The sequence below is a fragment of the Janthinobacterium sp. GW822-FHT07H10 genome (assembly GCF_058798675.1).
The window spans coordinates 153941-209563 of sequence record NZ_JBXAKS010000007.1 but is presented as its reverse complement, the minus strand read 5'-3'; the positions used below and the strand labels follow the sequence as shown (position 1 = coordinate 209563).

Annotated in this window: 54 protein-coding genes, 1 tRNA gene and 1 riboswitch (1 of these 56 running past the window's edge); of the genes, 39 read left to right on the top strand and 16 right to left on the bottom strand. The window is 63.3% G+C overall.

Annotation, left to right across the window (positions count from 1 at the left end):
- From AC1RDJ_RS17585 to AC1RDJ_RS17565, 5 genes are all read right to left on the bottom strand, one after another.
- Positions 1 to 465, bottom strand: partial view of an ATP-binding protein gene (locus AC1RDJ_RS17585; protein WP_071322878.1) — the 5' portion only. It extends 834 nt beyond the left edge of the window; 465 of the gene's 1299 nt are visible here — the first part of the coding sequence; the start codon lies at positions 463 to 465; its stop codon lies off the left edge, out of view.
- A gap of 76 nt (positions 466 to 541) precedes the next feature.
- Positions 542 to 1213, bottom strand: coding sequence for a hypothetical protein (locus tag AC1RDJ_RS17580; RefSeq protein WP_071322879.1), 672 nt, complete (start codon positions 1211 to 1213; stop codon positions 542 to 544).
- Entirely contained in the window at positions 1210 to 2220 is a 1011-nt protein-coding gene (locus AC1RDJ_RS17575; RefSeq protein WP_071322880.1) for an MlaD family protein, read from the bottom strand. Before AC1RDJ_RS17575 ends, AC1RDJ_RS17580 begins: the two co-directional genes overlap by 4 nt.
- Positions 2221 to 2272: 52 nt before the next feature.
- The gene (locus tag AC1RDJ_RS17570; RefSeq protein WP_071326329.1) at positions 2273 to 3088 is read right to left on the bottom strand and encodes an MlaE family ABC transporter permease; all 816 of its coding nucleotides are present in this window, start codon (positions 3086 to 3088) and stop codon (positions 2273 to 2275) included.
- Between the two features lie 56 nt (positions 3089 to 3144).
- Positions 3145 to 4011 carry a LysR family transcriptional regulator gene (locus AC1RDJ_RS17565; protein ID WP_071322881.1) on the bottom strand — a complete coding sequence of 289 codons (867 nt, stop codon included), beginning with the start codon at positions 4009 to 4011 and terminating at the stop codon, positions 3145 to 3147.
- Between the two features lie 128 nt (positions 4012 to 4139).
- On the opposite strand from AC1RDJ_RS17565, the gene AC1RDJ_RS17560 reads away from it, so the two are divergent.
- Positions 4140 to 5510, top strand: a complete 1371-nt coding sequence (locus AC1RDJ_RS17560) for an MFS transporter (protein ID WP_493028260.1) — start codon at positions 4140 to 4142, stop codon at positions 5508 to 5510.
- A gap of 7 nt (positions 5511 to 5517) precedes the next feature.
- Here the strand turns inward: AC1RDJ_RS17560 and ribB are convergent, their stop codons facing one another.
- Positions 5518 to 6165 carry a 3,4-dihydroxy-2-butanone-4-phosphate synthase gene (gene ribB / locus AC1RDJ_RS17555; protein WP_071322882.1) on the bottom strand — a complete coding sequence of 216 codons (648 nt, stop codon included), beginning with the start codon at positions 6163 to 6165 and terminating at the stop codon, positions 5518 to 5520.
- A 94-nt stretch (positions 6166 to 6259) separates the two neighbouring features.
- Positions 6260 to 6410: riboswitch (FMN riboswitch) on the bottom strand.
- Positions 6411 to 6595: 185 nt separating this feature from the next.
- Here ribB and AC1RDJ_RS17550 point away from each other — a divergent pair.
- The 5 genes from AC1RDJ_RS17550 (at position 6596) to AC1RDJ_RS17530 (ending at position 13497) form a co-directional block, all read left to right on the top strand.
- Entirely contained in the window at positions 6596 to 9439 is a 2844-nt protein-coding gene (locus tag AC1RDJ_RS17550) for a M16 family metallopeptidase (protein ID WP_493028259.1), read from the top strand.
- A 96-nt stretch (positions 9440 to 9535) separates the two neighbouring features.
- Positions 9536 to 9733: a hypothetical protein gene (locus AC1RDJ_RS17545; RefSeq protein ID WP_010399555.1), complete on the top strand. Its 198-nt coding sequence runs from the start codon at positions 9536 to 9538 to the stop codon at positions 9731 to 9733.
- 150 nt (positions 9734 to 9883) lie between these two features.
- Positions 9884 to 11434 (top strand): methyl-accepting chemotaxis protein, encoded by a 1551-nt coding sequence (locus tag AC1RDJ_RS17540; RefSeq protein WP_493028258.1) that lies wholly within the window; start codon positions 9884 to 9886, stop codon positions 11432 to 11434.
- 92 nt (positions 11435 to 11526) lie between these two features.
- Positions 11527 to 12396 carry a ThiF family adenylyltransferase gene (locus AC1RDJ_RS17535; RefSeq protein WP_493028257.1) on the top strand — a complete coding sequence of 290 codons (870 nt, stop codon included), beginning with the start codon at positions 11527 to 11529 and terminating at the stop codon, positions 12394 to 12396.
- Positions 12397 to 13497 carry a nitroreductase family protein gene (locus AC1RDJ_RS17530; RefSeq protein WP_493028256.1) on the top strand — a complete coding sequence of 367 codons (1101 nt, stop codon included), beginning with the start codon at positions 12397 to 12399 and terminating at the stop codon, positions 13495 to 13497.
- 29 nt (positions 13498 to 13526) lie between these two features.
- Here the strand turns inward: AC1RDJ_RS17530 and AC1RDJ_RS17525 are convergent, their stop codons facing one another.
- The 3 genes from AC1RDJ_RS17525 to AC1RDJ_RS17515 all read right to left on the bottom strand — a co-directional run bounded on the left by AC1RDJ_RS17525 (position 13527) and on the right by AC1RDJ_RS17515 (position 17088).
- Positions 13527 to 14543 (bottom strand): EDSAP-1 family PEP-CTERM protein, encoded by a 1017-nt coding sequence (locus tag AC1RDJ_RS17525; protein ID WP_493028255.1) that lies wholly within the window; start codon positions 14541 to 14543, stop codon positions 13527 to 13529.
- A 141-nt stretch (positions 14544 to 14684) separates the two neighbouring features.
- On the bottom strand, positions 14685 to 15668 hold the full coding sequence (locus tag AC1RDJ_RS17520; RefSeq protein WP_493028254.1) for an EDSAP-1 family PEP-CTERM protein: 984 nt from the start codon (positions 15666 to 15668) through the stop codon (positions 14685 to 14687).
- A gap of 187 nt (positions 15669 to 15855) precedes the next feature.
- Entirely contained in the window at positions 15856 to 17088 is a 1233-nt protein-coding gene (locus tag AC1RDJ_RS17515) for a nucleotide disphospho-sugar-binding domain-containing protein (protein WP_493028253.1), read from the bottom strand.
- A 166-nt stretch (positions 17089 to 17254) separates the two neighbouring features.
- Between AC1RDJ_RS17515 and AC1RDJ_RS17510 the strand changes: the two genes are divergently transcribed.
- The 4 genes from AC1RDJ_RS17510 to AC1RDJ_RS17495 all read left to right on the top strand — a co-directional run bounded on the left by AC1RDJ_RS17510 (position 17255) and on the right by AC1RDJ_RS17495 (position 18830).
- Complete coding sequence (locus AC1RDJ_RS17510; protein ID WP_493028252.1) at positions 17255 to 17428, top strand: hypothetical protein; 174 nt, start codon at positions 17255 to 17257, stop codon at positions 17426 to 17428.
- Between the two features lie 221 nt (positions 17429 to 17649).
- Entirely contained in the window at positions 17650 to 17787 is a 138-nt protein-coding gene (locus AC1RDJ_RS17505) for a hypothetical protein (RefSeq protein ID WP_156894731.1), read from the top strand.
- 129 nt (positions 17788 to 17916) lie between these two features.
- Positions 17917 to 18285, top strand: a complete 369-nt coding sequence (locus AC1RDJ_RS17500) for a hypothetical protein (RefSeq protein WP_071322890.1) — start codon at positions 17917 to 17919, stop codon at positions 18283 to 18285.
- An 86-nt stretch (positions 18286 to 18371) separates the two neighbouring features.
- Complete coding sequence (locus tag AC1RDJ_RS17495; RefSeq protein WP_071326331.1) at positions 18372 to 18830, top strand: acyl-CoA thioesterase; 459 nt, start codon at positions 18372 to 18374, stop codon at positions 18828 to 18830.
- 101 nt (positions 18831 to 18931) lie between these two features.
- On the opposite strand, the gene AC1RDJ_RS17490 is transcribed toward AC1RDJ_RS17495, so the two are convergent.
- The 3 genes from AC1RDJ_RS17490 to AC1RDJ_RS17480 all read right to left on the bottom strand — a co-directional run bounded on the left by AC1RDJ_RS17490 (position 18932) and on the right by AC1RDJ_RS17480 (position 23151).
- Complete coding sequence (locus AC1RDJ_RS17490; protein WP_071322891.1) at positions 18932 to 20338, bottom strand: DEAD/DEAH box helicase; 1407 nt, start codon at positions 20336 to 20338, stop codon at positions 18932 to 18934.
- 499 nt (positions 20339 to 20837) lie between these two features.
- Positions 20838 to 21626, bottom strand: a complete 789-nt coding sequence (fabI, locus tag AC1RDJ_RS17485) for an enoyl-ACP reductase FabI (protein ID WP_071322892.1) — start codon at positions 21624 to 21626, stop codon at positions 20838 to 20840.
- A 112-nt stretch (positions 21627 to 21738) separates the two neighbouring features.
- The gene (locus AC1RDJ_RS17480) at positions 21739 to 23151 is read right to left on the bottom strand and encodes a transglycosylase SLT domain-containing protein (protein ID WP_493028251.1); all 1413 of its coding nucleotides are present in this window, start codon (positions 23149 to 23151) and stop codon (positions 21739 to 21741) included.
- Between the two features lie 321 nt (positions 23152 to 23472).
- Between AC1RDJ_RS17480 and AC1RDJ_RS17475 the strand changes: the two genes are divergently transcribed.
- Positions 23473 to 24051, top strand: coding sequence for a DUF1415 domain-containing protein (locus AC1RDJ_RS17475; protein WP_442905898.1), 579 nt, complete (start codon positions 23473 to 23475; stop codon positions 24049 to 24051).
- A complete protein-coding gene (locus AC1RDJ_RS17470) occupies positions 24051 to 24245 on the top strand; it encodes a DUF1289 domain-containing protein (protein ID WP_071322894.1) in 195 nt (64 codons plus the stop codon). Before AC1RDJ_RS17475 ends, AC1RDJ_RS17470 begins: the two co-directional genes overlap by 1 nt.
- Positions 24246 to 24327: 82 nt before the next feature.
- Here AC1RDJ_RS17470 and AC1RDJ_RS17465 read toward each other — a convergent pair whose 3' ends face one another.
- Positions 24328 to 24834, bottom strand: coding sequence for a DUF1993 domain-containing protein (locus tag AC1RDJ_RS17465; protein ID WP_071322895.1), 507 nt, complete (start codon positions 24832 to 24834; stop codon positions 24328 to 24330).
- A gap of 261 nt (positions 24835 to 25095) precedes the next feature.
- Between AC1RDJ_RS17465 and AC1RDJ_RS17460 the strand changes: the two genes are divergently transcribed.
- Entirely contained in the window at positions 25096 to 28212 is a 3117-nt protein-coding gene (locus tag AC1RDJ_RS17460) for an EAL domain-containing protein (RefSeq protein ID WP_071322896.1), read from the top strand.
- Positions 28213 to 28235: 23 nt separating this feature from the next.
- Entirely contained in the window at positions 28236 to 30509 is a 2274-nt protein-coding gene (locus AC1RDJ_RS17455) for a xanthine dehydrogenase family protein molybdopterin-binding subunit (RefSeq protein ID WP_493028250.1), read from the top strand.
- Between the two features lie 6 nt (positions 30510 to 30515).
- On the opposite strand, the gene AC1RDJ_RS17450 is transcribed toward AC1RDJ_RS17455, so the two are convergent.
- On the bottom strand, positions 30516 to 30944 hold the full coding sequence (locus AC1RDJ_RS17450) for a thioredoxin family protein (protein ID WP_071322898.1): 429 nt from the start codon (positions 30942 to 30944) through the stop codon (positions 30516 to 30518).
- A gap of 272 nt (positions 30945 to 31216) precedes the next feature.
- Here AC1RDJ_RS17450 and AC1RDJ_RS17445 point away from each other — a divergent pair, with 272 nt between their 5' ends.
- Together AC1RDJ_RS17445 and AC1RDJ_RS17440 are read left to right on the top strand one after the other, a co-directional pair.
- Complete coding sequence (locus AC1RDJ_RS17445) at positions 31217 to 32134, top strand: 23S rRNA (adenine(2030)-N(6))-methyltransferase RlmJ (RefSeq protein WP_071322899.1); 918 nt, start codon at positions 31217 to 31219, stop codon at positions 32132 to 32134.
- 242 nt (positions 32135 to 32376) lie between these two features.
- Positions 32377 to 33657, top strand: a complete 1281-nt coding sequence (locus AC1RDJ_RS17440; RefSeq protein WP_493028249.1) for an EAL and HDOD domain-containing protein — start codon at positions 32377 to 32379, stop codon at positions 33655 to 33657.
- 9 nt (positions 33658 to 33666) lie between these two features.
- On the opposite strand, the gene AC1RDJ_RS17435 is transcribed toward AC1RDJ_RS17440, so the two are convergent.
- Together AC1RDJ_RS17435 and AC1RDJ_RS17430 are read right to left on the bottom strand one after the other, a co-directional pair.
- On the bottom strand, positions 33667 to 34419 hold the full coding sequence (locus AC1RDJ_RS17435) for an SAM-dependent methyltransferase (RefSeq protein WP_493028248.1): 753 nt from the start codon (positions 34417 to 34419) through the stop codon (positions 33667 to 33669).
- A gap of 18 nt (positions 34420 to 34437) precedes the next feature.
- Positions 34438 to 35046, bottom strand: a complete 609-nt coding sequence (locus AC1RDJ_RS17430; protein ID WP_493028318.1) for a Maf-like protein — start codon at positions 35044 to 35046, stop codon at positions 34438 to 34440.
- A 211-nt stretch (positions 35047 to 35257) separates the two neighbouring features.
- Here AC1RDJ_RS17430 and AC1RDJ_RS17425 point away from each other — a divergent pair, with 211 nt between their 5' ends.
- The 23 genes from AC1RDJ_RS17425 to AC1RDJ_RS17315 all read left to right on the top strand — a co-directional run bounded on the left by AC1RDJ_RS17425 (position 35258) and on the right by AC1RDJ_RS17315 (position 55620).
- Positions 35258 to 35755, top strand: a complete 498-nt coding sequence (locus AC1RDJ_RS17425; RefSeq protein ID WP_071322902.1) for a YceD family protein — start codon at positions 35258 to 35260, stop codon at positions 35753 to 35755.
- 312 nt (positions 35756 to 36067) lie between these two features.
- A complete protein-coding gene (gene rpmF / locus AC1RDJ_RS17420; RefSeq protein WP_034749653.1) occupies positions 36068 to 36250 on the top strand; it encodes a 50S ribosomal protein L32 in 183 nt (60 codons plus the stop codon).
- Between the two features lie 209 nt (positions 36251 to 36459).
- Complete coding sequence (gene plsX, locus AC1RDJ_RS17415) at positions 36460 to 37527, top strand: phosphate acyltransferase PlsX (RefSeq protein WP_071322903.1); 1068 nt, start codon at positions 36460 to 36462, stop codon at positions 37525 to 37527.
- Between the two features lie 15 nt (positions 37528 to 37542).
- On the top strand, positions 37543 to 38541 hold the full coding sequence (locus tag AC1RDJ_RS17410) for a beta-ketoacyl-ACP synthase III (RefSeq protein ID WP_289885871.1): 999 nt from the start codon (positions 37543 to 37545) through the stop codon (positions 38539 to 38541).
- A gap of 32 nt (positions 38542 to 38573) precedes the next feature.
- Positions 38574 to 39515, top strand: coding sequence for an ACP S-malonyltransferase (gene fabD, locus AC1RDJ_RS17405; protein WP_071322905.1), 942 nt, complete (start codon positions 38574 to 38576; stop codon positions 39513 to 39515).
- Between the two features lie 49 nt (positions 39516 to 39564).
- Positions 39565 to 40308, top strand: a complete 744-nt coding sequence (gene fabG, locus AC1RDJ_RS17400; protein WP_166448064.1) for a 3-oxoacyl-ACP reductase FabG — start codon at positions 39565 to 39567, stop codon at positions 40306 to 40308.
- 178 nt (positions 40309 to 40486) lie between these two features.
- Positions 40487 to 40726 carry an acyl carrier protein gene (gene acpP / locus AC1RDJ_RS17395; protein ID WP_008449912.1) on the top strand — a complete coding sequence of 80 codons (240 nt, stop codon included), beginning with the start codon at positions 40487 to 40489 and terminating at the stop codon, positions 40724 to 40726.
- Between the two features lie 29 nt (positions 40727 to 40755).
- Positions 40756 to 42006, top strand: coding sequence for a beta-ketoacyl-ACP synthase II (fabF, locus tag AC1RDJ_RS17390; protein ID WP_071322906.1), 1251 nt, complete (start codon positions 40756 to 40758; stop codon positions 42004 to 42006).
- A 122-nt stretch (positions 42007 to 42128) separates the two neighbouring features.
- Positions 42129 to 42656, top strand: coding sequence for a hypothetical protein (locus tag AC1RDJ_RS17385; protein WP_493028247.1), 528 nt, complete (start codon positions 42129 to 42131; stop codon positions 42654 to 42656).
- Positions 42657 to 42722: 66 nt separating this feature from the next.
- Positions 42723 to 43346: an RNA polymerase sigma factor RpoE gene (gene rpoE / locus AC1RDJ_RS17380; RefSeq protein WP_071322908.1), complete on the top strand. Its 624-nt coding sequence runs from the start codon at positions 42723 to 42725 to the stop codon at positions 43344 to 43346.
- A gap of 66 nt (positions 43347 to 43412) precedes the next feature.
- On the top strand, positions 43413 to 43733 hold the full coding sequence (locus tag AC1RDJ_RS17375; RefSeq protein WP_493028244.1) for an RseA family anti-sigma factor: 321 nt from the start codon (positions 43413 to 43415) through the stop codon (positions 43731 to 43733).
- Between the two features lie 229 nt (positions 43734 to 43962).
- Positions 43963 to 45459 (top strand): DegQ family serine endoprotease, encoded by a 1497-nt coding sequence (locus AC1RDJ_RS17370; protein WP_493028243.1) that lies wholly within the window; start codon positions 43963 to 43965, stop codon positions 45457 to 45459.
- A 55-nt stretch (positions 45460 to 45514) separates the two neighbouring features.
- Positions 45515 to 45769: a glutaredoxin family protein gene (locus tag AC1RDJ_RS17365; RefSeq protein WP_289885886.1), complete on the top strand. Its 255-nt coding sequence runs from the start codon at positions 45515 to 45517 to the stop codon at positions 45767 to 45769.
- Positions 45770 to 46074: 305 nt separating this feature from the next.
- The gene (gene lepA / locus AC1RDJ_RS17360) at positions 46075 to 47868 is read left to right on the top strand and encodes a translation elongation factor 4 (RefSeq protein WP_071322912.1); all 1794 of its coding nucleotides are present in this window, start codon (positions 46075 to 46077) and stop codon (positions 47866 to 47868) included.
- Positions 47865 to 48782, top strand: coding sequence for a signal peptidase I (gene lepB / locus AC1RDJ_RS17355; protein ID WP_071322913.1), 918 nt, complete (start codon positions 47865 to 47867; stop codon positions 48780 to 48782). Before lepA ends, lepB begins: the two co-directional genes overlap by 4 nt.
- A gap of 100 nt (positions 48783 to 48882) precedes the next feature.
- Positions 48883 to 49698 carry a ribonuclease III gene (gene rnc, locus AC1RDJ_RS17350; RefSeq protein WP_071322914.1) on the top strand — a complete coding sequence of 272 codons (816 nt, stop codon included), beginning with the start codon at positions 48883 to 48885 and terminating at the stop codon, positions 49696 to 49698.
- Position 49699: 1 nt separating this feature from the next.
- Positions 49700 to 50602, top strand: coding sequence for a GTPase Era (gene era, locus AC1RDJ_RS17345; protein WP_034749612.1), 903 nt, complete (start codon positions 49700 to 49702; stop codon positions 50600 to 50602).
- A gap of 28 nt (positions 50603 to 50630) precedes the next feature.
- Positions 50631 to 51470: a DNA repair protein RecO gene (recO, locus tag AC1RDJ_RS17340; RefSeq protein WP_071322915.1), complete on the top strand. Its 840-nt coding sequence runs from the start codon at positions 50631 to 50633 to the stop codon at positions 51468 to 51470.
- Between the two features lie 39 nt (positions 51471 to 51509).
- Complete coding sequence (pdxJ, locus tag AC1RDJ_RS17335; protein ID WP_071322916.1) at positions 51510 to 52271, top strand: pyridoxine 5'-phosphate synthase; 762 nt, start codon at positions 51510 to 51512, stop codon at positions 52269 to 52271.
- Between the two features lie 22 nt (positions 52272 to 52293).
- Positions 52294 to 52689 carry a holo-ACP synthase gene (acpS, locus tag AC1RDJ_RS17330; protein WP_071322917.1) on the top strand — a complete coding sequence of 132 codons (396 nt, stop codon included), beginning with the start codon at positions 52294 to 52296 and terminating at the stop codon, positions 52687 to 52689.
- A 13-nt stretch (positions 52690 to 52702) separates the two neighbouring features.
- The gene (uvrC, locus tag AC1RDJ_RS17325) at positions 52703 to 54607 is read left to right on the top strand and encodes an excinuclease ABC subunit UvrC (protein ID WP_493028240.1); all 1905 of its coding nucleotides are present in this window, start codon (positions 52703 to 52705) and stop codon (positions 54605 to 54607) included.
- A gap of 127 nt (positions 54608 to 54734) precedes the next feature.
- The gene (gene pgsA / locus AC1RDJ_RS17320; RefSeq protein WP_071322919.1) at positions 54735 to 55319 is read left to right on the top strand and encodes a CDP-diacylglycerol--glycerol-3-phosphate 3-phosphatidyltransferase; all 585 of its coding nucleotides are present in this window, start codon (positions 54735 to 54737) and stop codon (positions 55317 to 55319) included.
- Positions 55320 to 55544: 225 nt separating this feature from the next.
- A tRNA-Gly gene (locus AC1RDJ_RS17315) sits at positions 55545 to 55620 on the top strand.
- Positions 55621 to 55623 lie beyond the last annotated feature (3 nt).

Genomic DNA, 55623 nt, shown 5'->3' with positions numbered 1-55623 from the left:
TTCGCCGCGCGCCTGCAGCATCGCTTCCATGCGCTTGCGCTCGGTGATATCCGTCAGCGAGCCGATCACCTCGAACGGCACGCCGTGCTCGTCGCGCACGAGGCGCAGGCTGTCGTGCATCCACAGATAACTGCCGTCGCGCACGCGAAAGCGGTATTCATAGGCGCGCGCACCCTCGACGAAGATTTGCGCCAGGCTGGAAAAAATGCCGGGCGCATCGTCGGGGTGGATATGGTCGAACCAGAAATTCGGGTCGGCCACCATCTCGTCCGGATGGTAGCCCAGCACGTTCAAGGCGTTATTGCTGACAAAGGTCATCTTGAAGTCGCCGCTGGGCACGGTGCAATAGATGATGGAGGGGGTATTGTCGAGCAGGTATTGCAGGCGGTCGGCCGTGGCGGCCGGCGCCGCGTCGCCCGCCGGCCTGGCGTCGGAAGAAAAGAATTCGAAGTCCTCGAACTGCATCGTCACACCTCGCTGCCTGGCTGTCGGCCTGCTGCGATTATGCCTGAAGCCGGCGCGGCCGGCACGCCGCGCGCGTTCAGGGGGCGGGCGGCTGGCCGACGATGGCCATGCGGCGGGCGATGCGCCCGGCTTCCTGCGCATCGCCCGCCTGTTCGGCGCGCAGGCGCTGCACGCCCAGCCACGCCAGCAGCGGACGGCGCCAGCCCTGGTCCGAGGCCGTGGCGACGGCCGTGTCCAGCAGGGCGGGGGTGGCGCGGCTGGCGCGCAGCAGCACGCCGGCCGCCACCAGCTGCGACAGCGGGTCCTTGATGGCGGCCACGGCGTCGGCCGCCGCCGTGTCCGAGCCGGCGCCCGCCACGCCGCGCTGCGCCTCGGGCAGCAGGGCGATGTCGGCCGCCTGCGGCGTGCCGGCCAGGTAGGCCGCATACGCGCGGTCGGCGGCGCTGGCGTCGGCGCGCAGCGCGTCGAAGCCCGTGCAGTCTTCGAAGACGAGGCTGGCGACGCGCGTGGCGCAGCGCAGCAGTTCGACCCTGGCCACCAGGTCGATCTTGCCCGTGCCGCCCACCTGGCTGCGGGCGCGCTGGAATTCCGTCTGTTCGACCAGGGTCTGGCCATTCAGGTAGGCCGCCTCGTAACGCTCGATCGAGCTTTGCGCGTTCATCTTCCAGTCCGGCACGGGCGGGCCGCTGGAACAGGCGGCGAGTGCCGCCATGGCCAGCGCGGACAACGCTACATTGATATTTCTCATGGCAGTTTGATCTCCGGATTGCGCTTGAACGGCCATTTGCGGTTGATTTCATTGACCAGCTGCTCGACCTTGCGCAGATTGCTTTCCACGTCGGCGCGCAGCGGGCCCAGGTCGGCCGTGGCCGCCCTGGCGTTGGCGCCCACGGCTTGCGCCTCGACCAGCACGGCGTCGACCTTTTTCAGGCTGGCGCGCGTGTCGGCCAGCAGCGCGTTCAGCTGCACGATGGTTGCCTGCGCATCCGTCATCACGCCCTTGTCGCCAAACACGCGCGTGTCGGCATTGGCCACCAGGCCGTCCGTGCGGCGCGCCAGCTGGTCCGCCGTGACGAGCAGGGCGTTGGCGCGCTCGACCAGCAGGCGCGACTGCTTGTCGTCGCCCGTCAGCAAGCCCATGGCGCCGCCCGGACCGCTGAGCTTGCCCGTGACGGCCTGCACATTGCGCAGGGTGCCGTCGAGCGCGGAATCGGTGCCCGTCAGGCTGGCCACGTTGTTCAGCAAGTCCTTCGCGGCCGACAGCAGGCGCGGGATTTCCGCCGCCATGTCGCCCACCAGCAAGTCGCGCGTGGCATCGTCCGGCAGCGGCGGATCCGTCAGGATGCCGCTGTAGGCGCGCAGCTTGGCGCCGCCGACGATGCCTCGTTCCAGCGTGAAGATGGAGCTGGTGCGCAGCCAGTGCGCGTCTTTGCGCGGCACGTCGATGATGACGCGGGCCTTGCCGTCCGGCGCCAGCTCGATGCGCTGCACGCGGCCGATGGGGAAACCGGAAAAGGTCAGGTCGGCGCCCACGCCCACGCCGTCGGAATCGTCGGTCGTCAGCACCAGCGTCTGCGTGGCTTCGAAGGCGCCGCGCGCATACATCAGGTAGACGACGGAGCCGACCACCAGCACGAACATGAAGACGAGCAGGATGGCCGCCTTCAGTTCGGCGTGGCGCACGGGCGGCGGCGCGGGCAGCACGGCGTCGGGCGCCGTGACGTCGGTCTGGTCGGGAGTGGGTGTCTGGCTCATGGCGTCGGGCTCTCGTATGGATGGTGTGGGGATCGCTGGCGGCTGGCGGGCATCAATAGTAATTGCCCATCAGCGAGGCCACTTCGATCAGCAGGATGACGGAAAACAGGCGCAGCATTTCGGACAGGCCGTGCGCGGCCCACATGCGCCCGCGCCGGCTGCGCGGGTCTTCCGGGTAGTACGAGGAGGCAAGCGGAATCAGTGCCACGGCAAAGCTGAAGAAGACCACCTTCAGCATGAGGATCAGGGCCACGGCCGGGTTGAAGATCTGTCCCACGACGCGCGTGTAGCCCTGCAGCGCCCACGGCGTGAAGCCATAGATGGTGAGGTAGGCGAGCACCAGCGAGGTGACGCAGCTGACGATGGCCAGCATCCACACGGCGAAGATGCCGGACATGACGCGCGGAAAGTATTCGCGGCGCAGCAGGTCGACGCCCTGGCGCTGCATGGTGTCGAGCACGCCGGTCGAGCGCATTTGCGCAAACGCAATACCATCGGGCAAGGTCAGGCGCAGCGCGACGAACAGGGCGGCCGTCAGCGGTATCAGTTCCAGCACCAGCACGCGCACCACCATTTCCAGCGCATAGCGCGACAGGCCGTAGCTTTGCGCGCTGACGACGACGATGCGGATCAGCACCAGGCTGACCAGCGCGCAGGCGACGCTGAACCACACCAGGTTGGGCGCCGTGTTCGTCACCAGGCGGTGCGCGAGGATGGGGCGGTTGGCGCGGTTGTAGCTCGACGGCGACAGGGCCAGCGAAAACACGAGGATGGCGAAATGCACGAGGCGCCACCAGCTGCCCAGCCAGGCAATGGTGGCCCGGTGCAGGCGGCGCAGGCCGATGATGAGGGAGACGGAAACGGTCATCATGGCATCTTAACATCAGCCCGGCCCGGCAGGCACGGCTGGCGTGCGCGCGGCGTCTATTTGTCGGCCACGCTGGCGATGATGGCGTCGGCCGCCGCCCGCACCCTGGCAGAGCGGTTCAGGTCGGCATGCATGACGAGCCACACGTCATACGGTTCGGCCCGCTCTGGCCAGATGCGCACGAGCAATGGATCGATATCGCCCAGGTGGGTGGCCAGCTCGGCCACGCCCAGGCCCGCGCGCGCCGCTTGCTGCAGCATCATGGCCGAATTCACTTCCATGGCCACCCTGGCGTTGGCGACGGGCTCGCCGGCGATCTTCTCCGCGTGGCGCGGCGTCACGGTATGGTGGTAGATGACGATGTCGTGGCCGGCCAGCGCCGTGCCGCGCACGGGTTCGCCCCGTTCGGCCAGGTAGGCGGGCGACGCGTACAGGCCCAGGCTGCGCTTGACGAGGTGGCGCGAGATCAGGTCCGGGTCGGTGGGGCGCACGCCGCGCACGGCCAGGTCCGCCTCGCGTCGCGTCAGGCTGGCCAGCGCCGGCGCCACGTTGAGCACGATGCGGATGTCCGGGTGGGCCGCATGCAGCCGCTGCATGGCGCGGATGACGAAATGGCTGGCCATGGTATCCGTGGTGGCCACGCGCACGAGGCCGGACAGGCGGTTGTCGACGCCCAGCATTTCCCTCTGCAATTTGTCGGCCGCCCGCTCCATCGCCTCGGCGGCCGAGAGCGCCAATTCGCCGGCCGGCGTGGGTACATAGCCGGACGGCGTGCGCAGGAACAGGGTGGCGCCCAGCGATGCCTCCAGCGCGGCCAGGCGGCGCCCGCACGTGGCCTGGTCGATGCACAGCAGGGCGGCCGCGCCGCGCAGGGTGCCGGCCCGGCCGATGGCCAGAAAAATGCGCGCGTTATCCCAGTCCATGCGTTTCCTCCATGCTGACGTCTTTTTTGTTGATGCATTTTTGCATCATAGCGCCGATTTTATGCCTGTTTACTGCATTGTGCAACGCTCCTACAATGGCTGCCCCGCCGTCCCTGCAAGGAAAAACCATGTCTGCCATTCCACCGCGCCGTGCCAACGGCTTGATCCTGCTGACCCTGGCGTTCGGCTTCGTCATGGCCATGATCGACGTCACGGCCGTCAACGTGGCGCTGTCCGATATCGCGCGCGACCTGGCCATTCCGCTGACGGGCCTGGTCTGGGTGGTCGACGGCTACACCCTGACGTTTGCCGCGCTGCTGCTGGCCGGCGGCGCGCTGGCCGACTGCTATGGCCCCAAAGCCGTGTACCAGGGCGGACTCGGCGTCTTCATCCTCGGCTCGATCCTGTGCGGCGCCGCGCCCGACGGCCATTTCCTCACGGCGGCGCGCCTGCTGCAAGGGGCGGGCGCGGCCCTGTTCATGCCCAGCTCGCTCAGCCTGCTGACGCACAGCTTCGACGACGAGCGCGAACGCACGCGCATGCTCGGTGCCTGGTCGGCGCTGGTGGGCGTGGCGGGCGCGTCCGGTCCCCTGATCGGCGGCATCCTCGTGCACCAGTTCGGCTGGCGCAGCGTCTTCTGGGTGAACGTGCCGCTGGGCGTGCTGGCCATCGTCATGGCGCAGGTGCTGCTGGCCGCGCCGGCCCGCCAGCCGCGCGACCTGTCGCTGTTCAGCCATGCGCTGGGCGTGGCGGCGCTGGCGGGCCTGAGTTTCGTGCTGATCGAAGGTCCCGTGCTGGGCTGGCTGTCGCCGGGCGTGCTGGCGGCAGGGGCATGGACGGTATTGTCCGCCTGGCAATTACTGCGGCGCGAGCGCAGCGGCAGCCATCCGCTGCTGCCGCGCGCACTGTTTCACAGCAGCAGCTTCGGCGCGGCCAATGGCGTGGGATTTTTGATTAACTTTTGCGTCTTCGGCCAGCTGTTTTTATTGAGCCTGTTCCTGCAGCAAGCGGGCGGCGCCGACGCCTTGCAGTCGGGCCTGCGCCTGCTGCCCATGATGGCAGCCTACACGGTGGGCAATTTCATGGCTGGGAGTATTGCGGCGCGGCATGGCACGCGCCTGCCGATGCTGTTCGGTTTGCTGGTGGGCGCCGTCATGGCGCTGCTGTTGATGGCCTTGCGCCCCGGCACGCCGTTTGCGCTGCTGGCGCTGGGCACGGCCGTCATGAACGTGGCCATCGGCATCGCCATTCCCGCCATGACGGCCACCGTGATGCGGGTGGCCGGCAAGCAGCATGCGAACAGCGCGGCGGCGGCCCTGAATGCGAACCGGCAGATCGGCGCCCTGGTGGGCGTGGCCCTGATCGGCAGCATCCTGCACATGGTGCCCGACTGGTCGCTGCGCCTGCCGCTGGCCTACGCGACGATTGCCGCCGCGTATGGCCTGGCGGCGGCCCTCGTCCACCGCCACGTGCACGTGCCGCAGGCCGTGGCGGCCTGAGGCGAGCTTACTGCTCGCGCGTGCTGCGCCACTCGACCAGTTCCTCGATGGTGAGGATGGGCATGCCATGCAGTTCGGCAAAGCGTTCGATATCGTCGCCGCGCATCATGGTGCCGTCCGGATTCATCAGCTCGCACAGCACGGCGGCCGGGTTCAGGCCCGCCATGCGCGACAGGTCGACGGAACCCTCCGTGTGACCACGACGCTCGAGCACGCCACCGGGCGCGGCGCGCAGGGGGAAGACGTGGCCCGGACGCACCAGGTCGGCCGGCTTGGCGTCCTTGGCGATGGCGGCGCGGATGGTGGTGACCCTGTCGGCGGCCGACACGCCCGTCGTGACGCCGTCGCGCGCCTCGATGGAGACGGTAAACGGCGTGCCGTAGCGGCTGCCGTTGTCGGACGACATGGGCGGCAATTCCAGCGCGCTGACGACGTCCGTCGGCAGGCACAGGCAGACGATGCCGCTGCATTCGCGGATCAGCAGGGCCATGGTTTCATTCGTCAGTTTTTCCGCCGACAGGATCAGGTCGGCTTCATTTTCACGGTCGAAATCGTCGAGCAGGATGACGGGGATGCCGGCGCGCATGGCGGCCAGGGCGGACTGGATGCGACCTTCGAGGTCGTTGGAAAGCAGGGTATAGCTGTTGACTAACATGGTGAAACGCTCCTCGCATAGGCGAAAAACGCTGCAGGGCAAGCGAATAGACGCAACTGGCCGCATCGCCGTGGCGATGGGACATCACACTACTGCACATCTTCTTTCATCCGGACTATACCGTCGGCTCTAGGTTTGCACTAGATCTGCTGACCCTGCCAAAAGGAATTTGACAGGCGCTCGCGGGCTTGACCGTTGCCGGTCTTACCGCCGGTGGGGAATCGCACCCCGCCCCGAAGACGTATTGTTGTGCCGGTCCACATGACCGGCGGCAATACTGTAGCACAATTGAAAAAACCTGGCAGGGCACAGTCGAGTTTGTTATTCGACAAAGTTCCCTTGGGAAAGTCGTTTCCCCTAAGCTGTTTTTAATCGCGGAAAGTCGATTTCGGTGTAAGGTATGCTTACTGAATCTTACGCAAGGCACTACATGAAGCTGAGTAAATTACGCCTGATTTCGGGCGCCGTCCTGCTGGCATGCGCCTGCATGGCCCAGGCTGAAATCCGTTTGAGCGACCCCTTGCCGCTGGCACCAGAAGTTACCGTAGGTACATTGCCGAATGGCTTGACCTACTACATCAAGAAAAATGCCCGTCCGGCACAGAAAGTCGAGCTGCGCCTCGTGGTGAAGGCCGGCTCCATCCTGGAAGACGACGACCAGCAAGGGCTGGCGCATTTCACGGAACACATGGCTTTCAACGGTTCCACGCATTTCAAGCGCAATGAACTGATTTCTTACCTGCAATCGATCGGCGTGAAATTCGGCGCCGACCTGAATGCCTACACGAGCTTTGATGAAACGGTGTACGTGTTGCCGATCCCGACGAACAGGAAAGGCAACCTGGAAAAGGGTTTCCTCGTGCTCGAAGACTGGGCGCATGGCTTGAAGTTCAATCCGGCCGACATCAACAGCGAGCGCGGCATCGTGCTGGAAGAGGCGCGCCTGGGCAAGGGCGCCAGCGACCGCATGAACAAGGTGCTGTATCCGAAATTGCTGAACGGTTCGCGCTATGCGGAACGCATGCCGATCGGCAAGGAATCCGTGCTGAAGACCTTCAAGCCGGAAGCCATCAAGCGTTTCTACCAGGACTGGTACCGTCCCGACCTGATGGCCGTGATGGTGGTGGGCGACGTCGAGCCGAAGCAGGCCGAAGCGATGATACGCGCGCATTTCGGCAAGCTGAAAAATCCCGCGAAACCGCGTCCGCGCGTGTATGCGGAAGTGCCGCAGCGCTCGCAGACGGAAGCGCTGGTGATCACGGACAAGGAGGCGGCCGACAATTCCGTCTTCATCCGCTACCCGATCCGCGCCGCGCAGGAACCCGTCACCATTGCCGACTACCGGCGCCAGATGATCGAAAACCTGTACGGCCAGATGCTCAGTGCGCGCATGCAGGAATTGTCGCAGCAGGCCAATCCGCCCTTCATCCAGGGCGGCAGCAGCATGGGCAAGCTGGTGCGCGGCTATGAATCGTTCAGCGCGTATGCCTTGCTGGGCAAGGGCGGCGTGCAGCCGGCCATCGATGCGCTGGTGCAAGAAGATGAACGGGCGCGCCGTTTCGGTTTCAGCCAGGATGAGCTGGACCGCGCGCGCAAGGACATGTTGCGCAACTACGAACGGGCCTACAACGAGCGCGACAAGTCCGATTCGGCCGGTTTCGTGGCCGAGTATTCGCGCAACTTCCTCGAACAGGAAGCCATCCCCGGCATCGCCAACGAGCTGCTGTATGCACGGGAACTCTTGCCGCAAGTGACCTTGCAGGAAATCAACGAGACGGTGGCCAAGGTAATCCCCGACCAGCAAAAGAAACTGGTGGTCTACATGGGTGTCGAGCCGAAGGCGGGCGATACGGCGTCCGCCGTACCGACGCAGCAGCAATTGCTCGATGCGGTCGCCAGTGCCGAGCAGCAAAAGGTTGAGCCGCGCACGGAAAAAGTCCTCGCCAGCGAACTGATGGCAGGTCCGCCGGCCGGCGGCAGCATCGTCAGCGAAACGCTCAACAGCGCCATCGGCGTGACGGAACTCAAACTGGGCAACGGCGTGCGCGTGCTGCTGAAACCGACGGACTTCAAGAATGACCAGGTGCTGATGGGGTCGACGCGTTTCGGCGGCCAGTCGCTGTTCGGCGACGCCGATATCTACAACGCCCGTTACGCCAGCGCCGTCGTCGGCAGCATGGGCTTGAAGGACCTGGCGCCGCTGGACCTGCAAAAAGTGCTGGCCGGCAAAACGGTTAACGTGGGCGCCTCGCTGGGCGAGCTGAGCGAAGGCTTTGGCGGCTCGTCCAGCAGCGCCGACGTGGAAGTCATGCTGCAGCTGGTGTACCTGTATTTCCACGACGTCCGCAAGGATGACGGCCTGTACCAGTCCTTCATCGGCAAGCAGCAGGACCTGGCGAAGAACAGCATGGCGCAGCCGGAAGCCGTGTTCTACGACGCCATCCAGCATGCCATGTTTGGCGACGGCCCCCGCGTGGAAGGCGTGCCGCGCGCCGAGGATTTCGATCGTGTGGGCCTGGAGCGGTCGCTGGAGATTTTCCGCCAGCGTTTTTCCAGCGCGCGCGACATGACCTTCATCTTCACCGGCAGCTTCGAGGTCGACAAGATCAAGCCGCTGATCGCCAGCTACCTGGGCACCTTGCCCGTGGCCGAGCTGCCGCATGCCTACCGCGACGTCGGCTTGCGCCCCGTGGCCGGGGTGGTCAAGAAGGATGTCTATATGGGGAGCGAGCCGAAAAGCAATATCTCGATCACCTTCAATGGCGACGTGGCGTATTCGGATGAGCAAAAGCTGACCTTGCAGGCGCTGGGCGAGGTGCTGAACCTGAAAGTCATCGAAGTGCTGCGCGAAAAGATGGGCATGATCTATGGCGGCGGCTTTGAAACGACGATGGGCCAGCATCCGTACGGCCACTATTCGGTGGCGCTGAGCTTGCCGACGGGGCCGGAAAACGTCGACAAGGTGATCGCCGCCGCGTTTGCCGAGATCAGCAAGATGAAGACGGACGGGCCATCCGCGTCCGACCTGGAAAAGGTCAAGCTGAACTGGATCACGCGCCAGCAGAAATCGCTGCGCGAAAACCGCTACTGGATGAACCAGTTGATGGGCTCGGTGACGCAGGGACGCGATCCCGCGCAAATCCTGCGCTTCGAGCAGCGCGTGCGCGCCATCACGCCGCAAGCCGTGAAGCAGGCAGCGCAGCGCTACCTGGACATGCGTAATTATGTGCAGGTGGTGCTGTATCCGGAACGTAAAAATATTGCATCGAAGTAATCTTCATTGTTGACGTGCAGGGGCGGCAGGGCGACGAAGCTGTTAAACTGCTGCTTATTGATGTGATATTGCAATTTAACAAGTAAGGAATGCACGATGGCGAAGAAAGAAGAACTCGATCCGGAAACCCTGGAACTGATCAACTGGTGCATCGAGGTCGAAGGCTTCCTCGTCGCCGGCGGCGCTACCGTGGCACAGGCGCAAGATCATATCGAAGAACAGGTCGAGTGGTTTACCGACCAGTTCTATGACGGCTTGACGCCGGAAGAGGCAGCCAAGGAAGCCTTGGCCTGACCTTCAGCTTCACACTCACAGCGGGCGGTGCCTGCCGGGCACAGCCCGGTAGCGCCGCCCGTTTTGCTTTTCTGAAAAGATTTCCATAAGGCAACTTCAAGGCGTTTTCACGCATAGCGCATTTTTTGTATATTATTTTTCCAGGCTCCCATGACTCTCCGTTCGCGCATTCTCCTGTTGTGCTTTAGTACCTTGCTGGGCATCGTCCTCATCGCTTCCTTTTCCCTGTATTCGCTGCGCCAGACCATGATGGCCGAGCGCGTCGAGCAATTGACGGTGCTGGTCGAGCTGGCCAATGCTTCGGTGGAAAAGGCGTATGCGCTGGAACAGTCGGGCAAGCTCACGCGTGAGCAGGCGCAGCAGCAGGCCAAGCTGGCCATCGGCAGCTTCGTCAAGGACGAGATGTATTATTTCGTGCGCGATTTCAGCACGGACTTGCTGTACGTGCATCCGAATGCGTCGCGCATCGGCACGCCGCAAAAGAATATGAAGCAGTCGGGCGACCGTTATCGCGCGGCGCTGGCAAACAGCCGCATCGGCTTCGTGCAGGCCGACGGCACGCGCCCCGGCGTCAAGGATCCGGTGGCGAAGATGTATGCGGTGGTGAAATTTGCGCCGTGGGACTGGCTGGTCGGCACGGGCACGTATATCGATGACATCAACCACAAGTTCTGGGCCCAGGCGGGCGTGCTGCTGGCCATCGGTGGCGCGCTGATGCTGGTGGTGGGCGGTTTGGCGGCGCTGATGCTGCGCCGCATCCTGGGCCAGCTCGGTGGCGAACCCGACTACGCAGCGGCCATCGTCGCGCAAATCGCCAAGGGGGACCTGACCACGCATATCGAGACGCGCCCTGGCGATACGTCCAGCCTGTTGATGGCGATCAAGGCCATGCGCGATAACCTGGCACACCTGGTGAGCCAGGTACGCAACGATGCGGACGCCATTTCCACGGCGTCCGGCGAGATCGCTTCGGGCAACCACGACTTGTCGGCGCGCACGGAGCAGCAGGCGGGATCGCTGGAAGAAACGGCGTCGACGATGGAAGAGATGACGTCGACCGTGCGCCAGAATGCGGACAACGCGCGCCAGGCCAACCAGCTGGCCATTTCTGCCTCGCAAGTGGCGACGCAGGCCGGCGGCGTGGTGGGCCAGGTGGTCGATACCATGGGCGCCATCAATGCCTCGTCGAAGAAGATCGGCGACATCATCGCCGTCATCGACGGCATCGCCTTCCAGACGAATATCCTGGCCTTGAACGCGGCCGTGGAAGCGGCCCGCGCGGGCGAGCAGGGCCGTGGTTTCGCCGTCGTGGCGACAGAGGTGCGCAACCTGGCGCAACGCTCGGCCGCCGCTGCCAAGGAGATCAAGCAATTGATCGACAGTTCCGCCGAGCAAGTGGGCGCCGGCGAAAAACTGGTGGCGCTGGCCGGCGAGACGATGGAAAAAGTCGTTTCCAGCGTGCAGCATGTGACCGATATCGTGGCCGAGATTTCCTCGGCCAGCGCCGAACAGAGCGCCGGCATCGAACAGATCAACCAGGCCATCGTCGAGATGGATAACATGACGCAGCAAAACTCGGCGCTGGTGGAACAGGCGTCGGCGGCGGCGCAGGCGATGAACGAGCAGGCGGCCGGGCTGGCGCAGATCGTCAGCGTGTTCAAGGTGGGAACGGCGACAGCGGCGCCGCGCCGGATCCGGTAAGGGCGGCAGCTTTCCCCTCAGTCAAGGGAACTTTTTGATTGCTCGCCTGTCCAAAATTCTTGGTCCGCAATGGACGTAGAGCAGAGGTGAGCATGACAGACGGTTTTTCCTATCACGCGGCGTTCGCCCGCAACCTGGGCTGGGTCACGCAGGCGGAGCAGGACAGCCTGCGCGGCAAGCGCGTGGCCATCGCCGGCATGGGGGGCGTGGGCGGCGTGCATTTGCTGACCCTGGCGCGGCTGGGCATCGGCGCCTTCCACATCGCCGATTTCGACACTTTCGACATCGCCAATTTCAACCGCCAGGCCGGCGCCATGGTGTCCACCCTGGGCCAGCCCAAGGTGGCCGTGCTGGCGCAGATGGCGCGTGATATCAACCCCGAACTGGACATCAAGTCATTTCCCGATGGCGTCCATGAGAGCAACCTGGCGGAGTTCTTCGCCGGCGTCGACCTGTACGTGGATGGCCTGGATTTCTTCGCCTTCCCCGCGCGGCAAGCCACCTTCGCCATGTGCGCGCGCCTGGGCATCCCCGCCATCACGGCCGCGCCGCTGGGCATGGGCACGGCCGTGCTCAGCTTCATGCCGGGCAAGATGACGTTCGAGCAGTATTTTGGCTGGGGCGACTTGCCCGAGGAAGAAAAAGCCCTGCGTTTCCTCGTCGGCCTGGCGCCGGCCGGCCTGCATGCTCCCTATCTGCTCGACCCGTCCGCCATCAACCTGAAGGAGCGGCGCGGGCCATCGACCATCATGGGTTGCCAGCTGTGCGCGGGCGCCGCCGCCACCGAGGCGCTGAAGATCTTGTTGAAGCGCGGCAAGGTGGTGGCGGCGCCGCACGGCATGCATTTCGATGCCTACCGCAACAAGCTCGTGCATACCTGGCGTCCGGGCGGCAACCGCCATCCCTTGCAACGGCTGACGATGGCCATCATCAAGCGGCGCCGCGCGGCGCGGGGAGGCTAGATGGCGCCGGCACCGCAGCTCGATACCATCCTGGAAAACATCCTCGACCAGGCCCGCTGGGCGCCCCGCGGCGACAATACGCAGCCATGGCGCTTCGAGATCGTCGCGCCCCGGCACGTCGTCGTGCATGGCTTCGATACGCGCAGCCATTGCGTGTATGACCTCGACGGCCATCCCAGCCAGCTGTCGCTGGGCGCCTTGCTGGAAAGCCTGGCGCTGGCGGCCAGCAGCCACGGCTTGCGCATGGAGGCGCGCCGGCGCCTGTCCATGCCCGATACCCTGCCCACGTTTGACGTGCACCTGCTCGACAGTCCCGGCATGCTGCCCGATCCGCTGGCGGCCTTCTTGCCACGCCGCAGCGTGCAGCGGCGCCGGCTCGGCACGCGCCGCCTGCGCGCCAGCGAAAAGGCCGCGCTGGCGGCCAGCCTGCCGCCCGGCTATGGCGTGCAGTGGCATGAAGGCTGGCGTGCGCGCCTGGCCTGCGCGCGCCTGATGTTCGACAATGCGAAGCTGCGCCTGACCATGCCCGAGGCGCACAGGGTGCACCGCGACGTGATCGAGTGGGGCGCGCGCTTCAGCAACGACCGCATCCCGGACCAGGCGCTCGGCGTCGACCCGGTGACGGCGCGGCTGATGCGCTGGATCATGCAAAGCTGGCGCCGCGTGGATTTCTTCAATACCTGGCTGGCGGGCACGCTGGCGCCCCGGCTGCAGATGGACTTGCTGCCCGGCCTGTATTGCGCCGCGCATGGCGTGCTGCTGGCCGATGCGCCGCCGCGCCATATCGATGATTACGTGGCGGCCGGCCGCGCCATGCAGCGCTTCTGGCTGACGGCCACGCAGCTGGGCCTGCAATTGCAGCCGGAACTGACGCCGCTGATTTTTTCCCGCTATGTGCGGGAACGGCGGGCTTTTTCGCGCACCGAGGGCATGCAGGAGCTGGCGCAGGAACTGGCGGGACAATGCCAGTCCGTGCTGGGCGCGGCGGCGTTCGATCGGGCCGTCTTCCTGTGCCGCATCGGCGCCGGGCCGGCTGCCCGCGCGCGTTCCCTGCGCCGTCCGCTGTCCGAGCTGCTCGTGACACCGGCCACGGCGCCATGAGGCGGCGCCGTCCATGCCGGCGGCGCCCGTCAGCGCCGGCGCCTGCCCAAGCCGGTTGCGCCAGTCGCGCCGGCGACGGCGGCCAGCGCGGCCAGGCCTGCAGCCAGCAAGGGCAGGGTGCCTGGTAGCGGCATCGGCGTGGCGTGGCGCACATACGCCAGTTCGGAACTGTTGAGCATGTTCAATACCAGCGTGTAGCTGCCTGCCGCCAGCAGATCCGTGACGGCGCCAAACTGGCCGCCGCAGCTGGTGCCGATGCCCGTGCCGGTGGGCGTGCCGCAGCCGGTCGGATCGTAGGTGAACACGTTGCCGCTGGTCAGCGGCGCCTGGGCGTAGCCCGTATTCAGGCTGGCATCGTCGGCCAGTTCGGTGCCGCCGAGGATGCCCGAGCCGAGGCTGCCGTCGGGCGCCCAGTTGAAGACGATCTGGCCATTGCCGTCGATGATGCTGAAGGTGAGCGCCATATTCGTGCTGGCGGCCGATCCCGTGCCGGCCAGGGCATCCAGGTACAGTTGCATGAAGGGCAGGGCCTGGAAGTTGAAGGCCAAGGTCGCGCCCGGTTCGCCGACGACGAAGTTGACGGCCATGGCCGTGGTGGAGCCATTGCGCCCCGACGCGTCGGCGTTGCCGCTGCCCGTCAGGAAGGTTTCCGCCGCATTGACCGTATGCGTGCTTGTCGACCCCGGTGGAAAGGGCGGGATCTGCGACGTGACGATCTGCGCATCGCCGCGCGCATACGAGGCGTTGCCCATGCCTTGCTGCGTGAAATCGTTTTGCCCTTTGCTGACGGCGCCGCGCGCCGCTTGCGGTGCGTCAATCTCGTTGCTGCCGCCGTGGATGACGCTGCTGCCATTCAGGGTGGCCGTAGTGCGCGACAGGTCGATGTTGCTCAGCAAGGTGGTGGAACCCGTGGGATTGCTGATCACCAGGCCAAAGACGCTCGTGTACGCATAGCCATATGCCGCGGCGTGGGCTGCGTCGCTAGCCGCCAGCAGCAGCATGGCCAGCAGCGCCGCGGGAAGGCGGTTACAAGAAAAAATGCTCATGAAAAATCCTCATCTCCTGCTCGGACGGCGGCATGGCGGCGGCTGTGCAGGCGGCGCCAGGCTGTAAGGAAAACCGACAGGCTTGCCGCATAAAAAAGGCGAGGAGACTACCCTCGCCTGTGAGTCCCCCTGTTAGCTGCTTCAGGCGCTGACCTTGCGGCGGCTGGCATAGCCCAATCCAGCCAGGCCCAGGCCCAGCAGGGCCAAGGTGCCCGGTTCCGGTGCCGCTTGCTGTTTCACGAGGTCCACGCTTTCCACCGCGTTCAGGGTCAGCGTGTAGTTGCCGGCGCTTAAGGCATTGCTGACGGCGCTGAAGTTGCCGCCGCAGCCCGTGCCTACGCCCGTGCCCGTGGGTGTGCCGCAGCCGGTGGGGTCATAGGTGAACAGATTGCCGCGCGTCAGGAAGTTGGTCGCCAGGCTGGTGTTCAGGTTGGCATCGTCGGCCGATTCCGTGCCGCCCGAGATGCCCGAGCCGACCACGCCGTCGGGTGTCCAGTTGAAGACCGTCGCGCCAGTCGAGTCGGTGATGGTGAAGGTGACCACCAGGTTGGCCGTCGCCGTGGACAGGGGGCCGACATTGTTTTGCAAGAAGACCTGCATGAAGGGCGAGGACAGGAAGTCAAAGCTCAGGGTTGCCGTTGGCGAGCCGACGACGAAGTTGACCGAGAAACCCGTGGTCGAGCCGTTGCGCCCGGAAGCGTCGGCCGTTCCGGAGGGGTCGTCCAGGTGGACTTCGGCCACGTTGACGGCTTGCGTGGAAGTGGAGCCGGGCGGGAACGAGGGGAATTGCGTGCTGACGATTTGCGCATCGCCGCGCGAATAGTTGCCCGACGGGCCTTGCTGCGTGAAGTCGTTCTCGCCCTTGGTGACGGCGCCGACCGTGGCGCGCGGCGAATCGAGTGTGCCGGGACCGCCCTGGATGACGCTCACGCCATTCAGGGTGGCCGTGCTGCGCGAGATGGTGGTGCTGTTCAGGGCCGTGATCGAGCCCGTGGCGGCGGCGATCTGCAGGCCGAAGATGTTGTTGTAGGAGTAGCCGTAGCCGCCCGCCTGGGCGCTACCGGCGGCGCACAGCATGGCCAGTGCCGCCGCGGCCGGGAGCAGTTTCAGTTGGGAAAATTTCATTTGGATCACCTCACATCATGTGGTTGGGGAAGTCTTGCCTGAGCCCTGTCGGCAGGTGCTCATGGCCAGTACTAAGCGACTTCCATGCCAATGCATGAGATTCTTTTAAAATCAATGGCTTGGCCGGCTTTTGTTGACGTGGTGCAGGTGTTGGCGCAGGCGCTGTAAGAAAAGCCGACGGCGGCCGTCAGGGCTGGCCGCCGTGGGGAGCCGGGGCCAGCAGGGCCCGGATGTTGGCCAGCAGGCGCGGCCCCGGCGGGCAAGCCTGGAAGGCGGCCGCCAGTTGCCGCGCCGCCAGCCTGGCCTGGGCATCGTCCAGCATCCGCGTGGCCGCATGGCGCAAGGCCGTTTCCTGGAAGCGGTCGGCGCGCAGCAGCAGGCCGGCGCCGGCGCCGACGATGCCATGCATGTTCAGGAACTGGTCGAGATTGCCGGCGATGCCGATCACGGGCACGCCCGCCGTCAGCGCCTGCTGGCTGGTGGGGCTGCCGCCGTTGCAAATGACCAGGCTGGCGCGGCGGGCGGCCGCATCGCCGGGCAGGAAGGGGGCGACAAAGGCGTTGGGCGGCACGGCATCGACGCGGATGGTGCCGGCCGTGGCCGCCAGCACGGTGACGGGCAGGGGCGCCAGCGCGCGCAGCACGCGCGGCAGCAGCTGGCCCTGGCCGGAACTGCCCAGGGTGACGTAGATGATGGGGCGTCCACTGCTCAGCTCCGCGCGCTGCCACCAGTCCGGCAGCTCGAGCGGCGGGGCCCAGATGACGGCGCCCAGGTAGTCGTGCGTGGGCGGCATGGCCTGCGGCGCAAACAGTTGCGGGATGTCCGCGTACAAGGTGCGGTCGGCATCCGTATAGGTGCGGCGCAGGTCGCTGCCCAGCGATGGCAGGCCGTGCTGGCGGCGCACGCGGTTCAGGGGCACGGCGTGCGAGGCGAAGGCCAGCGGGCGGATCAGGCGGAACAGGGGATTGGCCAGCCAGATGGGCAGCACGCTGGTGAGGGGCAGGCTGGGCACCGTGTAATGCTGGCGCACGTGGGGACTCCAGTAGGCATTGCTGACGGTCATGTAGGGAATGCGCTGCAGGCGCGCACTGACGGACAGCGACAGGCGAAAGTCGCCGATGACGAGGTCGGGCTGCACGGTGTTGAGCAGGCGCAGATCGTCTGCCACGTATTGCAGCAGCGTGCTTTCTGTATAGACGGGCTTGCCTTTGGCCAGCGCCTGCAGAAATTGCTGTGAGGGTATGCTGTCGATGCGCCAGCGCCGCAACGCGGCTTGCCTAAAGCAGAAGTCATAACCGTCCGCGCAGGCAAAGTGCACATCGTACGCATCCTCGTCCAAGCCTTGCGCCAGGCTCAGTGGGCGGCCGATATGGGCCAGGGTCACTGCCTCGGCCATGAAAAGAATTTTTGTGCGCGTCATTGGATGGGCTCTTGCGTCGTCTCCCGTGATGCAGCTTTGCCTGCCGGATGCCTGCAAGGTTGGAGTGGCGAACCGGCGTTTGGTTCCCGCCGCGCGTGGCCAGGCGTGGCTGCTGGGCGCCAGGCTTTCCCGTCATCGGCTAGAGTGAGCGTAAAGGAGGTCCGCCATGCACCCACTATCCCGCGATATTCCGCGGCGCGCGCACAGCACGCCAGAACCCGATATGCCGCCGCCGCCCGAAGGCGATCCGCTTACGCCGCCGCCGGAGCCGCCGCCGCACATCGATCCCGTGCCGGTCGAGGAGCCGACGCCGCCAGCGCCACCCGTCAAGATGGGGTGAGCGACAGGCGGCATGCCGCCGCACCTGCCGCCACGCCCTTTATTTCCAGTCGGAAATGGAATGCGCACGCGGCGGTATCGCCACGCCATTTAAACAACAAAAAAGCCAATAAATGTTGCCGAGTGGATACAAAATGCGTGCTAACTGCTGTGTGTCATGCGGCCGTCACGATTCTGTTCTTATAATGAGACATCATAAAAATTCTTGTACAGGAGACCATCATGGGCAATTCCTTGCATAACAAAATTTACTTGGGCAGGCGGCCCGCGATCACCGGCAAGAACCTGATGGCGCTCGCGGTGGCAGGCGCCGTGGCCGGTTGTGGCCTGGCGTGGTTGCTGCTGCGCACCTACAAATAAGCGTCAGTCAGCCCGTGTTTCAGCCATCCGTTCGCTGCGCGGGCGGTGGCAGATTCACGTTGCCTGTTGCCGATGCGCAGCGGGGCGCGTACCATGGGGGCCGAACACCTGGCCTTTTATGGAAAAGTAATGAAGAACGAGAAATTAACGACCGATGAATATGACGCGCTGGAGCAAGTTGCACGCGGCATCAAGACCGAGCGCCCGAGCGCTTGCGTTGCCCGCAATGCCAAGCGCCTGTCCGGCCTGAAGCTGCTCAGCTATGCGCGCGATGGCCGCCTGTCCATCACCGAGAAGGCGCAACAACTGCTGTTCCTGCGTCGCTGCATCATGGGCTTGCGCGCCGTGGCCGTCGACCCGCTGACCAAGCTGGACACGGACGTGGCCTATTTCCTGGGCAAGAAAGCCCACATCGTGGCGCGCGCCGAGGGCGAGGGCCACGACATTTCCGACAAGGGCCGCGACTCGCTGGCCGACATCGACACCCTGGGCCTGTAAGGCTCACAACCGGCCCCTGCGGCCGGTTTTCGCATCCCACCACCTATTGACAACCATCCCCTTTGGAGAACACTTTGGACAGCGCGATGAACTGGTCGGCCCATGAATTGACGATGACGGTCCTGATGACGCCCGATATGGCCAACTTTTCCGGCAACGTGCACGGCGGCACCATCCTGAAATACCTCGACAGCGTTGCCTACGCCTGCGCCAGCCGCTATTCGGGCAGCTACGTGGTGACCTTGTCGGTGGACCAGGTGATGTTCTTGCAACCGATCCACGTGGGCGAGCTGGTGACCTTCCTCGCCTCGATCAATTACACGGGCACGACTTCGATGGAAGTGGGTATCCGCGTGGTGACGGAAAATATCCAGCAGCGCCTGGTGCGCCATGCCAACAGCTGCTATTTCACCATGGTGGCCGTGGACGCCAACCGCAAGCCCGTGGCCGTGCCGCCGCTGGCGCTGGAGACGCCGGAGCAGCAGGTGCGCTTCGAGCAGGCCAAGCTGCGCAAGCTGTCGCGCCAGAAGGTGTCGAAGAAATAGGCATCGCAGCATCAAGCTGTTGCAGATGCAAAAACGGCCACCAGAGCGATCTGGTGGCCGTTTTTTATTGCCTGCCGCCGGGTGGCGGCATGGCGCCGTGATTAACGGTCGCCGTAGCTGCGGCGTGCGCCGTCGGTGCTGCGCGGGTTGGAACCCTTGTAGCCGCCGCCGGTGCTTGGTGCGCCGTCTTTACGTGGTGCGCCCGGCTTGCTGAACGTGCGTTGGCCTGGTTTTGCGCCGCCGCGGTTGTCGCCTGGTTTCCAGCCGCCTGGACGGGCGCTCGAACGTGGTGCCGACGCCGTTTTCTTTGGCTCGAAACCTTCGATGACATTGACCGGGATCAATTGCTTGGTGAAGCGTTCGATGCGCTTGACGTTCATGCCTTCAGCGTGGTTCACCAGCGAGATGGCCAGGCCATTGCGGCCAGCGCGGCCGGTACGGCCGATGCGGTGGACGTAGTCTTCCGGGAACTTCGGCAGGTCGTAGTTGAACACGTGGGTGATCGTTGGCACGTCGATACCGCGGGCGGCAACGTCGGTGGCAACCAGCACCTTGACCTGGCCGCGGCGCATGCCGTCCAGGGTGCGGTTGCGCGCGCCCTGATGCATGTCGCCGTGCAAGGCGGCAGCCGAGAAACCGGCGATGTTCAGACGGTCGGCGATGGTGTCGGCGTCACGCTTGGTGGCGGTAAACACAACAGCCTGGTCCAGCGTTTCGTCGCGCAGCAGGTGGTCCAGCAGGCGATTCTTGTGCGACAGGTCGTCGACGAAGTGCACGCGCTGGGTGATGTTTTCATGCTTGTTGCTCGAGCTTGCCACCTGGATGACCAGCGGGTTTTTCGTGATGCGGCGCGCCATGTTGCCGACGACGCCATCGAGCGTGGCCGAGAACAGCATGGTTTGACGGCCTTCCGGCGTCGCTTCGACGATCTTTTCGATGTCGTCGATGAAACCCATGTCCAGCATGCGGTCGGCTTCGTCCAGCACCAGGATTTCCAGTTGCGAGAAGTCGATCTTGCCCGAATCCATGTGGTCGATCAAACGGCCAGGAGTGGCGACCAGAATCTCGGGATTCTTGGCCAGCAATTGCATCTGTTTAGGATAAGGCATGCCGCCCAGGATCGACACAGCCTTGATGCGGCGGATGCCGGTGCTGTACTTGTCGGTATTGGTCGTCACTTGCAGGGCCAGTTCGCGGGTCGGGGTCAGCACCAGCATTTTTGGCTGGGCAGCCTTGAAGCGTGGACGCTCGCCGCGGGCGCGCGATGCTTGCATTTCCTGGTTTGGCGTCTTGCCGGCGGCGCTTTGTTCGGCGCTGGCCAGTTTGTGCAGCGACGGCAGCATGAATGCCGCGGTCTTGCCCGAACCGGTCTGCGACGAGACCAGCAGGTCACGGCCTTCGATCGCGGCTGGAATCGCTTGCGACTGTACCGCGGTTGGCGCGGTGTAGCCCGATTCGGTCAGAGCGGCGAGGATGGACGGATGCAGGCCTAAGGATTCAAATGTCATTCTTTTTCTTTCGTGAAAATCAGCGTTCTTGCAAAAAGCAGAACGCAAAATAGCAACGCCAACCAAAACGAAATGACTCAACTAGAAAGAAATTTCGGCACAAAAGCTTTGCGCCGGGACGGTGTCAGGTGCGACACACAAGGCGGGAGGGCTTTATAAGCGGCATCCTGTGGATGCGCTAAGGCTTGCGAAGCTGCTAAGTTTGTAGTGCATATAACTGCGGTGTTGCCATCGCTTCAAGGGAACATATTGCAGCGCACAACGACACTATACCGTATTTGCCGCCGTTTTGCACTGCCTAAATGGGAAGAAGCGCGAGTCCTACCACGTTTTTCGCATGTTTCCTATGTGAAATCAGTAGAAATACGTAGTTTTTCGGCGGGTGGGCGGCACAGGGCCGCGACGCTGGCGGGACCGACCTCGCCATGCCCCTTCCGGTCCGGCCTGATGGGGCGCGCGGCTGGCGCCGGGCCGGCCAGGCCTGTCCGCCCCTGCCGCATCACTCCACTTCCGGATTGACCGCCATCACTTGCGAAAAGCCGCCATCGACGTAGGTAATCTCGCCCGTGATGCCCGAGGCCAGGTCGGACAGCAGGAAAGCGGCCGTATTGCCGACTTCCTCGATGGTGACGTTGCGGCGCAGCGGGGCGTGCTCGGCGACAAAGCCCAGCAGCTTGCTGAAGTCCTTGATGCCGGTCGCGGCCAGGGTCTTGATGGGGCCGGCCGAGATGCCGTTGGCGCGGATGCCGCGCGGACCCAGCGATTCGGCCAGGTAGCGCACGGACGCTTCCAGCGACGCCTTGGCCAGGCCCATGGTGTTGTAGTAGGGCACGGCGCGCACGGCGCCCAGGTATGTCAGCGTCAATACCGAGGCGCCCGGATGCAGCAGCGGCAGGGCGGCCTTGGCCATGGCGGGGAAGCTGTAGGCGGAAATGTCGTGCGCGATGCGGAAACTGTCGCGCGACAGGCCGTCGAGGAAGTCGCCGGCGATCGCTTCGCGCGGGGCGAAGCCGATGGCGTGCACCAGACCGTCCAATTGTTCCCAGTGCTGCGCCAGGTCGCCGAAGACGGCGCTGATCTGCTCGTCGCTGGACACGTCGCAGTCGAACACCAGTTCGCTGCCGAATTCGGCCGCAAATTCCGTGATGCGCTCCTTGAAGCGTTCGCCCACATAGGTGAAGGCCAGGGTGGCGCCTTCGCGGTGGCAAGCCTTGGCGATGCCATAGGCAATCGAGCGATTCGACAGCAGGCCCGTGATAAGAATTTTTTTGCCTTGCAAGAAAGCCATGACGACTCCTGTCTCGGTGGGTGGGCGGGTAGGGCGGATGTACAACCGGCCGCGACAGCTAAGCTGTGGCGGCCGGTGGCGTGTTTCCAGTACGAATCAGGCGTAGCGCAGCTTAGTGGCGCGCTTTTGCTCGGCTATTGCCGCCACCGCGCTGGATGCGCGGTTTCACCAGTGAAATTGGCGCTGCCTGCACCTTGCCGCCCTTGGTGACGCGGCGCACGGCCTTGGCGGCGCGTTCCGGACGGTCCGCTTCCAGCAGCATGGTGGCGCTGTCGGCGATTTCCTGCGTGATGTCCTTGTTCATCGTGGCCGAGGTTTTCGGCACGAGGATGGTGGAGCCGGCGCGCAGGCGGGTGCGCTGGGGAATGTTGTTGGCCTGGCGCAGGACGTCGGCCGTGGTGCCGAATTTCGATGCCAGGGTTTCGATGCGTTCGCGCGCATTGGTGATCTTGTGCGTGGTCCAGCTCGACAAGGCGTGGCCCCATTGCGCCAGGTTGGTGGTGAACTTGGCGGCGTTTTCCTGCGGCAACAGAATCTTGGTCTTTTCGCCGCCGATGATGACGGGGCGGTTAAATTGCGGATTCAAGGCCTTGAATTCATCCATCGACAGCTCGGCCAGCTGGGCGGCCACGGTGATGTCGATGTCGCTGGTCTTGTCGATGGCCGTGAAGTACGGCTGGTTGTCGACGACGGGCAGGGTCAGGCCGAACTGGGCCGGATTGGCGATGATGTTTTTCACCGCCTGCAGCTTGGGCACGTAGTTGCGCGTTTCGGCCGGCATCAGGTCGGCCAGGCTTTCGAAGTCGGTGGGCTTGCCCAGCGCCTGGTTTTTCTTGATGGCGCGCTGCACCGAGCCTTCACCCCAGTTATAGGCGGCCAGGGCCAGCTGCCAGTCGCCAAACATGTCATACAGGCGCTGCAGGTAGGTCAGGGCCGCATCGGTCGAGGCCAGTACGCCGCGGCGCTCGTCCTTGAACATGTTTTGCTTGAGGTTGAAGTCGCGTCCGGTGGCGGGCACGAATTGCCACATGCCGGCCGCATTGGCGCTCGAGAACGCCTGCGGGTTGAAGGCGGATTCGATAAACGGCAGCAAGGCCAGTTCCGTCGGCATGCCGCGCTTTTCCAGTTCCTGCACCACGTGGAAGATGTAGCGTGAGGCGCGCGCCGTCGTGCGGGCGATGTAGTCGGGGCGCGTGGCATACCAGTTGACGTGGTTGGCCACCAGCTGGTTGTTAATGTCGGGAATCGCATAGCCGCTGCGGATGCGGCCCCAGACGTCGGCTTCGCGCAGCGGATCGGAACTGTCGCTGAGGTTTTTCAGCAGGCGGTCGGTCTTTTGCAGGCGGTTGTCGAGGGTGGGGAGTTTCGCCGTGACCTGGGCGGTCATCGGGATCAGGGCGGGTGTGGTGGCGGCGACTGGCGCGTTATCGCTCTCAACACCGGCTTCGTACGCCTGGCTGAGGGCGGGCGCAAGCGCCAGGGCCAACGCCGCCAGGACGGTAGATTTAAAGGAGTTTTCGTGCATAGTGTTCCATTGTTGTCGTCGGAGAAACATCGGACAGACCCATGATTAAGCAGCGAGTGTACGTATATCCCCATGCCGGAGTCAAGAATTATGTCAGCATGATGACAGCACATACGGGGAAATAGCTAAGTTTCCATTCGCTAATAATGCAATTATTGCAAATTTAATTTGCCATTTGCGTGATTCGGCCGCTGTTATAGCATACATGGGCAGGGGCACGGCGCAAGCCTGGACGGCGCCGGGTATGAGGCTGCGCAAAAGTGCGTACAATTTGGCTTTGGCCGGCCATTCAGCCGCCGGCCGCCTTATTGATAGAGAGTCATGCATATGAACACCCCGCCGCGCCACGACGACGACAACGCCGTCATCATCGCCAATACCGTCGCCTGGCTGGAAAAGGCCGTGATCGGCCTGAACCTGTGCCCGTTCGCCAAGGCCGTGCACGTCAAGAAACAGATCCGCTACGTGGTGTGCGAGTCGGAAAATCCGGAAGACTTGCTGGCGCTGCTGATGGACGAGCTGCAAATCCTGGCCGACACGGACCCCGAGCAGATCGACACGACCCTGCTGATCCACCCGTACACGCTCAACGATTTCCTCGACTACAACGAATTCCTCGACGTGGCCGATGCGGCCGTGGAAGACATGCACCTGGCTGGCGAGCTGCAGGTGGCCAGTTTCCACCCGCACTACCAGTTCGCGGAAACGTTCGAGGACGATATCAGCAACTACACCAACCGCTCGCCGTATCCGACCCTGCACCTGCTGCGCGAAGACAGCATCGAGCGGGCCGTCGAGGCCTTCCCGGAAGCGTCCGAGATTTTCGACAAGAATATCGCCACCCTGGAAAAGCTGGGCATCGAAGGCTGGGAGCAACTCGGCTTGCCGAAGGTGTCCTGATGGCCGACAAGGACTTGCCGCTCCGCCCCGACACGCCGTGCGTGGCCGTGTGCTCGACGACGTTCGATGAAATCTGCCGCGGCTGCGGCCGCAGCGTGGTGGAAGTGGCCCACTGGGTGTCGATGACGGATGAAGAGAAGGAAGTGGTGTGGGTGCGCATCCTGGCGCAAGGCTATCCGCGCCGGAATACTTGAACAGCGACGCAACAGGGAAGTATCCCTATTGCGTCGGCGCTTGAGCAAATCGTCGCCGCTCGCGACGATTTGCTTGGGCGTCTCAGAAACTGCCGATGAAGTCTTTCTTGCCGACTTCGATGCCATTGTGGCGCAGGATGTCGTACGCCGTCGTCGCGTGGAAGAAGAAGTGCGGCAGCGCGTAGTGGAACAGATATGTCTGGCCCGTGAAATGCTTGGTCTTTTCGCCGCTGCCGGTGGTGATGGCACGCGTTTCGCTGCCGTCGATGTCCGCTTGCGGCAGGCTTTCCAGGAAGGCGATGGTTTTCACGATGCGCGCCTTCAGTTCCGCAAAACTCTGTTCGCTGTCTTCATACGGCGGCACGGCCACGCCGGCCAGGCGCGCGCCGCAGCCCTTGGCAAAGTCGGTGGCGATCTGGATCTGGCGCACGAACGGCAGCATGTCCGGGAACAAACGGAATTGCAGCAGGGCGTTCGGGTCGATTTTCTTGTCTTGCGCGTGCGTTTCCGCCTTGTCGAGGATGGCGGCCAGGCTGCCCAGGATCTGTTTGAAGACGGGAATCGATGCGGAATAGATGGAGAAGGTCATGGTGGTTCCTCTAGGTGAAGTGGCGCGATGATAGCAAGCCGCGCGCTTTTCTGCTGGCGCCCGCTCTGCGCGCTGGCCGGCGTGTGGTTTTTCAGTCCTGTCTATATGGCATGACGTCACTGCCTGCGTGTGTTTATTGGTGACTTTTCCCGCTTTTTCCATGCATAATTGCTTCTGAAAAAGTTTCTTCCCGCCCTATCACCCACGCTCCCCTGTAAAGTTCGATGATCGCTCGCCTGATCCCTGTTGCCCTGTTCCTGCATGTCTAATTCTCCCTATCAACGCCTGCGTTCCAGCCTGAGCGCCCTGTACGGCTCGTCGATCTATGGCGCCCTGCTGCTGGTGGTGTTTGGCGGCCTCGTGCTGCCCGCCATCATCGGCAGCTACCTGCTGGTGGGCGTGCACGAGCGCCAGTCGGCGCGCACCAGCCTGAACGAGGCGCTGCAGCGCAATGCCGACATCCTCGCGCTGGGCATGCAGGAGTCCCTGTGGAACATGAACGCGGAATCGGCCCACTCGCTGGTCGAGTCGGTGATGCGCGACCGCGCCGTGCTGCTGGTGAAGGTGGTGGGGCAGGGCGATACGGAATTCATCCGCCTGCAGGCGCCGCAGCGCCCCGTCGGCAATCTGTACCGGGCCGAGCGCGATATCCTCGTGCGCGGCGAGCGCATCGGTCACGTGGTGGTCGAGATGGACGATGCGCGCAGCCAGCAGGAACTGCGCGAAAAGCAGATGTCGTATATTTTCGTGCTCGGCGCGCAGCTGGCCATCTCGATGGCGCTGATCGTGCTGTTCCTGAACCGCCGGCTGCTGAAGCCGCTGCGCCGCCTGATGCGTTTTTCCGACCGCCTGTCGCATGGCGATTTCGACACGCGCCTGGCGTCGGGCAGCAATGACGAGCTGGGACGCCTGATGGCCCAGCTCGAGCAGATGCGCGCGGCCATCCGCCAGCTGTTCGAGGACGTGGGCCAGCGGGAGGAGCGTTTCCGCACCATCGTCACGCAGGTGCCGGGCGCCGTCTTCCGCTACCGTCCCGACGGCCCCATCGACTTCGTCAGCGACGCCATCGAGGAAATCGCCGGCTATTCGGCGCGCCAGTTCATGCGCGGCAGCACGCATGCCTGGGCCGACCTGATCTGTCCGGAAGACCGCCGCGAACACCGCCGCGCCGTCAGGCAGGCCATCGCCGAAGGCCAGCCGTATGCGCTCGAATACCGCATCGTCGACGCCTACGGCACCGAGCGCTGGGTGGCCGAGAATGGCCAGCCGCAGGCGGGCGAGCCGGGCGTGACCTGGGTTGACGGCATCATCGCCGACATCAGCCAGCGCAAGCACCACGAGATGCGCATCGAGGCCCTGCTGACGGAGCAGAGCGCCATTCTCGATAACGTGATGTTCGGCGTGATGTTCGTGCGCCACCGCCGCATCATCTCCGTCAACCGCCGCTGCGAGGAGCTGTTTGGCTATGATGCCGGTCAAATGACGGGCAATTCGACGGCCATCGTGTTCGCCACCACCTACGACTTCGAGGAGGCGGGCGAGCGCCAGTACCCGGCGCTGGCGGCCGGCGGCGACTTCAGCGAGGAGCGCCAGTACCAGCGCCGCGACGGCAGCCTGTTCTGGGCGCTGGTGAGCGGCTGCGCGCTCGACCCGCTGCGCCCGACGGAAGGCAGCATCTGGGTGTATGCCGACATCACGGCGCGCAAGGAGGCGGAGGAAAAGCTGCGCCTGTCGGCCACCGTGCTCGAGCACATCGCCGACGGCGTGATGGTGGTCGATGCCAGCGGCATCATCGTCACCGTCAATCCCGCCTTCACGCAGATCACCGGTTACAGCGAAGCCGAGGCGCTGGGCCGGCACTCGTCGCTGAACCGCTCGGCGCGCCACGACGCGGGCTTTTACGAAGCCATGTGGAGCGAGCTGAAGGCCAGCGGTTTCTGGCGCGGCGAAATCTGGCACCAGCGCAAGAACGGCGAGGTGTACCTGGAATGGCTGACCATCAGCGCCGTGCGCGACACGCGCGCGGCCACCACCCATTACGTGGGCGTGTTCAGCGACATCACCCTGATCAAGGAGTCGCAGGAAAAGCTCGACCACATGGCGCACCACGACCCGCTGACGGCGCTGCCGAACCGCCTGCTGTTCCACGACCGCCTGCAGCACGCGCTGCTGCGCGCCGCGCGCGACCAGGAGCAGCTGGCCATCCTGTTCATCGACCTGGACCGCTTCAAGAATGTCAATGACACCCTGGGCCACCATGTGGGCGACGAATTGCTGCAAAAGGTGGCCGGCCAGCTGTCGAAACGCCTGCGCGAAGGCGATACGCTGGCGCGCCTGGGCGGCGACGAATTCATCGTGTTGCTCGAACGCATAGATGGCGAATATGGCGCCACGCAGGTGGCGGAAAAGCTGATGACCATGTTCGAGCAGCCGTTCACGGTGGCCGGCCACGAATTGTTCGTCACCTGCAGCGTGGGCATCAGCCTGTATCCGGACGATGCGCTGGACTTGAACATGCTGATCCGTAACGCCGACGTCGCCATGTACCAGGCCAAGGCGCGCGGGCGCAACGGCTACCGCTTCTATGCGCCGTCGATGACGGGCGAGGGCGTCGAGCGCCTGCGCCTGGAAACCTTCTTGCGCCGCTCGCTCGACAAGAACGAGATGTTCCTCAATTACCAGCCGCAGGTGGAAATCGACACGGGCCGCCTGGTCGGCGTCGAAGCGCTGGTGCGCTGGAACCATCCGGAGCTGGGCCTGGTGCCGCCGGCCCGCTTCATTCCGCTGGCCGAGGACAGCGGCTTCATCAACCAGCTGGGCAAATGGGTGCTCGACGAGGCGTGCCGCCAGATGATGCGCTGGCAGGCGCAGGGCTTGCGCGTGCCGAAGATGGCCGTGAACCTGTCGGTAAAACAGTTCGAGCGGGGCAGCATCGCCGGCATGGTCGCCGATATCCTCAAGGAAACGGGCCTCGAGCCGCAGCGGCTGCAGCTGGAAGTGACGGAATCCGTGATCATGAACACGGGCGACGCGCTGGGCTTCATCAACGACTTGCACGCCATCGGCGTGGGCCTGGCCATCGACGATTTCGGCACCGGCTATTCCTCGCTGGCGTACTTGAAACAGCTGCCCGTGCAAACCCTGAAGATCGACCGCTCCTTCATCAAGGATATCTCGACGGACGTGAACGACGAAGCCATCGCCATCGCCATCATCCAGCTGGGCAAGAGCATGCAGTTGTCCGTGATCGCCGAAGGCGTGGAGACGGAAGAGCAGGCGGCGTTCCTGCTGCGCCACGGCTGCAAGCTGGCGCAAGGTTATTTTTATAGCCGCCCGGTGCTGGCACAGGATATGCTGGAGCGCTGGCGTGATGATTAACTAATTCGATAGAGAGAGATCCCATGAGCAGAGAAAAAGCCACGTCGCGCCGCCGTTTCCTGCTTGGCGGCCTGGGATTGGGCGTGGCCGGCGTCGGCGCCCTGGTGCTGGGCTGGGGCGTGCTGCCGCCGCGCCAGCGCCTGAACGGCAGCGCGCCGCTGCCGGTGCAGGATGGCGCCGTGGCCCTGAACGGCTGGCTGGCCATCCAGACGGATGGCACGGTGATCCTGGCCATGCCGCGCAGCGAAATGGGGCAGGGCGTGCACACGGCCCTGCCCATGCTGGTGGCCGAGGAACTCGACGTGCCCTTGTCCAGCGTCAGGCTGATCCAGGCGCCTATGGATAAAATCTTCGGCAATGTCGCCATGCTCACGGATGGCTTGCCGTTTCACCCGGACGACCGGGGGCGCCTGAAGGCGCTGGCGCAGTGGACGGTGGCCAAGGCCGCGCGCGAACTGGGCGTGATCGTCACGGGCGGCTCGTCGAGCGTGAAGGATGGCTGGGGCCCCATGCGCGAGGCGGGCGCGGCGGCGCGCGCCATGCTAGTTGGCGCTGCCGCGGCGCTATGGCAGGTGCCGGCCGCGCAATGCCGCACGGAGAACGGCGAAGTGCTGCACCCGGATGGCCGGCGCGCCAGCTACGCCAGCCTGGCGCGGCATGCCGCCAGCATCGATCCGGGCACGCCCGCCTTGAAGCTGCCCGCGGATTTCAAGCTGATCGGCCAGCCCGCGCCGCGCCGCGACACGCCGTCGAAAGTCAATGGCAGCGCGCGTTTCGGCATCGATGCGCGCCCGCCCGGCATGCTGTATGCGGCCCTGCAGCTGCCGCCGCGCCTCGGCGATACGTTTGCATCGTTCGACGCGGCGCCCGTGCTGGCGCTGCCCGGCGTCAGGAAGGTGGCGGACTTGACGGCGGCGCTGGGCCGGCGTGGCGTGTCCTGCGTGGCCGTCGTGGCCGACACCTACTGGCGCGCGAAGACGGCGGCCGCCGCCTTGCCCGTGCGCTGGGCGGCCGGGCCGCAGGCGGGCTTGTCCAGCGAAAGCGTGTTGGCCGACTTTGGCCGCCTGCTCGATAGTGAAGCGGGCTTTGCGTATTACAGCAGCGGCGAGGTCGAGGGCAAGGCCGTGCAGGCCATGCGCCAGGTCAGCGCCGAATACCGCGCGCCGTTCCTCGCTCACGCGGCCATGGAGCCCGTCAACTGCACCGCCCAGGTGAAAAATGGCAAGGTGACCTTGTGGGTCTCGACGCAGGCGCCCGGCATCGCCGTCGACGTGGCGGCGAAAGTTGCCGGCGTCGACGCAAACGATGTGGCGATCGAGGTGCTGCTGCTCGGCGGCGGTTTCGGCCGCCGGCTGGAAGTGGACATGGTGGCGCAAGCCGTGGCCATCGCGCTGCAGTGCGATGGCGCGCCCGTGCAGCTGGTGTGGACGCGCGAGCAGGATACGCAGCACGATATGTACCGTCCCGCCGCGCTGGCGCGCTTTACGGCCCGCCTTGACGAGCACGGCCGCATCGCGTCCTGGGACAACAAATCCGTCAGCGGCTCCATCACGCACCAGTTCTTGCAGCGCAATTTCGGCTTGCCGGGCGCGGGGCCGGACAAGACCACGGCCGAAGGCGAATTCGACATGCCGTATGAAATCGCCAACCAGCGCATCGCCCACGTGATTGCCGACAGTCCCGTGCCGATCGGCTACTGGCGCTCGGTCGGGCACTCGCACAACGCCTTCTTCAAGGAAAGTTTTATCGACGAACTGGCCCATGCGGCGGGGCAGGATGGCATCGCCTTCCGCCGCGCCATGCTGGTCCGGCATCCGCGCCACCTGGCCGTGCTCGATGCCGCCGTGGCGAGGGCGGGCAGTCCGCCACCGGGCCATGCGCATGGCGTGGCCCTGCACCAGTCGTTCGGCAGCATCGTCGCGCAAGTGGCGCAGGTGTCCGTGGAAAATGGCGACATCCGCGTGCAGCGCGTCGTCTGCGCCATCGATTGCGGCATCGCCGTCAATCCAAACATCATCGCCCAGCAGATGGAATCGGCCGTGCTGTTCGGCCTGTCGGCGGCCTTGGGCGGCGAGATCACGTTCAAGGCGGGGACCGTGCAGCAAAGCAATTTCCACGATTATCCCGTGCTGCGCATGGGCCAGACCCCGGAAGTGGAAACCATCATCATCGCCAGCGCCGAGCCGCCCGAAGGCGTGGGCGAGCCGGGCACGCCGCCGATCGCGCCGGCCGTGGCCAACGCCGTGTTCAGCCTGACGGGGAAACGGCTGCGCAGCCTGCCGCTGCGCCTCGCTTGATGGCTGTCAGGCCAGGGTGGCGGCCAGCAGCGTGCGCAGATTGCAGTCGCGCTGCCAGTCGCGCCGCTCCTGCGTGCTGGCCGCCAGCGCCGCCAGCTCGGTAGCGCTGAGCGCCTGCTGCGCCTGCACCATGCGGTGCGCCAGGCCGCCGTCGGGCAGCACGGTGCCGAAGAAGGCCACGTTGTCCTCGTGCTGGATCAGCAGGGTGGGGAAGTTTTCGATGTCGAGGTCGCCTACGACGTCGGCCTGGTCTTCGATGTCGATCCAGACGAAGACCTTGTCCGGGTGGCGCGCGGCCAGTTCCTCGAACGTGGCGCGGTAGGTGCCGCACGTCCCGCACCATAGCGCGCACAGGCAGGCCACGGTCCAGCGCGGGCCGGCCAGGGCTGCCGCGACGTCGCCGCGGTTATCGGTAGTGAGGGTCAGGCTGTGCATGGCTTGTCTGGTTAATTAGTGGGGCGGGAGCGAATCCGCGTATTCTACCGCGCCCGGCCACGCCAGTCCCGGGAATGCATGAGCTTGTTTATCGGCGTTTTTTGATGCAAGACACCTTTCTAGTGGATAATGCTGGTAATTGCGCGCTGATTACGCTGGTCCATGCTGTTCCTGGCCCCGCAGCCTGACTCCTCCAGTCTGTTCTCAATGCCCTGCCCGGTGTCAGCGCAGCCCCGCCTTTGTTTATATTTTATTATGGAATTAGCCAGCTTATGTTGAGTTACCGCCACGCCTTTCACGCGGGTAATCACGCCGATGTGTTGAAGCATTATGTGCAGATTCAGTTGTTGCAATACCTGAATCAAAAAGATACCGCCTATAGTTATATCGATACCCACTCCGGCGCGGGCGTGTATGCGCTCGACGGCGGCTATGCCTCGAAAAATGCCGAGTACGAAACGGGCATCGCCCCGCTGTGGGACCGCACGGACTTGCCGGCCTCGCTGGCCGAGTACATGAAGCTGATCAAGGAAATGAATCCGAGCGGCAAGATGCGCTACTACCCAGGTTCGCCGTACTGCGCCGACAAGGTCGGCCGTGAGCAAGACCGTCTGCGCCTGTTCGAACTGCATCCTGCCGATGCGAAAATTCTAGCCGACAACTTCCGCAAGGTCGAGGCGCATGCGCTGGCCCAGGGCGAGCGCCCTACCGTGCGCGGCAAGCGCGTCATCATCACCAAGGCCGACGGTTTCCAGAGCCTGAAGGCGCTGCTGCCGCCGCCATCGCGCCGCGCGCTGGTACTGATCGACCCGCCGTATGAAGACAAGATGGATTACCGCAAGGTCAAGGACACCCTGGCCGACGCCCTCGTGCGCTTCCCGTCGGGCATCTACGCCGTCTGGTATCCGGTGCTGCAGCGCATGGAATCGCGCCAGTTCGCCGACAAGCTCAAGCAATTGCCATGCTCGGACTGGCTGCATGTGACCCTGACGGTGAACACGCCGTCGCCCGATGGCTTTGGCCTGCACAGCAGCGGCATGTTCATTTTGAACCCGCCGTACACGCTCGAACCGATGTTGCGCGAAGTCATGCCTTACCTGGTCAAGGTGCTGGGCCGCGACGATGGCGCCAAGTTTGTCCTGGAAACGGGCAAGGGCGGCATGAAAAACACGGGCACCCGCCGCGTGTAAAGCGCGCGTCCTGCCTGTCCATCGGCGCGGCGCCCTGCCGCGCGGTGGTCGTGCCGCCTTTCCTGCGGCACAGCCGGCACCCCGCCCATGGGGCGCTGGCGCTGGCGCCAGCGGCGCACGCTGCAAAACACGGCCCCAAAAGAGATGGCGTTATACTGCTTGCCAGGTGCCGGATTTACCCGGCGCCAGGCCCGCCGCGGCCCCAGTGCGGCACCGCTGTCTCCTTGAATGTGCTTATTCGTATGAATATGTCGCCGCTATCCCCTGTTTCTCCGCAGCACGATTTTTTCCTGGTCCGCCAGCCCATCCTGAACCGCGAGCAGCGCCTGGTCGCCTATGAGCTATTGCTGCGTGGTACGGCGCAGCAGCAGGCCGCAGCCGACGGCGACGCCGTGGCCGCCACGGCCAGCGTGATCGCCCACGCATCCGATGTGGGCATGGAGCAGGTGGTGGGCTTGCAGCTGGCCTTCATCGGCGTCGATGCGGTGGCGTTGATGAGCGACTTCATCCGTTTCCTGCCGCACCACCGCGTGGTGCTGGAAATCCTCAGCACGGTGCGCGCCACGCCGGCCTTGCTGGCGCGCATCAGCGCGCTGCGCCAGGAAGGTTTTCGTTTTGCCCTCGACAATGCGGCTTGCGACACGCCGGAAGTGCAGCCCTTGCTGCCCTTGATCGACGTCATCAAGGTCGATATTTCCCTGCTGACCGCGGAAGCGTTGCCGGGCCTGGCGCAGACGCTGGCCGTCTCGCGCAAGAAGTTGCTTGCGGGAAAGGTGGAGACGCCGGCCCAGTTCGAGCAATGCCTGGCGCTGGGCTTTGATTTTTTCCAGGGCTATTACTTTGCGCGGCCGATCATCCTCAGTGGCAAGAAAATGTCGGTCTCCGAGCTGGCCATCCTGCATTTGCTCGAGTTGATCCAGGGCGAGGCCGACAACCGCGAGATCGAGCGCCGGATCAAGCATGACGCGATGCTGGGCCTGAACCTCTTGCGCTTGGTCAATACACCCGCCATCGGCGCCGGCGCGCGCGTGGAAACGCTGGGGCAGGCCCTGCTGGTGCTGGGGCGACGCCAGCTGCGGCGCTGGCTGCAGATCTTGTTGTATGTCAAGCCGGGTGCGGGCGCGCAAGGCACGTCGCCGCTGTTGCAGCTGGCCACCACGCGCGGCAAGCTGCTCGAGCTGATGGTGGAAAGGCTGCGCCCGGGCCAGCAGCACGAGGCCGATATCGGCTTTACGGTCGGCATCATGTCGCTGATGGACGCGCTGTTTTCCATGCGGATGAGCGAAGTCGTCAGCAGCGTGCGCGTCAGTGACAAGGTCGGTGACGCGCTGCTGCTGCGCCATGGCGAACTGGGCCAGATGCTGGCGCTTGTGGAGCGGCTCGAGCAGGCGGACGACGGTCCCGCCACGCATGCTATGCTGGCGCAGCTGCGGCTATCCGATGCCGAGCTGCGCGCGATCCAGCTCGAGGCCTACGAATGGGTCAACGGCTATGTGCAGGGGCTGTCGCACGCCACCCATTGACGCGCGCGCTTACTGGCCCAGCAGCAGGAAAACGGTCGGCTTCTTGTGGAAGTCCGGTGTCTTGCCTGCCGCCAATTGTTTCTTCCACTGTCCGCCATTCCACGTTTGCACGCTTTCCGTGTCCAGGCTCAGGTCGGTGGCGACGCAGATCAGCGTCGATGGCGCGCATTGGGCCACCAGCGCCTCGAGCATGGCGGCGTTGCGGTACGGCGTCTCGATAAACAGCTGGGTTTGCTTTTCATGGCGCGAACGGCTTTCCAGCTCCTTGATGCGCTTGGCGCGCAGGGCGGCGTCGGTGGGCAGGTAGCCATTGAAGGCAAAGCTCTGGCCATTCAGGCCGCTGGCCATCACGGCCAGCAGGATCGACGACGGCCCCACCAGCGGGCGCACCTTGATGCCGTGCTGGTGCGCCAGGCGCACCAGGTCGGCGCCGGGATCGGCCACGGCCGGCACGCCCGCTTCCGACACGAGGCCCGCGTCGCGCCCCGCCAGCAGCGGCGCCAGCAAGCCGGCCAGCGCCTGCGCCGGGGTATTCACGTTGAGCTCGGAAATGGTGATTTCCTGCAGCGGCCTGGCCAGCGGATGCTCGATGCCGATCAGTTTCAGGAAGGCGCGCGCCGTCTTGGCGTTTTCCGCGACGAAATAATCAAGCTGCGAGGTGATCTGGCGCACCTGGCTTGGAATGATGTGGGCCAGCGCATCGGCCTGACTGTTGTCGGACAGGCCGAGGTGGTTGGGGATCAGGTACAGGGTGCCGGTCATATTCTTGTTGTCGATGTATTAAAGGGTGAAGAACGCCACGCCGGCGCGGCGCAGCATGCCCGTCAGGGCGATCAGCGGCAAGCCGGTGAGGGCGGTGGGGTCGGTGCTGTCGATGCGCTCGAGGATGGCGATGCCCAGTCCCTCGTTCTTGGCGCTGCCGGCGCAGTCGTACGGTTGCTCGAGGCGCAGGTAGGCGTCCAGTTCGGCATCGGGCAGGTCGCGCACGGTGACGCGGGTCTGGATGTCTTCCACCTGCGCCACGGCGGGCGTGTGGCGGCCGTCGAGCAGGCACAGGGCCGTGTGGAACACGGTCTGGCGCCCGCGCATGGCTTGCAGCTGCAGCAGGGCGTGGTCATGGTTGCCCGGCTTGCCGATTTGCGCGCCGTCCAGCGTGGCGACCTGGTCGGAGCCGATGACGAGGCTGCCGGGGAAGCGGTCGAGGACGGCTTGCGCCTTGGCCTGCGCCAGGCGGAGGGCCGTGGCGCTGGGGCTTTCGCCGGGCAGGGGGCTTTCATCGAGATCGGGCACGGCCACCTCGAAAGGCAGGCGCAGGCGGCTCAGCAATTCCTTGCGGTAGGTGGAGCTCGATGCAAGAATCAAGCGCGATGGGGCGGAAGTTGGTATCATTCGGTAGCGGATGGCGGCCGGCATGGCCGCGATAGTAGGTGTCGTGATATGGGCCATGGCGATTCCAGCGGAATCCCGGGCACGGAGCTCGTCAATGAGGCTCCAGGCGGCATGGCGGTGTTGATAAATGCATCAAAAAAGATGCTTAGCCTTTGACTCGGCGCTCAAAACCCTGTTATTATCGCAGGTTTTCCGGGGAAATTTTCTACCAATGAATGCTTTTGTGATCGACGCCTTTGATTTTTGTCGTATCAGCGGGAGCCGCGAGGGTGTAACTCCTGTCGCTGAAATGACCCGGTTGACCAAGGATTGTGCAGATGCTTCCGGCGAGATCGCCTGGAAGGTCGTCGGCGGCACCAGCAAGCTGGGCTACCCACAACTGACCTTGTCGGTCAACGGCACCGTTCAGCTGGTTTGCCAGCGCTGCCTGACCCCGTATGCATATACGATAGATTCTTCGACTGTTCTGATGCTGGGCAAGGATGACGAGCACGCGGACGAGATCGAAGAAATCATCAACGATGAAACGATCGACGTGATTGTTGGCAGCCGCACCATGGATGCCACGGCCCTGATCGAAGATGAAGCCTTGCTGGCCCTGCCGCAGGTACCCAAACATGACGTCTGCCCCGATACGGCGCAGCTCGATGCTCTCAAGACTGAAAAGAAGTCGCCGTTCGCGGCACTGAAAGACTTGAAGCCAGAATAAGTAGTGCAGGAAAGGAAGCCTTAAAAACCGTAGCGAGCGGCCCGATATCGTCTTGAGTGGCGCAGGCGTACGAAGGTATGCTGAGCAACGCCGAGGCGAGAGCGGGAAGCGCAGTAGGTTTTTATGCTTCCAGTAAAGAACGTGTCAAACGCGTGTAGTAATCGAGTATGGCAAGTGTAGTGAAATGTAATTGTAATAAACGATGTCGGTACGGACTGTTTTCGGGTAGTCTTTGCCGCTGGGATACTCGATTCGCATGTATTTGCTAATCGATTGTGCTAAAATTTTAGAACTTATGTATTAGGAGTCATCATGGCAGTTCAACAGAACAAGAAAACCCCTTCCAAGCGCGGCATGCACCGTTCGCACGACTTCCTGGTCGCGCCGCAATTGAGCGTCGAGCCAGTTACCGGCGAAACCCACATGCGTCACCATATCAGCCCTAACGGCTTCTATCGTGGCCGTAAAGTGCTGAAGACCAAAAACGACGAGTAATCGACGTTTTTGTTGGGTAAGATGAAAGCGGTGTTGCGTGGTTATTCGGCGTGGCGCCGCTTCTTCTTTTTTATCGGCTGCAATTCATCTTGCACACCGTCATTTTGAATCAAGCTGCCCAGGTCTATGCATGATATGCTGCGCCCTGCATATGCTCCAGTCCGATTCACATCTTGCCGCACGCCCGCAGCGGTACTGAATCAACACAAATGACAATCAAAATTTCTATCGACTGCATGGGCGGAGATCACGGTCCCTCAGTCACTATCCCCGCAGCAATTTCCTTCGTAAAACATGAGCCTGAAGCCGAACTGATCCTTGTTGGATTGGAAGACGTGATCCGTGCCGAACTGAAAAAACATAAAGCCGACACGCATCCGCGCCTGTCGGTACTGCATGCCTCCGAACAAGTTACCATGGACGACCCGCTCGAAGTGGCCCTGCGCCGCAAGAAGGATTCCTCCATGCGCGTGGCCATCGAACAGGTCAAGAGCGGCGTGGCGCAAGCCTCCGTCTCCGCCGGTAATACGGCAGCCCTGATGGCCGTGTCGCGCTATGTATTGAAAACCATGTCGGGCGTCGACCGCCCGGCCATCTGCAGCATCTTGCCGAATCAAAAGAATGGTCCCACCTACATGCTGGACCTGGGCGCCAACGTCGATTGCGAGCCGCATCACTTGCACCAGTTCGCCATCATGGGTTCCGTGCTCGTGTCCGCCATGGAAGGCATCGCCCGTCCCACGATCGGCTTGCTGAACGTGGGCACGGAAGATATCAAGGGCAATGAAGTGGTGAAACTCACTTCCAAGCTGCTGCAGGCTGACCACGAGCGTGGCGCGCTGAACTTCTACGGCAACGTGGAAGGCAACGATATCTTCAAGGGCACCACCGACATCGTCGTCTGCGACGGCTTCGTCGGCAATGTCACCTTGAAAGCCATCGAAGGCCTGGCACGCTTCATGAAAGACGTGCTGACGTCCGAATTCAAGCGCAATCCGATTACCATGCTGGGCGCGCTGATCGCCCGCGGCGCCCTGAAAGCCATCGGTAACCGCCTGAATCCTTCGCGTTACAACGGCGCCAGCCTGCTGGGCTTGCGTGGCCTCGTCTTCAAGAGCCACGGCAGCGCCGATGCCTATTCGTTCGAATGGGCCTTGCGCCGCGCCTTTGATGCGGCAAAAAATGACGTGCAAGCGCATCTGGCCAGCATGATTGCCGAGCTGATGCCGCGCACGCCAGTACCGGACGAACCTACATCAACAAGCTCTACCATTTAGTGGACGGGTACTTGCATGACTGTTTTTAGCAAAATCTACAGCAAAATTATCGGTACCGGCAGCTACCTGCCGGAGAAGCGCGTCACCAACCAGGATTTGACCGAACAGCTCGCCGCCAAGGGCATCGAGACATCGGATGAGTGGATCGTGTCGCGCAGCGGCATCTCGGCGCGCCATTACGCGGCGCCGTCGCAAAATTCCTCGGACCTGGGCGTGGAAGCGGCCAAAAAGGCCCTGGAAATGGCTGGCCTGAACGGCAACGACCTGGACCTGATCATCGTCGCCAGCTCGACTCCCGATTTCTTCGGCAGCTTCCCCAGCACCGCCTGCATCGTGCAAAACAAGCTGGGCATCACCAACAACTGCGCCGCCGTCGACGTGCAAGCCGTCTGCAGCGGCTTCGTGTATGCGGTCGCCACGGCTGACAGCTTCATCCAGTCAGGCATGCACAAGAATGTGCTGGTGATCGGCGCCGAGGTGTTTTCGCGCATCCTCAATTTCGACGACCGCGGCACCTGCGTGCTGTTCGGCGACGGCGCCGGCGCCATCGTCATGACGGCCTCGGCCGAGCCGGGCATCCTCGCCACCAAGCTGCACGCGGACGGCCGCCACTCGGACATCCTCAGCGTGCCGGGCAGCCTGGCCGGCGGCGCGCTGGCCGGCAGCGCCTTCCTGTACATGGATGGCCCGGCCGTGTTCAAGCTGGCCGTCTCCGTGCTGGAAAAAGTCGCGCACGAAGCGCTGGCGCACGCCAACATGACTTCGGACCAGATCGACTGGCTGATCCCGCACCAGGCGAACATCCGCATCATGAACAGCACGGCCAAGAAACTCGGCTTGCCGCTGGAAAAGATGGTCGTCACGGTCGACCAGCATGGCAATACCTCGGCCGCCTCGATCCCGCTGGCGCTCGACATCGCCGTGCGCGATGGCCGCGTGAAGAAGGGCGACAACGTCATGATGGAAGGCGTGGGCGGCGGCTTTACCTGGGGCGCCGTGCTGGCGCGCATGTAATACCGCAACACTATTAAAAAAACGGAGTCGACATGACACAATTTGCATTTGTTTTCCCAGGCCAAGGCTCGCAAGCGATCGCGATGCTCGACGGTTTCGCCGGCAATCCGGTCGTGGCCCAGACCGTGGCCGAAGCGTCGGACGCGCTGCAATTCGACCTGGGCAAGCTGATTGCCGAAGGTCCGAAGGAAGAGCTGGACCTGACGACGAATACCCAGCCCGTGATGCTGACGGCCGCCGTGGCCGTCTACCGCGCCTGGCTGGCGGCGGGCGGCGCCGTGCCGACCGTCGTTGCCGGCCATAGCCTGGGTGAATACTCGGCGCTGGTCGCCGCCGGCGTCATCGCGTTCAAGGATGCCGTGCCGCTGGTGCGCTTCCGCGCGCAGGCGATGCAGGAAGCCGTGCCGGTCGGCCAGGGCACGATGGCTGTCGTGCTGGGCCTGTCGGACGACGACGTGCGCGCCGCCTGCGCGGAAGCGGCGGCGGAAAACCCGGCCCTGGTGGTCGAGCCTGTCAATTTCAATGCGCCAGCGCAAGTCGTCATCGCCGGCCATACGGCCGCTGTCGAGCGCGCCTGCGAACTGGCCAAGGCCAAGGGCGCCAAGCGCGCCATGAAGCTGCCCGTTTCGGCGCCGTTCCACTCGTCGCTGCTGAAGCCGGCGTCGGACCGTTTGCGCGAATACATGGCCGGCCTGACGTTCTCGGCGCCGCAAATCGCCCTGATCAACAACGTCGACGTGGCCATCGTCAATGACCCGGCCGGCATCAAGGAGGCGCTTGTGCGCCAGGCCGCCAGCCCCGTGCGCTGGGTGGAAACCATGCAAAAAGTCGCGCTTGACGGCATCACGCAAGTGATCGAGTGCGGTCCGGGCAAGGTCCTGATGGGCCTGGCCAAGCGCATCGATCCGGTGCTGGTGGGCGATGCGATCGTCGACCAGGCGTCGCTGGAACGCATTTTGACGCAGCTCAAGTAAACAATAGATCGCGGCAGCCTGCCTGCCGCGCTTGCTTTTAAGGATACTCATGAATTTAGCAAATCAAGTCGTGCTGGTCACGGGCGCCTCGCGCGGCATCGGCCGCGCCATCGCCACCGAACTGGGCAAGCAGGGCGCCACCGTCATCGGCACCGCCACCTCGGAAAGCGGCGCACAGGCCATCACCGATTACCTGGCCGCCGAAGGCGTGACGGGCAAGGGCCTGGTCCTGAACGTGACGGATGCGGCGCGCTGTGCCGCCGTCGTCGACGAAGTGCAGAAAACCTATGGCAGCCTGTCGATCCTCGTCAACAATGCGGGCATCACGCAAGACCAGCTGGCCATGCGCATGAAGGATGAAGAGTGGGACAGCGTCATTTCCACCAACCTGTCGGCCGTTGGCCGCCTGTCGCGCGCGGTCCTGCGCGGCATGATGAAAGCCAAAACTGGGCGTATCATTAACATCACGTCGGTGGTGGCCTCGTCGGGCAATCCGGGGCAGATGAATTACGCGGCGGCCAAGGCTGGCGTGGAAGGCATGAGCCGCGCGCTGGCGCGCGAAATCGGCAGCCGCAACATTACCGTGAATTGCATCGCCCCGGGCTTCATCGATACCGACATGACCAAGGCGCTGAGCGAAGAGCAGCACGCGGCGCTGCTGACGCAAATTCCGCTGTCACGCCTGGGCAAGCCGGAAGATGTGGCGGCCGCCGTGGCCTTCCTGGCCTCGCCGCAAGCGGCCTATATCACGGGCACGACCCTGCACGTGAATGGCGGAATGTATATGAATTGATGCGAAAGCAAGGCGGGGCGGCTGTTTGTGGCATGATTCAACGGTCGTTTTTGTCTATAATCGCATCTTTTAGCAGCAGCTTCGGTCGAATTAGCCGCAGACACCGAAATTAGTATTCGGACGCGCAAACCTGATAAAATGCGCGCACTTTCCGTAACACACACTTTGGAGCCATAACATGTCGGATATCGAACAACGCGTTAAGAAAATCGTCGCTGAGCAACTGGGCGTTGCAGAAGCAGACATCAAAATCGAATCCTCCTTCGTCGACGATCTCGGCGCCGATTCCCTGGACACCGTGGAACTGGTCATGGCCCTGGAAGACGAATTCGAAATGGAAATCCCTGACGAACAAGCTGAAAAAATCACCACCGTGCAACAGGCGATCGACTACGCCACCGCACACGTCAAGGCCTAAGCCTGTCTGACCGACTTCAGGAGAATCGCTTGAGCCGTTCTAAAAACCGTCGTGTTGTTGTCACCGGCCTGGGCTGCGTTTCACCTGTCGGCAATACTATTGCCGAGGCGTGGGGCGCAATCATTGAAGGTAAATCCGGCATTGCCACGATTACCAAGTTTGATGCACAGCCATTCACCACGCATTTTGCCGGTGAAGTCAAAGGCTTCAATATCGAAGATTACATCTCCGGTAAGGAAGCCCGCCACATGGATACCTTTATCCATTACGGCATGGCTGCGGGCATCCAGGCGATCCAGGACTCCGGTCTGGAAGTGACCGAGGAAAACGCCGAGCGTATCGGCGTCATCATCGGTTCCGGTATCGGTGGCTTGCCGCTGATCGAGGAAACCAAATCCGAGTACGAAAAGCGCGGTCCGCGCCGTATCTCGCCATTTTTCGTGCCTGCCTCGATCATTAACATGATCTCTGGCAACCTTTCGATCAAATATGGTCTGAAGGGCCCGAACCTGGCGATCGTTACGGCGTGTACCACCGGTTTGCACAGCATCGGCGCGGCAGCGCGCATGATCGAGTACGGCGATGCCGACGTCATGATCGCCGGCGGTGCCGAGTCGACCGTGTCGCCGCTGGGCCTGGGCGGTTTCGCCTCGGCGCGTGCCTTGTCGACCCGCAACGACGATCCGGCAACGGCATCGCGTCCGTGGGATACCGACCGCGACGGCTTCGTGCTGGGCGAGGGCGCTGGCGTCATGGTGCTGGAAGAGTACGAGCACGCGGTGGCCCGTGGTGCCAAGATCTATGCCGAAGTGCATGGTTTCGGGATGAGCGCAGATGCTTATCACATGACCTCGCCGCTGGAAGATGGCAGCGGCGGCAGCAAATCGGTGATCGCGGCCCTCAACAACGCAGGCTTGAACCCGGATCAGATTCAGTACCTGAACGCGCACGGCACGTCGACCCCGCAAGGCGACGTGGCGGAAGTGATGGGCATCAAACGCACCTTCGGCGAGCATGCCAAGAATCTGGTCGTCAACTCGACAAAGTCGATGACGGGCCATTTGCTGGGCGGCGCGGGCGGTCTGGAAGCGGTGTTTACGGTCCTGGCAGTACACCATCAGGTGTCGCCACCGACCATCAACATCTTCAACCAGGATCCGGCTTGCGATCTCGATTTCTGTGCCAACACGGCGCGTGAAATGAAGATCGATTATGCAGTGAAAAATTCGTTCGGCTTCGGCGGTACGAATGGCACGCTGATTTTCGGTAAAGCGAAATAAGCAGGAACTTTCAAGCGCTCACTGCGGTCAAACCGTAGTGAGCGCTGATTCGGCGCCAACGTTCGTTGGTGCCTGAATTTGCCCGACATGGTGTCGGCGCGCCTAATGTTTTTCCCACGTATATGTCGATCGCGGTAGCGGCTGTCATTCGCACGCCTGTCTGTTTGCGCTGGCTGCAAGCCATGCTTGCCTGCTGCGCGCTATTGGCTGCCTGGCCGCTTTCGGGCGCCTGGCGGGCCGCGGCCGTGCCCGGCGTGACAGTCGGCGGCCATGCCCTGGGCTGGCCTATGGCAATGCTGAGTGCGCTTGGCGGGGTGGTATTGCTGCTTTTGCTGCGCAGGCGCAGAAAGCCGCAGGCGCTTGATATTTCGCCGGTCGGCCAGTTGCGCCTGGCGGTATATCTGGAGCATGGCGCGGCGCCAGGCGCCTGGGGCGGCGAGACGCAGGCGGGGCAGGGTGGGGCGGCGGCGTCAACGTTGCTGCGCCTGCTGCCGGGCTCCACTCTGTGGCCAGCGCTGCTGGTGCTCTGCCTGGCGGACGGGCAGGGGCGCGGCGTGACCGTGCTGGCGCAGCGCGGACGCGGTTGCCCGGCATTTCGCCAGCTGGCCGTGGCTTGCCGGGCCATCGCGGCGCGGGGAAAGGAAGAATAAAAGTGGGGCGAACACTGAACTTCTTGCAGCGGGCCAACTCTATATCCATACAGGCGCCCACGCTGCATGCCAACGGGGACATTGGGCGTGAGGACAGAGCGCGAGTATGATCAGTTGCTGGTCGAGCGGGTACAGGCCGGCGACAAACGGGCATTTGACGTCCTGGTATCGAAATATCAGCGTCGCCTGATGCGTCTGGTGTCGCGCCTCGTGCATGACCCGGCGGAGGCTGAAGATGTGGTGCAGGAAACCTTTATCAAGGCATACCGGGCGCTGCGCCATTTTCGCGGCGACGCCGCCTTCTACACCTGGTTGTACCGCATCGGCATCAATACGGCCAAGAATTATCTCGTCACCCAGGGGCGCCGCGCCGCCACGTCCAGCGACGCCGATGCCGAGCAGGCGGAGTCCTTCGATGACGGCAATAAATTGCGTGACAACAATACGCCAGAATCTGTGCTGGCCAGCAAGCAGATCGCCGCGACCGTCAATGCCGCCATGGATGTGCTGCCCATCGAGTTGCGCACGGCCATCGTGCTGCGCGAGATCGAGGGGCTGAGCTATGAAGAAATATCGGAGATCATGGCCTGTCCCATCGGCACCGTGCGCAGCCGGATTTTCCGCGCGCGCGAAGTGATCGCGGAGAAATTGAAGCCATTGTTGGACATGCCGATTGACAAGCGCTGGTAATGTGACGAGGATGGCATGGCTGCGCCCGGTTTTCGCACCGATACTCTTGAAATGGCAGGGCCTATCATGGACACGCACGCACGATTGCACGAGACTATTTCCGCCCTCGCCGATGGCGAACTGGCGGCCAGCGAACTCGAACTGGCCTTTGCCGCCCTCGATACGGAAGAGGGCCGCCAGGCCTGGGAGGCGTATCGCCGCATCGGCGATGTCTTGCGCTCGGACCGGCGCGGCCACGAACTGAGCGCCGATTTCGACGCGCGACTGGCGGCGTGCCTGGCCGGCGAAGCGGCGTCCGTCCCTGCGCCGCTATCGTCCGTCTCCGCGCCAGGCGTGCCGCCGGGCCTGGCCGAGCCGCTGGAAGCGGGGCCGCTGGCGCAGCGATAGCGTTCGCCGCGCGTCTTACGCGAGGCTTAATGCCGGCCTCTCCCTCTTGACATTGCCCTTCTGCACGATTGACACTATGAGCAGGCAATATCTTGCTTTTGCGATATATTGTTGCATGGTTTGCCATGCGTGCTGTCAGGTGTGTTTATCCCTGGGATGGCGTCATGACGGCCTATCCCGCACGCAGGCAATCGCCTGATCCGTTTTAATATTCGAAAAGATCCATTCCATGAAAAAAAACATGTGTGCCGCCAGCAAGTCGTTTTCAGTGAAGACGCTTTCCGCCTTATTGTTCGGTACGGCTGGCGTCTTTTTTGCCCCGGCCATGCTGGGCCTGGCGCCGCAAGCGCATGCGGCCGTGTCGGCTGTCAAGCTGCCTGATTTCTCGGACCTGGTCGACGCCGTCGGTCCCGCCGTGGTGAATATCCGCACCACCGAGCGGCTGAAAATGGGCGGCCCGGGCACGGGTGGCCAGGATGAGCAGGAAATGCAGGAATTCCTGCGCCGCTTCTTTGGCGGCGCCATGCCGACGCCGCGCCAGCAGGCACCGCGCGGCGGCCGCCGTGCCGTGCCGCAGGAGCAGGAAGTGCAGCGCGGCGTCGGTTCCGGTTTCATCATCTCGGCCGATGGCTACGTGCTGAGCAACGCGCACGTGGTCGATGGTGCCGACGAGGTGTACGTGACCCTGACGGACAAGCGCGAATTCAAGGCCAAGGTCATCGGCGCCGATGCGCGCACCGACGTGGCCCTGCTGAAAATCGAGGGCGGCAACCTGCCGCGCCTGACCATCGGCGATTCGAACAAGATCCGCGTGGGCGAATGGGTGATCGCCATCGGTTCGCCGTTCAACCTGGAAAACACCGTGACGGCCGGCATCATTTCCGCGAAGTCGCGCGATACGGGCGACTACTTGCCGCTGATCCAGAGCGACGTGGCCGTCAATCCCGGCAACTCCGGCGGCCCGCTGATCAATATGCGCGGCGAGGTGATCGGTATCAATTCGCAGATCGCCACCCTGTCCGGCGCCTACAACGGCATCTCGTTTGCCGTGCCCATCGATGAAGCCATGCGCGTCGGCGAGCAGCTGAAAAAGACGGGCAAGGTCGTGCGCGGCCGCATCGGCGTGCAGATCGGCGAAGTGAGCAAGGAAGTGGCCGAATCGCTGGGCTTGCCGAACGCCAAGGGCGCGCAAGTGTCGATGGTGGAGCCGGGCGGTCCGGCCGACAAGGCGGGCATCAAGCCGGGCGACATCATCCTGAAATTCAATGGCACGCCGATCGAGCGTTCGTCCGACCTGCCGCGCCTGGTCGGTGGCGCCGCCGTCAATGGCAAGTCCAGCATCACCGTCTGGCGCAAGGGCGCGCAGCAGGAGATTCCGGTCACCGTCGTCGAACTCGAAAGCGAGAAGACGGCCAAGAAGGGCGCCAAGGAGCCGGAAGCGCAAGCCGTCAACGCGCTGGGCCTGAAGGTCAGCGACGTGCCGGCCGCCAAGAAACAGGAGCTGAAGATCGACGCTGGCGTGCAGGTTGACGATGCCGATGGCGTGGCGGCCCTGGCTGGCTTGCAGCCTGGCGACGTGATCTTGCAATTGAATAACGTTGCCGTGAAAGACGCCAAGCAATTCAACGCGCTGGTGGCCAAGCTCGATCCGAAGAAGCCCTCGGCCGTGCTGGTGCGCCGTGGCGACGTGGCGCAGTTCGTTTCGTTGCGCCCGTCGGCCAAGTAAGCCTCTGATTCACCGTGCATCCCGGCCGCGGCCGGGATGCCTTCTTTCCTTTTTCATGCACTTCACCCTCTATTCCCGCAGTTATTGCCACCTTTGCCAGGATATGCTGGACGCCTTGCAGCGGTTGCAGACGCCAGAAAGGCCGTTTACCGTCGAGGTGATCGACATCGACGCGTCGCCCGATGCCACCTTGCTGGCGCGTTTCGACGAGCTGGTGCCGGTGTTGTTTGCCGACCTGGCGCAGCCGGAACTGTGCCACTATTTCCTCGACGAAGCTGCCGTGCGTCGCAGGCTCGCATGGCACAAATAACAATATTGACATCGCATTGCACCATTCTGGTGCCAAAAAGCGGCGAAATTGCAGCGTTGCCCTTGCGCCGGCCTCATAAGACGGGCTTTCTACTCTGAAATCCGGTAAAATGGGGAGGTCGAAAAAGCTACTGTCCGAGGCAGCAGCTTCTGTCGCTTCAAAAGCGCTCGCCTGGGCATGCAGATGTCCTGCTCGGAGCGCTTTTTTCATCATGAGTGGGGCGCCCGGTCTGGCCCTGTTTGGCCCGGACATGATCCCCTTGATTCCTGTTAAAGCAGTGTTGTCACTCGCACATATATTAGTTAATGAATAACATACGCAACTTCTCCATCATCGCCCATATTGACCACGGTAAATCGACCCTGGCTGACCGCATCATTCAATTGTGCGGCGGCTTGTCCGACCGCGAGATGGAGGCGCAGGTGCTCGATTCGATGGATCTGGAGCGCGAGCGCGGCATTACCATCAAGGCGCAAACGGCGGCCCTGCACTACAAGGCGCGCGATGGCCAGATCTACAACCTGAACCTGATCGACACGCCGGGCCACGTCGACTTCAGCTATGAAGTGTCGCGCTCGCTGTCGGCGTGCGAAGGCGCATTGCTGGTGGTTGACGCGTCGCAAGGCGTGGAAGCGCAAACCGTGGCCAACTGCTATACGGCGCTGGACCTGGGCGTGGAAGTGGTGCCCGTCCTGAACAAGATCGACTTGCCGAACGCGGACCCGCCGAACGCCATTGCCGAGATCGAAGACGTGATCGGCATCGACGCGGCCGACGCCGTGCACTGTTCGGCCAAGACGGGCCTGGGCGTGCAGGACGTGCTCGAATCCCTGATCGCCAAGGTGCCGCCGCCGAAGGGCGACCCGGATGCGCCGCTGCAGGCGCTGATCGTCGACTCGTGGTACGACTCGTACGTGGGCGTGGTGATGCTCGTGCGCGTCGTCAACGGCACCTTGAAGCCGAAGGACAAGATCCGCCTGATGGCCACCGATTCGGTGCAGCTGGTGGAAGATATCGGCGTGTTTTCGCCCCGTTCGCAATCGTTGCCGCAGTTGTCGGCAGGCCAGGTGGGTTTCATCATCGCCGGCATCAAGGAATTGAAGGCGGCGAAAGTGGGCGACACCGTCACCCTGGCCAATCGTCCTGCCGCCGAACCATTGCCCGGCTTCAAGGAAGTGCAGCCGCAAGTGTTTGCCGGCCTGTTCCCCGTCGAGGCGAACCAGTACGATGCGCTGCGCGACTCGCTGGAAAAACTGAAACTGAACGACGCGGCCCTGATGTACGAGCCGGAAGTGTCGCAGGCGCTGGGTTTCGGCTTCCGCTGCGGCTTCCTGGGCTTGCTGCACATGGAAATCGTGCAGGAGCGCCTCGAGCGCGAATTCGACATGGACCTGATCACGACGGCGCCGACCGTCGTGTATGAAGTGATCCAGCGCGATGGCAGCCTGATCAACGTAGACAATCCGTCGAAGATGCCCGATCCGTCGCGCATCGAGGAAGTGCGCGAGCCTATCGTCACGGTCAACCTGTACATGCCGCAGGAATACGTGGGCTCCGTGATCACCCTGTGTATCGCCAAGCGCGGCATCCAGCTGGACATGAGCTACCACGGCCGCCAGGTCAAGCTCGTGTATGAAATGCCGATGGCCGAGATCGTGCTGGACTTCTTCGACCGCCTGAAATCGACGTCGCGCGGCTATGCCTCGATGGACTACGAGTTCAAGGAATACCGTGCGGCCGACGTGGTCAAGGTCGACATGCTGATCAACAGCGAAAAAGTCGATGCGCTGGCCATCATCGTCCACCGTTCGAACAGCCAGTACCGTGGCCGCCAGGTGGCTGCCAAGATGCGCGAACTGATCCCGCGCCAGATGTTCGACGTGGCCATCCAGGCCACCATCGGCGCCAACATCATTTCGCGCGAGAACGTGAAAGCCCTGCGCAAGAACGTGCTGGCGAAGTGCTATGGCGGCGATATCAGCCGCAAGAAAAAATTGCTGGAAAAACAAAAAGCGGGTAAGAAGCGCATGAAGCAAGTGGGTTCCGTGGAGATCCCGCAAGAGGCATTCCTGGCAATTTTACAAGTGGACGATAAATGAACCTGCAAGTGATCTTAGGAAATTTCGCTTTAATCCTGTTCGTGCTGATGGTGTTGACGGGCTTTGTCTGGTGCCTGGATGTGTTTTACCTGTCCAAGCAGCGGCGCAAGGCGGCCGACCGCGCCCTGGCCGAGTTCGATGCACGCCAGTCCAAGCTGGCCGCCGAAGGCATCAAGTCCGATGCGGGCGGCAGCCGCGCCGCCATCGAGGCGGCCCTGTTGCGCCAGCCGACCTGGGTCGAGTATTCGGGCAGCTTCTTCCCCGTCATCGCCCTCGTGTTTTGCCTGCGTTCGTTTCTGTACGAGCCATTCAAGATCCCGTCGAGCTCGATGGTGCCGACCTTGCTGGTGGGCGACCTGATCCTCGTGAACAAGTTTACCTACGGTATCCGTTTGCCTATCGTCAACAAGCGCATCATCGAAGTGAACGACCCGCAGCGCGGCGACGTGATGGTGTTCAAGTACCCGAAAGACATGTCGCAAGACTACATCAAGCGCGTGATCGGTGTGCCCGGTGATAAAATCACCTATGAAAACAAGCGCTTGACGGTCAACGGCAAGGAAGTGCAGTACACGCCGCTCGATGACTATCTGGACGACGAAAGCACGGTTTACCACAAGCAGCTGGAAGAAAACCTGACGGGCGTCAGCCACCGCATCCTCAATGACGAGCCGGCGCCGACGTTGAACTTGCGCGAAGTCAAGGATTTCCCGCACAAGGAAGCATGCGAGTACAACGACGACGGTTTCACGTGTGTGGTACCGGCGGGCAACTACTTCATGATGGGCGATAACCGCGACAATAGTGCGGACAGCCGCTACTGGGGCTTCGTGCCTAACGAGAACATCGTCGGCAAGGCTTTCCTGGTGTGGATGAACTTCAGCAATCCGAAACGCGTGGGCGGCATACACTAAGCAACAAGCCGGCCTGGCCCTTACAAGGCCAGTCCATGGCTGCCGCGCCGATTCCCCGCGCGGCGGCCAGCCGAATTACTCAGATGACACAGAAACAACAATGAATCTTCAGCTATTGCAAACCCGTTTAGGCTATACGTTCCAGGATGCTGGCCTGTTGCAGCAAGCCTTGACGCATCGTAGCCACAGCAGTTTGCATAATGAGCGGCTGGAATTCCTCGGCGACTCCATCCTCAACTGCGTGGTCGCTTCCATCCTGTACGAACGTTTCAAGGCCATCGACGAGGGCGACCTGTCGCGCCTGCGCGCCAACCTGGTGAAGCAGCAGTCGCTGTATGAAATCGCGCAAAAGCTGGAATTGTCGCAATTCCTGCGCCTGGGCGAAGGCGAGCTGAAGTCGGGCGGTTTCCGCCGTCCGTCCATCCTCGCCGACACCCTGGAAGCCTTGCTGGGCGCCATCTTCCTCGATACGGGCTTCGATGCGGCCAGCACGGTGATACGCGCCTTCTACATTCCCATCCTCGACTCGGTCGATCCGCAAACGCTGGGCAAGGATGCCAAGACCTTGCTGCAGGAGTTTTTGCAAAGCAAGAAAATTTCGCTGCCACAATATAATGTGGTGGCGACCCACGGCGCCGCCCACAGCCAGGAATTCGAGATCGAATGCCTGGTGCCGAAATTGAATATCCAGGTCTACGGCCGTGGCGGAAGCCGCCGCGCCGGTGAGCAAGCCGCCGCCAAACTGGCGCTGGACGTGGCCGAGCAGGCGCTCGTGAAGTCGCCTGCCGCCAGCCGCAAGCCCAAACCGCGCGCCGCCCAGCTCAAGCTGGCTGGTATTGCCACCATCCAGAGCGACGACGCGGGCGCCCCGGCGGCCCCGGCCATCGCCGCTCACACTAAACAGAATCGACACTAGCATGACAGCCACCAAAATGCCCGACAACTTCCGCTGTGGCTATATCGCCATCGTGGGCCGCCCCAACGTGGGCAAATCGACCCTGATGAACGTGCTGATCGGCGCGAAGGTCAGCATCACTTCGCGCAAGGCGCAAACGACGCGCCACCGCATCACGGGCATCCAGACGGTGCCTGATGCGCAATTCATCTACGTCGACACGCCCGGTTTCCAGACGCGCCATTCGAATGCGCTGAACAAGACGCTGAACAAGACCGTCACCAACACGCTGATTTCCTCGGACGTCATCCTGTACGTGATCGAGGCGGGCACGTTCGGCCCGGCCGACCAGCAAGTGATGGACTTGCTGCCGAAGGAAGTGCCATGCATCCTCGTCATCAATAAATCGGACCGCGTGAAGGACAAGGCCGTCCTGCTGCCATTCGCGCAAAAGATCGCCGCCATGCGCGACTTCGCCGCCATCGTGCCCGTGTCCGCCAAGCTGCATTTCCAGCTGGAAGGCTTGCAGAACGAGATCAAGCGTTTCTTGCCGGAAAACCAGCCGATCTTTGGCCCGGACGACATCACGGACCGCAGCGAGAAATTCCTCGCCTCGGAAATCGTGCGCGAAAAGCTGTTCCGCTTTGTCGGCGACGAACTGCCGTACACGAGCACCGTGCTGATCGAGAAATTCGAGCAGGAAGGTGATCTGCGCCGCGTATTCGCCGCCATCCTGGTCGAGCGCGATACGCACAAGTCCATGATTATCGGCAACAAGGGCGCGCGCCTGAAGGAAGTCTCCACCCAGGCCCGCCTGGACATGGAAAAACTGTTCGGCGGTCCCGTGTACCTGGAAATCTGGGTCAAGGTCAAATCGGGCTGGGCCGATAACGAGGCGGGCTTGCGCGCCTACGGCTACGAGTAATCCGCAACCCGGGGGCGACGCCACACGCATGAGCACCACCACGCCAGCGCAGCCTGACATCGCGCCAGCTTCACTCGCCGTCCCCGCGCCGGCGGCCATTGCGCCGCCGGCCGCACCTTCCGCACCGCCACCAAGGCGCAGCCGTCCGCCCGCGCGCGACGGCCGCATCACGGGCCAGCCAGCCTTCGTGCTGCACAGCTACCCGCATAAGGAAACCAGCCTCATCGTCGACGTGTTTACGCGCGAATACGGCCGCATCGCGCTCGTCGCCAAGGGCGCCAAGCGGCCCCATTCGCAGTTGCGCGGCGTGCTGCAGACCTTCCAGCCGCTGCAAGCGGGTTGGACCGGTAAATCCGAGTTGCGCATCCTCACGGGCGCCGAGTGGGTGGGCGGCATGTTGCCACTGGAAAAGACAGCGCTGCTGTGCGGTTTTTACCTGAACGAATTGCTGGTGAAACTGCTGGCGCGCGACGACCCGCACCCCGTCCTGTTCGACCACTACGTTGCCACCTTGAATCAACTGGCGCACAATGAGCCGGCGCCCATCGTGCTGCGCAAGTTCGAGCGCGCCTTGCTCAAGGAAACGGGCGTGGCGGCCGACCTCACGCGCTGCACGGGCACGCGCCAGGCCGTGCAGGCGGGACAGGTGTACGTGGTGGACCCGGAGCGGGGGCCGCGTCCGGCGCGCGCCGCCGACGCCTGGCCTAAGATCACGGGCAAGACCCTGCTCGACATGGAGCGCGAAGATTATGGCGATGTGGCCACGCAGGCGCAAAGCAAGCTGCTGATGCGCTTCCTGCTGGCCCATCAACTGGGGGGCGCCACCTTGAATACGCGCCAGATACTGATCGATTTAATGCAACTGTAGTGGCTTTGCGGCACGACAGCACTTTACGGATACCATCTTATGAGCTTTTTGCAGCCTTCCGGCCCCGTCATCGACCTGGGCGTCAACATCGACCACGTGGCCACCCTGCGCAATGCGCGCGGCACCGCCTATCCTGACCCGATCCGCGCGGCCCTGCTGGCCGAGCAGGCCGGCGCCGACGCCATCACCCTGCACCTGCGCGAAGACCGCCGCCACATCAAGGATGCGGACGTGATCGCCATCGCGCCGCAATTGCTCACACGCATGAACCTGGAAGCGGCCGTGACCCAGGAAATGCTCGATTTCGCCTGCCGCATCCAGCCGGCGGACGTCTGCCTGGTGCCGGAAAAACGCACGGAAGTGACCACCGAAGGGGGCCTCGACGTGGTGCGCTATTTCAAGGAAGTGCAGGCGGCCGTCAAGCAGCTGCAAGGCGAGGGCATCCGCGTGAGCCTGTTCATCGACGCCGACGAGCAGCAGATCGCCGCTGCCGCCGAGCTCGGTGCGCCCGTGATCGAGCTGCACACGGGCCGCTATGCGGATACGGACGGCGCCGAGCAGCTGGCCGAGCTCGAACGCATCAAGGCGGGCGTGCTGTTCGGCGTGGGCCGCGGCTTGAAGGTCAACGCGGGCCACGGCTTGCATTACACCAACGTGCAAGCGATCGCCGCCATTCCCGAGATTGCCGAGCTGAACATTGGCCACGCCATCGTCGCGCACGCCGTGTTTGTCGGCTGGGAAAATGCCGTGCGCGAAATGAAGGCCATCATGGTGGCCACCCGCCTCGGCAGCAAGGCATAAGCGCGCATACAAAGGACGCAGCATGATCTACGGCATCGGCACCGACATCTGCAAGATTCCCCGCATCGAGGCGGCGCTGGCGCGCCATGGCGAGCGTTTCGCGAAAAAGATACTGGGGCCGCAGGAGCTGGAAAAGTTCCGCGCCCGCAGCGCGAAGAACGCCGTGCGCGGCGTGCGTTTCCTGGCCACCCGCTTTGCCGCCAAGGAAGCGTTTTCCAAGGCCATCGGCCTGGGCTTGCGCATGCCGATGACGTGGCCCGCCGCGCAGATGCTGAACCATCCGAGCGGCAAGCCGATGATCGTCTGCAGCGGCGTGCTGGCCGAGTTCATGGAGCAACACCGCCTGAGCGCGCAAGTGACCATCAGCGATGAAGAAGAGTATGCCGTGGCGTTCGTGATTGTCGAGCAAGCCGCGTAACAATGAGCCAGCAATGACCGAAGCAAGCCCCGAACCGATCCCTGAATCGATCCCAGCACCGACCTTGGCGGAAACGCCGCCCGACCCGCGCGCGCACGTGCTGGCGACCGTCGCCAAGCTGCCGAATTTGCCCGGCGTGTACCGTTATTTCGACGCCGCCGACAAGGTGCTGTACGTCGGCAAGGCGCGCGACCTGAAAAAGCGCGTCTCCAGCTATTTCCAGAAGAACCTGGCCAGTCCCCGCATCGCCATGATGGTCGAGCGCATCGCGCGCCTGGAAACCACCGTCACGCACAGCGAGGCCGAAGCGCTGATCCTGGAAAACAACCTGATCAAGGCGCTGCAGCCGCGCTACAACATCCTGTTCCGCGACGACAAGTCATATCCGTATTTGAAAATCACGGGTGGCGTGGCGCCGCGCATGGTGTATTACCGGGGCGCGGTAGACAAGAAAAACCAGTATTTCGGGCCGTTTCCCAGTTCCTGGGCCGTCAAGGAATCGATGCAGATCCTGCAAAAGGTGTTTCTGATCCGCACCTGCGAAGATAGCGTGTATGCGAACCGTACGCGGCCGTGCCTGCTGCACCAGATCGGCCGCTGCAGCGCGCCATGCGTGGACCTGATCAGCAAGGAAGACTATAAGCACGACGTGGAAAATGCGGCGCGCTTCCTGCGCGGGCGCCAGAGCGAAGTGATGGCCGACCTGGAAAAGAAGATGCACGCCTTTGCGGCCGAGCTGAAATTCGAGCAGGCCGTGGTGGTGCGCAACCAGATCGCCTCGCTGTCGCGCGTGCTGCACCAGCAGAGCATGGAAACGACGGGCGACGCCGATGTCGACATCATCGCCGTGCTGGTGCAGGGCGGGCGTGCCTGCGTCAACCTAGCCATGGTGCGCGGCGGGCGCCACCTGGGCGACCGCGCCTATTTCCCCAGCCAGCTCAGCGACGCGGCGGCCATCGCCGAGGAAGCCATCGAGGTGGAAGTGCTCGCCGCTTTCCTGGCCCAGCACTACACGGAGAAATTCATCCCCGGCACCCTGATCCTGAATATCGAATTCGACCAGCCGGCCCTGATGGTGGCGCTGATGGAGCAGTGCGGCCACCGCATCAACCTGATCTTCCAGCCGCAGGGGCAGCGCCGCCAGTGGCTGGAGATGGCGCAGAAGGGCGCCGAGATTTCGCTGGCGCGCCTGCTGTCCGAGCAGGGTTCGCAGCAGTCGCGCACGCGCGCGCTGGCCGAGGCGCTGCGCCTGGAAACGGAAGACCTCGACAGCTTGCGCGTCGAGTGTTTCGACATCAGCCACACGCAGGGCGAGGCGACGCAGGCGTCGTGCGTGGTATTCCACCACCACGCCATGCAGAATGGCGAATACCGGCGCTACAACATCAACGACATCACGCCCGGCGACGATTACGCGGCCATGCGCCAGGTCTTGATGCGCCGCTATGAAAAAGTGGCCAATGGCGATGGCGTGATGCCCGACGTGGTGCTGATCGACGGCGGCAAGGGCCAGATCGAAATGGCGCGCCAGGTGTTCGCCGAGCTGGGACTCGATATCAGCTTGATTGTCGGCGTGGCCAAGGGAGAGGGGCGCAAGGTGGGCCTGGAAACCCTGCTGTTCGTCGATGGCCGCCCGGCGCAGGAACTGGGCAAGGAGTCGGCCGCGCTGATGCTGATCGCGCAGATCCGCGACGAGGCGCACCGCTTCGCCATTACCGGCATGCGCGCCAAGCGCGCCAAGACGCGCCAGACGTCGCGCCTGGAGGAAATCGAAGGCATCGGCGCCAAGCGCCGGCAGAAACTGCTGTCGCGCTTTGGCGGCTTGCGCGGCGTGGTCGACGCCAGCGTCGAGGATCTGATGTCGGTGGAGGGGATTTCGACCCAGCTGGCGGAAGAGATTTACAAGCAGTTGCACTGATGAATCGATGGCCTGGTCCGGCGCTGCCGCAACCGGACTAGGCTAATGTTGCCGGGCCATGTAGACTAGTGGCGCTTTCTTCACGCTTTCTTCATGTTCAATTTACCCGTCGGCCAATTGCTTCCCTATGCCTTTTAATATTCCCATCCTCCTGACCTGGCTGCGCGTGGCCCTGATTCCGCTCGTCGTCGGCGTGTTTTACCTGCCGCCGTCGATGCTGCTGCATGGCGACCAGAACCTGGTTGCCACCCTGGTCTTCATCGTTGCCGCCGTCACCGACTGGTTCGATGGTTTCCTCGCGCGGCGCTGGAACCAGACGTCGGCCTTCGGCGCCTTTCTCGACCCCGTGGCCGACAAGCTGATGGTGGCGGGCGCCTTGCTGGTGCTGGTGCAGCTGGACCGCGTCAATGCCGTGCTGGCCTTCATCATCATCGGCCGCGAAATCACGATTTCCGCGCTGCGCGAATGGATGGCGCAGATCGGCGCGTCGAAATCGGTGGCCGTCAGCTCGATCGGCAAGATCAAGACGGCCGCGCAAATGACGGCCATTCCCTTGCTGCTGTACCACGAAGTGATCTTCGGCGCGATCGACACCCATGTGTGGGGCGAACGCCTGCTGTGGATCGCCTGCGTGCTGACGGTGTGGTCGATGTTCTATTATTTGCGCCTGGCATGGCCCCTCATCAAGGAAAAAGCGGGAAATCTGCACTGAGGCCACTCCGCCTAGCTACTGCGCAGCTCACTCTCGCGTCTCCGTTGCTCGCTGTACCTTCGTACAGCTGCGCTACTCAACACGATATTGAGCTTGCTCGCTACGCTATTCGGAGGACCTCAAGCCGGTATCGACGGCTTTCTTCGGAATATTTTGCAAAAGACCAGATATTGCCCGTTGACAGCCCCTGTAATCCCTCTATAATGCTGGCCTGTTGTTGATGACGCGGGAGTAGCTCAGTTGGTAGAGCGCAACCTTGCCAAGGTTGAGGTCGAGAGTTCGAGACTCTTCTCCCGCTCCAGTT

Excerpts from the sequence above, each read along its gene's own strand:
- AC1RDJ_RS17580 (WP_071322879.1), bottom strand. The coding sequence starts at position 1,213 with ATGAGAAATATCAATGTAGCGTTGTCCGCGCTGGCCATGGCGGCACTC.
- AC1RDJ_RS17575 (WP_071322880.1), bottom strand. The coding sequence starts at position 2,220 with ATGAGCCAGACACCCACTCCCGACCAGACCGACGTCACGGCGCCCGAC.
- AC1RDJ_RS17570 (WP_071326329.1), bottom strand. The coding sequence starts at position 3,088 with ATGACCGTTTCCGTCTCCCTCATCATCGGCCTGCGCCGCCTGCACCGG.
- AC1RDJ_RS17565 (WP_071322881.1), bottom strand. The coding sequence starts at position 4,011 with ATGGACTGGGATAACGCGCGCATTTTTCTGGCCATCGGCCGGGCCGGC.
- AC1RDJ_RS17560 (WP_493028260.1), top strand. The coding sequence starts at position 4,140 with ATGTCTGCCATTCCACCGCGCCGTGCCAACGGCTTGATCCTGCTGACC.
- ribB (WP_071322882.1), bottom strand. The coding sequence starts at position 6,165 with ATGTTAGTCAACAGCTATACCCTGCTTTCCAACGACCTCGAAGGTCGC.
- AC1RDJ_RS17550 (WP_493028259.1), top strand. The coding sequence starts at position 6,596 with ATGAAGCTGAGTAAATTACGCCTGATTTCGGGCGCCGTCCTGCTGGCA.
- AC1RDJ_RS17545 (WP_010399555.1), top strand. The coding sequence starts at position 9,536 with ATGGCGAAGAAAGAAGAACTCGATCCGGAAACCCTGGAACTGATCAAC.
- AC1RDJ_RS17540 (WP_493028258.1), top strand. The coding sequence starts at position 9,884 with ATGACTCTCCGTTCGCGCATTCTCCTGTTGTGCTTTAGTACCTTGCTG.
- AC1RDJ_RS17535 (WP_493028257.1), top strand. The coding sequence starts at position 11,527 with ATGACAGACGGTTTTTCCTATCACGCGGCGTTCGCCCGCAACCTGGGC.
- AC1RDJ_RS17530 (WP_493028256.1), top strand. The coding sequence starts at position 12,397 with ATGGCGCCGGCACCGCAGCTCGATACCATCCTGGAAAACATCCTCGAC.
- AC1RDJ_RS17525 (WP_493028255.1), bottom strand. The coding sequence starts at position 14,543 with ATGAGCATTTTTTCTTGTAACCGCCTTCCCGCGGCGCTGCTGGCCATG.
- AC1RDJ_RS17520 (WP_493028254.1), bottom strand. The coding sequence starts at position 15,668 with ATGAAATTTTCCCAACTGAAACTGCTCCCGGCCGCGGCGGCACTGGCC.
- AC1RDJ_RS17515 (WP_493028253.1), bottom strand. The coding sequence starts at position 17,088 with ATGACGCGCACAAAAATTCTTTTCATGGCCGAGGCAGTGACCCTGGCC.
- AC1RDJ_RS17510 (WP_493028252.1), top strand. The coding sequence starts at position 17,255 with ATGCACCCACTATCCCGCGATATTCCGCGGCGCGCGCACAGCACGCCA.
- AC1RDJ_RS17505 (WP_156894731.1), top strand. The coding sequence starts at position 17,650 with ATGGGCAATTCCTTGCATAACAAAATTTACTTGGGCAGGCGGCCCGCG.
- AC1RDJ_RS17500 (WP_071322890.1), top strand. The coding sequence starts at position 17,917 with ATGAAGAACGAGAAATTAACGACCGATGAATATGACGCGCTGGAGCAA.
- AC1RDJ_RS17495 (WP_071326331.1), top strand. The coding sequence starts at position 18,372 with ATGAACTGGTCGGCCCATGAATTGACGATGACGGTCCTGATGACGCCC.
- AC1RDJ_RS17490 (WP_071322891.1), bottom strand. The coding sequence starts at position 20,338 with ATGACATTTGAATCCTTAGGCCTGCATCCGTCCATCCTCGCCGCTCTG.
- fabI (WP_071322892.1), bottom strand. The coding sequence starts at position 21,626 with ATGGCTTTCTTGCAAGGCAAAAAAATTCTTATCACGGGCCTGCTGTCG.
- AC1RDJ_RS17480 (WP_493028251.1), bottom strand. The coding sequence starts at position 23,151 with ATGCACGAAAACTCCTTTAAATCTACCGTCCTGGCGGCGTTGGCCCTG.
- AC1RDJ_RS17475 (WP_442905898.1), top strand. The coding sequence starts at position 23,473 with ATGCATATGAACACCCCGCCGCGCCACGACGACGACAACGCCGTCATC.
- AC1RDJ_RS17470 (WP_071322894.1), top strand. The coding sequence starts at position 24,051 with ATGGCCGACAAGGACTTGCCGCTCCGCCCCGACACGCCGTGCGTGGCC.
- AC1RDJ_RS17465 (WP_071322895.1), bottom strand. The coding sequence starts at position 24,834 with ATGACCTTCTCCATCTATTCCGCATCGATTCCCGTCTTCAAACAGATC.
- AC1RDJ_RS17460 (WP_071322896.1), top strand. The coding sequence starts at position 25,096 with ATGTCTAATTCTCCCTATCAACGCCTGCGTTCCAGCCTGAGCGCCCTG.
- AC1RDJ_RS17455 (WP_493028250.1), top strand. The coding sequence starts at position 28,236 with ATGAGCAGAGAAAAAGCCACGTCGCGCCGCCGTTTCCTGCTTGGCGGC.
- AC1RDJ_RS17450 (WP_071322898.1), bottom strand. The coding sequence starts at position 30,944 with ATGCACAGCCTGACCCTCACTACCGATAACCGCGGCGACGTCGCGGCA.
- AC1RDJ_RS17445 (WP_071322899.1), top strand. The coding sequence starts at position 31,217 with ATGTTGAGTTACCGCCACGCCTTTCACGCGGGTAATCACGCCGATGTG.
- AC1RDJ_RS17440 (WP_493028249.1), top strand. The coding sequence starts at position 32,377 with ATGAATATGTCGCCGCTATCCCCTGTTTCTCCGCAGCACGATTTTTTC.
- AC1RDJ_RS17435 (WP_493028248.1), bottom strand. The coding sequence starts at position 34,419 with ATGACCGGCACCCTGTACCTGATCCCCAACCACCTCGGCCTGTCCGAC.
- AC1RDJ_RS17430 (WP_493028318.1), bottom strand. The coding sequence starts at position 35,046 with ATGATACCAACTTCCGCCCCATCGCGCTTGATTCTTGCATCGAGCTCC.
- AC1RDJ_RS17425 (WP_071322902.1), top strand. The coding sequence starts at position 35,258 with ATGAATGCTTTTGTGATCGACGCCTTTGATTTTTGTCGTATCAGCGGG.
- rpmF (WP_034749653.1), top strand. The coding sequence starts at position 36,068 with ATGGCAGTTCAACAGAACAAGAAAACCCCTTCCAAGCGCGGCATGCAC.
- plsX (WP_071322903.1), top strand. The coding sequence starts at position 36,460 with ATGACAATCAAAATTTCTATCGACTGCATGGGCGGAGATCACGGTCCC.
- AC1RDJ_RS17410 (WP_289885871.1), top strand. The coding sequence starts at position 37,543 with ATGACTGTTTTTAGCAAAATCTACAGCAAAATTATCGGTACCGGCAGC.
- fabD (WP_071322905.1), top strand. The coding sequence starts at position 38,574 with ATGACACAATTTGCATTTGTTTTCCCAGGCCAAGGCTCGCAAGCGATC.
- fabG (WP_166448064.1), top strand. The coding sequence starts at position 39,565 with ATGAATTTAGCAAATCAAGTCGTGCTGGTCACGGGCGCCTCGCGCGGC.
- acpP (WP_008449912.1), top strand. The coding sequence starts at position 40,487 with ATGTCGGATATCGAACAACGCGTTAAGAAAATCGTCGCTGAGCAACTG.
- AC1RDJ_RS17385 (WP_493028247.1), top strand. The coding sequence starts at position 42,129 with ATGTCGATCGCGGTAGCGGCTGTCATTCGCACGCCTGTCTGTTTGCGC.
- rpoE (WP_071322908.1), top strand. The coding sequence starts at position 42,723 with ATGCCAACGGGGACATTGGGCGTGAGGACAGAGCGCGAGTATGATCAG.
- AC1RDJ_RS17375 (WP_493028244.1), top strand. The coding sequence starts at position 43,413 with ATGGACACGCACGCACGATTGCACGAGACTATTTCCGCCCTCGCCGAT.
- AC1RDJ_RS17370 (WP_493028243.1), top strand. The coding sequence starts at position 43,963 with ATGAAAAAAAACATGTGTGCCGCCAGCAAGTCGTTTTCAGTGAAGACG.
- AC1RDJ_RS17365 (WP_289885886.1), top strand. The coding sequence starts at position 45,515 with ATGCACTTCACCCTCTATTCCCGCAGTTATTGCCACCTTTGCCAGGAT.
- lepA (WP_071322912.1), top strand. The coding sequence starts at position 46,075 with ATGAATAACATACGCAACTTCTCCATCATCGCCCATATTGACCACGGT.
- lepB (WP_071322913.1), top strand. The coding sequence starts at position 47,865 with ATGAACCTGCAAGTGATCTTAGGAAATTTCGCTTTAATCCTGTTCGTG.
- rnc (WP_071322914.1), top strand. The coding sequence starts at position 48,883 with ATGAATCTTCAGCTATTGCAAACCCGTTTAGGCTATACGTTCCAGGAT.
- era (WP_034749612.1), top strand. The coding sequence starts at position 49,700 with ATGACAGCCACCAAAATGCCCGACAACTTCCGCTGTGGCTATATCGCC.
- recO (WP_071322915.1), top strand. The coding sequence starts at position 50,631 with ATGAGCACCACCACGCCAGCGCAGCCTGACATCGCGCCAGCTTCACTC.
- pdxJ (WP_071322916.1), top strand. The coding sequence starts at position 51,510 with ATGAGCTTTTTGCAGCCTTCCGGCCCCGTCATCGACCTGGGCGTCAAC.
- acpS (WP_071322917.1), top strand. The coding sequence starts at position 52,294 with ATGATCTACGGCATCGGCACCGACATCTGCAAGATTCCCCGCATCGAG.
- uvrC (WP_493028240.1), top strand. The coding sequence starts at position 52,703 with ATGACCGAAGCAAGCCCCGAACCGATCCCTGAATCGATCCCAGCACCG.
- pgsA (WP_071322919.1), top strand. The coding sequence starts at position 54,735 with ATGCCTTTTAATATTCCCATCCTCCTGACCTGGCTGCGCGTGGCCCTG.